Raw genomic sequence first — 57,671 nt, 5'->3', positions numbered from 1 at the left:
GGCTGTCCAGCTCATGGTGTAGTGGTCTTTGAAGTTGAGGGTTTCGGCGGACGTCCATACGGTTTTGTCGGCATTGTATTCACCGTTAACGGATTCTCCGTCCTCATTTTTGAGGGTGACGTTGCTGAGTGTTCCGCCGGTGACGGTGAGCGTCACAGGGTGAGTGGGGTTATATTCGGTGGTTTTTTTGGCAGGAACAGCTTCGACAGTTCCTGTAAATTTTTTGGGGCTGGGGCTCGCACTTGGTGTTAGGGTTGCTGAGCTATTTGCATGTGGTGTCGTGTTTTTAGTTGCTCCACAAGCGCTCAATGTAGTGAGCCCTAACAATGCCGCCGATGCGCTGAGGAAGGGGCGTCGTGCGAAGGTACGAGAGGAGTTTGGTCGTGTTTGACTCACGAAGTTTATCCACCTTAGTTACTGTGTTGTGATTACTGAAGAACATACGACGGGGAGGGACTTACCGAGTGTGGTGCGCGTGAATATCCGCCATTTTTAGTGTGGCGGTATCAGTGGCACTGGGGATTGAGGTGAGTCTGTGTGTGTTGTGATGGTGCAAGTTAAACTTGCACTCGAAGTTATCAGTTTACTGATAAGTAGTTTGATATGTAAAGTTCTAAACTGAGAAAAACAGCAGATTAGTCTTGTACGCTACGCAGTGTCGGGTACTCGCGCTCGCTGGAGGGGGATTCCTGTGTGTCAGGTTGCGACTCGTCCAAACGCATCACATCCCACCCTTGAGGTGCAGTAAGTCTCTCTGCGTGAAATGCGCAGAGGTCGTAGGCGTGTGGTTCACGGTGTGCCGAGAGCGGACCGATAACTGCCGTTGATTGACTGTATGCATAAGTCAGAGTGAAGATAGCTTCACGTTGGCAGGTTTGTCGTGAGCAAAGGCGAACTTGTGCCATCACAGCGTTTCTCTTTTCTGCTAAATAGTCTGTTTGCGCAGACGACGACGTTCGCGCTCGGATAGTCCACCCCAGATGCCAAAGCGTTCGTCATTATCCATTGCATATTCTAAACATGCTTCACGTACGGGGCATTCATTGCACACACGCTTTGCGTCGCGTGTTGAGCCACCTTTTTCAGGGAAGAATGCTTCTGGGTCTGTTTGTGCACAGAGAGCATCTGCTTGCCAAGCAAGTTCTCCGTCGTCGCCTTCGGTGCTATATAAGCCGGCAGCAGCTTCCCAGAGGGAAAGCGCTTCTGCAGAGAACGGGTCAAGGTTCTTCTTTTGTTGTGGAGGCTGTTTTGCTTTTTCTTTAGCGTCGGCGGCAGCTAGTAAAGCGTTTGCTCGTTCTTCAAGGTATTGAGCGGATTGCATAGTATAACGTTGGGTCTGTGTTCCGCTATATCGCGATTCGCTCCCGTAGTTGCGGTGAGCATACACACCCATTTTCGTCCCTTCCGTGTCCCTATATCGTGGAGGTTTTCTATTGACCAATCTGCTGATTCTTGATTGGCGTGGTTTATTGGCACTCATACACTGTATAGCTCGCAACGATGCTGAAGCAAAATCAAAAGTGCAATAAACCTTGAACCTAATTACACGCGTGTAATACCGGTTTAGTCAAGCTGAGAGCAAAAACTTTTATATTTTATTCACTGAAACAGCGTCTTTTATACCCTCGATGTGGTATCTACCCTACTGTGTTATGCGATGTTTTTCCATATCGGCCAAAAAGTATGGCTCTTATCTCAAAAGTTAAGTGATATACATTATGTTTCGAGGAGTTTTTCGCTAAAGTTATGTGCATGCTCACCCAAAAACCCTCCCAAAACTATTCTTTTGAAAAATTTTTTACCACGCTTAAAACACGTCAAAGCCCAGCTCTTATCTGGTACAGCACCCATTCAGAACGTATTGAACTCTCTGGTCGAGTCCTCGAAAATTGGGTAAGCAAAACAGCAAACCTTCTCAGTGAAGAATGTGAGCTTGATAGTTCAGAACCAATACATTTAAACACCAGCACGCATTGGCGCTCTATCATCATTGCATTAGCTGCCCTCCGCATCGGAGCGCAACTACAGTTCACATCAGCAGAAGAAGAATGTGCCGATATATTTTGTACCGATAACACTGATAATCTTCACAAAAACTCTGCCGAATATCAGCTCATGATTGAAAAAAGCCCTCTCGCACCACGCTTTATGGGTGTTCTACCCGATGACACCATGGATTATTGCGCTCTTGTTCGTTCCTATGGCGATGTCTACCATGGGTTATCAACACCATCTCTCATGGATACCGCCTGGGAAGACACCAGCTATCAGCAACTTCTCAACAATATGGCGCTAACAGTCCAAGAGACATCACCGGAACAGTCCTACGATATGAGCGCTCCTACCATGCTCAACGCTAAGTATCTTCAACAGGTCCTACATTATCTTTCTCAAGGAAAAGCTATTATTCTACGAGATCCGAATGTCCTCTGGAGTGCCGAAGAAATCGATCGTATTCTCCGTGAAGAAAAAGCGGTATGCGCACCAAACCTCTAAGCACCTTTATCGATATTTCATGAAAAGACATTTTTCCCTTCCAACCAGAAAAGAAGGTAGCCTTATGGTTGTGAACTCTCCCATCATTGGCATTGTTGGTGGCGGTCAGTTAGCACGTATGATGGCAGCTCCCGCCCATGAATTAGGTCTTCATCTGAAAGTCATGGCTGAAGACAAAAACTCTTGTGCGCGTCAAACCATTCCTGAGGCACCTGTCGGCGATTACACCGACTACACACAACTTCACGATTTTGCTCAGAACGTTGATGTATTGACCTTTGATCATGAGCACGTCCCCACCGATTTCTTAGAACGGCTCATCAGCGAAGGTATTAACGTTCAGCCACGCCCTCAAGCTCTCATATATGCTCAAGATAAATTACAGATGCGTCAGGCAGTTCACCGCCTAGGATTAGCTAACCCACCGTGGGCTGAGGTACGTACTCGTGAAGAACTTTTTAGCTTTGGTGAAAAATATGGTTGGGATATTGTTCTCAAAACTCCACGTGGAGGGTATGACGGCAAAGGTGTCATGGTTATCAGCTCTCCAGAGCAAGCACACGGCAAAGACGTCGCACGATGGTTCGCTCAGCTTGAACATAACACGGCGTTTTCCTCACTTTTAGTTGAAGAGAAAGTCCCTTTCACGAGAGAGTTATCGGCACTTGTTGCACGCAATGACAACGGAGAGATTCGTCTTTGGGATATTAGTGAATCACGGCAAGTTAATTCTGTCTGCGATGAGGTTATTGCCCCAGCTCCAGCATTATCCGAGCATTTAGCGCAAAAGATACGCGATACTGCACAGACCCTTGCCCGTGAACTTAACGTAACAGGAGTTATGGCAGTTGAGTTATTTGAAGTGCCAGACTCGCCAGAGGGCTTCTACATCAATGAATTAGCAATGCGCCCACACAATACTGGGCATTGGACTCAAAACGGGTCAAAGACCAGTCAATTCGAACAGCATTTACGAGCAGTACTTAATCTTCCTCTAGGAGACACTCAGCTCACAGAGCCTAGTGCACTCATGAAAAATATTCTCGGTGGAACTCATGAAAATATTTGGGAACTTTACCCGCAAGCATTAGCGTTTGAACCTCAAGCCAAAATACATCTTTACGGTAAAGATGTCCGCCCCGGACGAAAAATTGGGCACATTAACATCACAGGTTCTGAACAATCATTACCCCAGCGGCAACTAGCCGCTGAAACATTATCCCGTCTCTTCAGCACTGGCGCAGAGACACTCACCTCTTCAAAGGAGTAACATGATGCTCTCATCGTACGAGAACACCCAGCCCATAGTCGGTATCGTCATGGGTTCTGATTCTGATTGGCCAGTTATGGAAGAAGCTGCTGCCGTTCTTGAGGAATTTGGTATCGCATACGAAGCTGATGTAGTTTCAGCTCACCGTATGCCTGAAGAAATGATTGAGTATGGGCTCCGTGCGCATGAGCGAGGTATTCGTGTCATTATTGCCGGAGCTGGTGGTGCTGCACATCTTCCAGGGATGTTAGCTTCTGTGACGCCGCTGCCAGTTATCGGTGTGCCAGTGCGTTTAAAAAATCTTGAGGGAATGGACTCTTTGTTATCTATTGTTCAGATGCCAGCCGGTGTTCCGGTAGCAACAGTGTCTATCAATGGTGCACGTAATGCGGGTCTTCTTGCTTTACGTATCTTAGGTGCTGGTGTTGATGACCAAGCTCAGCAGATTCAAGCTGATATCAAACAGTTTGCGCAGAATCTCAAACGTTCTGCTCAGGATAAGGGTGCAGTTCTCCGTGCTAAAGTTTCATCACGCACCCAACAGCAAGAAGATGATTCTACAAACCTGCCGACAGTAGAAGATGTACCGTCTGATAAACCTTATGCACCCTAATCATTAGCCCAAAGATGTTCGAGCAGTGGAACTTTTTCTTTTCTCTGATTCTTCATTAAATGTGGGATAACTCAGCTGTTATAGAGTGAGCAAAGAGGCTCAGTGTTCGGTATGCTGAAAACCATGAGTAATATCCTGCAATCAGATATTTGGGCAAAGTTCCAAACAGCAAATGGTCACCAGGTGTTCCGTGGTAGCGGAGATGGGTGGAGCTATCTTGCAACGTTAGAAGGCGGTAAAACCGGACGATACCTCTACTCCCCCTATGGCCCTGTTGCCGATAGTTCGGAGGCTTTTGATGAGGCTATCGCAGAGATGAGGAAGGTTGCTGCCGAGAATAAATGCTGGTTTATTCGTATTGAACCTACGCAAGAAGCTATTTGGGGTTCTCGTTCGGCAGATACATTCTTATCTGCACGAGGTTTTAAACTATCTCCACGGCAGATTCAGCCCGGACACACTCAGATTATCGATTTGGAATTATCTGAGGATGAACTCTTACAGCAGATGCAATCCACCAACCGTAACTTGCACCGTAATATTCATAAGAAGGGTATTACCTTTGAGGTCTCACATAATCCTGAGGATATTGAGATTCTTACCAAATATCTAGAGCAGACAGCGCAACGTAATCAGTTTAAGCGTCAGCAAGATGATTACCTTAAGCGTGTTGCTCAAACTCTTATGCCTGAAGATGCTGCTCGTCTTATTATTGTTCGAACTGCTGAGGGTGAAGCTATTGGGGCGACGTTCGTCTATGACTCTGACGACACACGCACCTATGCCCACACGGGGACGTCTTGGGAACACCGTAAGCTACGCATCAACAAACCTCTCGTGTCGTGGATGATTATGGATGCGAAAGAAAAAGGTCTCAAATACGTTGACTTGTTCGGAATTGCTCCTAATGATGATCCGAATCATGAGTGGGCAGGTTTCACCGAATTTAAGAAGTCTTTTGGTGGACGTTCAGTCGCTTACCCTGGAACATGGGATTTGCCCGTCTCTGCGGTCGGTTACCGTGCCTACGAAGGTATCCGCGCTGCTCGTGAGGGCCTTCAACAGCTTAAGGCTAAGGTTGCTGAGGTTCGTTCAGCTCGTCAAGAATCTTAAGTTTTTGTTCTGAGCATTCTGCTCAAAGTGTCTTAACAGACTGCGGGTGGGGTGAAAAAACATACTGTTTTTCACCCCACCCGCAGTTTTTGTTGGTAAAGCCTTCTACGTATGGTTATCGGCGTACACTTGCTTTACGCTGAAGAATACGTTCCCAGCGTTCTAGGTTATGTTCTGCGTCGATAATGCGCACTGTTCCTGATTTACTACGCATGACCAATGACTGAGTGGTAACGGTGTTTCCGTTGTATCTCAAACCACGTAGGAGTTTACCGTCGGTAATTCCTGTTGCCGCGAAGAAACAATTGTCGCTGGTGACGAGGTCATCAGTGGTGAGGACACGGTCAAGGTCATGTCCGGCTTCAATAGCTTTTTCACGTTCGGCATCATCGACAGGTGCGAGTCGACCTTGAATGATTCCACCAGTAGATTTGATAGCGCAAGCAGCAACAATTCCTTCTGGTGTTCCGCCGGTTCCCATCATGAGGTCTACACCTGTTCCCTCACGGCACGCTGCGATAGCTCCGGCAACGTCGCCATCAAGAATAATGCGAGTACGAGCACCAGCGTCACGAATTTCTTGAATCAGTTTTTCGTGACGAGGGCGGTCAAGCACACAAACGGTAAGTTGGCTCACGGGTTTGCCTAGCGCTTTTGCGGTCAGGTGAAGGTTTTGTTTAACAGGTAGTCGTAAGTCTACGAGCTCGGCTGCTTCTGGTCCAGCAACAAGTTTTTCCATGTAGAACACGGCAGATGGGTCAAACATGGAGCCAGCTTCTGCAACGGCAATAACCGATAGTGCGTTATCCATTCCCAGAGCGGTTAGCCGTGTACCGTCGATAGGGTCTACGGCAATATCGAAGGAGGCACCTATGCCTTCTCCTACTTTTTCTCCGTTAAAAAGCATGGGCGCTTGGTCTTTTTCACCTTCTCCGATAACGACTGTACCGCTAAAGTTGACGGTGGAGAGTCGGTATCGCATAGCGTCAACGGCTGCGCCGTCAGCGAGGTTTTTGTCGCCTGCCCCTACCCAGGGTCCGCTTGCTATTGCAGCAGCTTCAGTTGCGCGCACGAGTTCTAGTGCGAGGTTTCGATCGGTGTGGTAAGTATCGTTCTGCGCCAGATTTTCTGACATGTTCCCTGACCTTCGAAGTGGATGATATGTACTTAAGATGTGGTCATAGGTCAGTCATTACGTCGTCGTTATGACTGGTTCCCTTTTTCCGTCATCATTCTATAAGCTTAGTTCCATATATTGATTGTTGTGATTCAAATTGCTAAATTTTTCTCTCTATTACCTGAGTTTTTCTGAGCTCTTTAGGACGTCTTAAGGTTTTTTATGAGAAAGATAGGGGAAAATAGTTAGGTGAGCACAGAACAACATCCTTCATCTCAAGACACCATTTCTACCGATGATTCTTCTGAACCGGTAGTTCCCCTGATTACGCAAAAACAGGCACAGCGTATTCATGCTCCGGCTCGAAATATGATTATTTCGATGGCGGTGATGATTCTTATTCTGATCCCTATTCTCTGGTTAACCCCTGCTTTGACGTCCAATAAGAATCATTACAATCCACAAGTTGATTTAGATTCTATTGCGTACCTGTCTTCTCAAGAGGCTGGTTATCCTGTAGCAGCGCCAGAGATAGACGGCTGGCGTTATAACTTTGCTCGATGGAAGAGTCGTCAAGCAGATGGTATTAACTTCTGGAACACTGGTCAGCTCACTGCTCAAGCAGGATATATTGAGCTGGTTCAAGCCCAAAACACTAACCCTACGTGGATTGCTCAGCGAGTCAATAATGCTCCTGTTCAAAGAACACAGGAGGTTGCTGGAGTACTCTGGGATGTGCGTATATATACCCCTAAAGATGGTGAACCAACCATTTCGTATGTGGGTACTGTTTCAGGAACAACGGTCATTCTCAATGGGCAAAGTTCCGAGGACGAAATTATTCAGTTAGCTCACGCTGTGATTGCATACGAGAAGAACCCCACAAAAACTGTTGAACCGACACCGTCTTCGGGTATTCAGTAGATAAAAACTCTGTGGGCCTTGAGAAAAGAAAAAGAATGAATACTAGCGAGCGAGTTTTTACTCCACAACAGGCTCTTGAACGGTTGATTGAAGGAAATTGGCGTTTTGTACACGGGCAGGTGGAGCATCCGAATCAAGATGCAGAACGTCGCAATGATTTAGTCAGTGGACAATTCCCTTATGCAACGTTGTTTGGTTGCGCCGATTCTCGTATTGCTGCTGAAGTGATTTTTGATCAGGGTCTAGGCGATATGTTCGTGGTACGAACGGCGGGGCATGTGATGGAGAGTGCGATTACCGGTTCTTTAGAGTATGCGATTGCACATTTACATACCCCACTGATTGTTGTTCTTGGACATGATTCGTGTGGAGCTGTTTCGGTCACTCAAAAAGCGTTGAAGACGGGTGTTTTTCCTGGAGGCTTTATTCGTTATTTGGTGGAGAGAATTATTCCTTCAGCAATCTCTGCCCATTTGTCGTCTACTCCGAGTATCAATGAAGTGGTTCGGGAGCATACTGTTCAGGTGTCGGAACGTATTTTGGAGCAGTCACGTCTTATTGCGAAGGCAGTGGATGAGGGACGTACAGCTGTTGTGGGGATGTTTTATCACCTTGCAGATGGAAAAGTTGAGTTGGTGTATTGTTCACAGAATATCGATAAGAATGCTGCGATGAGGTTTTTAGCTTAAGGGTTTGTGTGGTTCTTAATTTTTGGTTTTTTCTTGTCAAAAACCCGCAAAGTGAGCTGTAAGTCACTTTATGGAAGCTAAGCTGGTAGTCATGGCTGAACATATTGAATACCGTATTGAACATGACACTATGGGTGAAGTGCGCGTCCCAGCACAGGCGCTGTACCGTGCACAAACCCAACGAGCAGTAGAAAACTTTCCTATCTCAGGGCAACGTTTAGAATCTGCACATATTCGCGCTTTAGCGCTCATTAAAAAGGCTGCTGCTACCGCGAATGAAGAACTAGGTGTTCTTGATTCCCAGCGTGCTCAAGCTATCCGTGAAGCCGCCGATGACGTCGCAACCGGAGCATACGATGAGCACTTCCCTATTGATATTTTTCAAACCGGTTCGGGAACCTCCTCTAATATGAACACCAATGAGGTTCTAGCAACTCTTGCAACACGTCGTCTCAAGGAGCAAGGTCTTGAGGTTCACCCCAATGACCATGTCAATGCTTCACAATCTTCTAACGATGTTTTCCCTACATCGGTTCATGTGGCAGCTACTTCTGCTCTGATTAACAATCTCATTCCAGCTTTGGATACGTTGGCTTCATCTTTAGAGCAAAAGTCTGAGCAGTTCAAAGATGTTGTGAAATCTGGCCGTACGCATCTTATGGATGCAACCCCCGTAACGCTCGGACAAGAGTTCTCTGGTTATGCCGCACAAGTACGGTATGGCATTGAGCGTGTCGAAAGTTCTTTGGCGCGTGTTGCAGAAGTTCCTTTAGGCGGAACTGCTGTTGGTACGGGTATTAACACTCCAGAAGGTTTTTCTGCGCGAGTCATTGAGCTACTTGCGCAGGAGACTTCTTTACCGATTACTGAAGCTCGTAACCATTTTGAGGCGCAAGCAAACCGTGATGCTCTAATTGAAGCCTCGGGGCATTTGCGCACTATTGCGTATTCGTTGATGAAAATTTGCAATGATATTCGTTGGATGGGTTCTGGCCCTAATACGGGTCTAGGAGAATTACAGATTCCAGATTTGCAACCGGGCTCTTCTATTATGCCCGGAAAGGTGAACCCTGTTATTTGTGAGGCAGTGATTCAGGTAGCCGCTCAGGTTGTTGGTAATGATACGACGATTGCGCTTTCTTCTACCAACGGCGCATTTGAGCTTAACGTTGGTATTCCCGTCATGGCTGCTAACCTTCTACAGTCAATTCGCTTACTCGCTAATGCTTCAACAGTGATGGCGTCCAAGATGATTGATGGTTTAGAAGCTCATGTTCAGCGGTCTCGTTTCTTAGCGGAGGCTTCTCCTTCTACCGTAACTCCGCTCAATAAATATATCGGTTATGAAGCTTCTGCGAAGATTGCCAAATATGCGGTAGCGCATCAGAGCACTATTCGTGAAGCGGTATTAGCTCTTGGGTACCTTGAGCGTGGAGAGATTACGGAAGAACAGTTGGATCAGGCGTTAGATGTGATGAGCATGATTGGTTCTTATCGTTAGTCTCTTAAGTCCGGTCAAGACACTGAGCATAATATGCCGTTGGTGCAGATACACAAGGTATCTGCACCAACGGAATATTGTTTTTTCTCTAAACGTTGAGGGTCTTTTTTATTCTGAGATTTTCAGTTCTTGACTCTAGATGTTCTTAGGAAACGGGTCTATCGTTAACCGTAAGAATACTGATAACGATTGAGGGGTTTTCTATGAAGTTAGCAGAACAGATTGTCCAGCAACTCATCGAAGCTGGGGTTAAAAGAATTTATGGTGTAGTAGGAGATTCTCTAAACCCGATTGTTGATGCAGTACGAGCATCCGGCGGTTCAGACAATGGAGGAATCGACTGGATACACGTCCGGCATGAAGAAGTTGCAGCTTTCGCCGCTGGAGCTGAAGCACAACTCACCGGCAAACTAGCGGTCTGTGCAGGTTCCTGCGGACCGGGAAATACTCACCTCATCAACGGGTTATACGACGCGCATCGTTCTCAAGCTCCAGTTCTTGCTATTGCCTCGCATATTCCTTCGGGACAAATCGGCACCGGTTATTTTCAAGAGACCCATCCCGAAAGAATCTTTGAAGAGTGCTCTGTTTATAACGAGATGGCTGTCTCCCCCGAACAAACATTGCGCATTGTCAATTCAGCAATGCGTCACGCAATTGCTCGGAACGGTGTTGCCGTCGTCTCTATCCCCGGCGATATTGCTTCAGAAGATGCCGTCGAAGCAGTTCCCGAATGGGGTACTTTGTGTCGAGCGGCCTTAACCCCAACCTCTGAGACGCTTAAAGAAATTGCAGAACGCATCAATAAAGCACAAAAAGTCGCTATTTTTGCCGGTGCTGGGGTAGCTCAAGCACGCGAGCGCGTTATTGAACTTGCCGAAAAAATCGGTGCTCCTATCGGACATACGATGAGGGGTAAAGAGTTCATTCAATACGATAACCCGTACGATGTGGGAATGACTGGGCTGTTAGGTTATGGTGAGGCAGCTGAGGGTCTTAAGGAAGCTGACCTGATGTTGCTTTTGGGCACGGATTTTCCTTATGACCAGTTCTTGCCTGATACTGAGACGATTCAGATTGATCGTCGTGCTGAGGTGATGGGCCGACGTACTAATGTGGGGTTGCTTGTTGAAGGCGATATTGAGACAACTCTCAACGGTGTTCTTCCGTTGGTTTCGAGAAAAGAAGACCGTAGTTTTCTTGAGACTCTTGTGAAAAAGAATCAGAAGATTATGGAGAAAGTTGTCAATGCTTACGCAAAGGATCCTAATACTTCTGCGCTCATTCACCCCGAATATGCTGCTACAGTACTGGATGAAGTTGCTGCTGAGGACGCTATTTTTACGGCTGATACGGGAATGTGTAATGTGTGGACGGCTCGTTATATTACGCCAGGTCCAAAGCGTCGTCTTTTAGGTTCGTTTTTACATGGGTCGATGGCTAATGCGATGCCGATGGCATTAGGTGCCCAGATTTCTCATCCTGAACGTCAGGTAATTTCTGTCTCGGGTGATGGTGGTTTGTCGATGCTTCTTGGAGACTTGCTCACAGCCAAGATGTATAACCTGCCGATGACCGTGGTGGTGTTTAACAATTCGACGTTGGGGATGGTCAAGCTTGAACAGTTGGTTCAAGGTTTTGAGGATTATGGTGTAGACGTTCCTGAGGTTAATTATGCGGATATTGCTCAGGCGATGGGTTTTCAGGCTCAACGTGTGACAAATCCAGAAGATCTTGAGGATGCTTACCGTCAGGCGTTGGAGCACCGTGGTCCGTCGTTGGTGGATGTTGTGACAGATCCTAATGCTCTTTCGATGCCTCCAGAAGTTGAGGCAAAACAAATTATTGGTTTTGCCTCCTCGCTATCGAAGATTGCTCTTAATCGTGGTGCTGGTGAGGCTGTTGCTATGGCTCGTTCGAATCTGCGTAATATGAGTGCTTGGAGGCAGATTCTTTAGGTTTGTGAACGGTCTTTAGTGTTTTAGGCTTGTTCGTAGCCGAATCGGACGCCGTCTTGCCAGTGCAAGGCGGCGTCTATTCTGTCAAGCATCCTTGGGGAGCAGAGTTCTTGGGCTTCTTCAAGGCTTACCCAACGAACTTGTGTGCTTTCTTCGTCGTTGACGCGTTCTTTTCCACTGATGTAGTGGCAGTAGAAGGTGTGGTCAAGGAATTGGCATTGGTCACCGTTGTTGAAGGTGTGTGGAGGGTCTGCTTTGAGCTGTGCTAAGGCGATAACTTCGATGCTGACGTTCGCTTCTTCTTGAGCTTCTCGGCGGATGGTTAGGGCTGGGTTTTCTCCGGGGTCGACGATTCCTGTGATGGGTGTCCATGCTCCGGAGTCACTTCGTTGAACCAGCAGGATCTTTTGGTCGCTTTGTCGTTGGATGACGGCTGTTGCGCCGGAGAGCCAGAGCATGTCGTTGCCAATTTTTTCACGTAATTTGGTGATAAATGATGGTGTTGGCATAGTGTTTTAGAGTTCCTTTGGGTTTTAGAAAAGGGTGTTTGATGGTGGGAAAAGTATTGCAAGGGTGGTGCCAATGAGCATAAACGGGCCAAAGGCGATGTGTTGTTGTGGTGTTTTGGTGCGTTGTATGAGGATGATAAGACTATATATGCCACCTAAGGTGAAGGTGAGCAAGGTTGCCCAGCATAGAGTCATAGGTGATATGAAACCGGTGAGCGCTCCAAGGATTCCGGAGAGTTTGACGTCTCCTAGGCCCAGTCCACCGCGGGAGAATACTCGTAGTACGTAGTAGAAAAGTGTTAAGAACACGGCTGAGTAGAGGGTATTTTTAATGCCGATGATGTTGTGTTCAAGGAGGTATACCGCTATGAGCGGTAGCATAATCGTCAGGTATAGCGGAAGAACGATACGGTTAGGTAGTCGGTGTTCTCGTATGTCGATGATGCTCAGTTCGATGGCTCGATAGATGAAGTATATGAGGGTTAGGCTTAGTATGGTTCCTTGCGTGTTACTGAGCAGTGTTCCACGGTGAAAGTATTCAACGATGATATTCAGCATGGTAGTTCTTCTATGGTTTTTAGGAGCCGAAACGTCGTTGTCTGAGGGCGTAGTCGGCTAGGGCGTGAACGAAGTCTGTTCGGGTAAAGTCTGGCCAGAGCGCTTCACAGAAGTAGAACTCTGAGTAGGCAGATTGCCATGTGAGAAATCCTGAGATGCGTTGTTCTCCAGAGGTTCTAATTAAAAGATCGGGGTCGGGTAGTCCACGGGTGTAGAGGTGTTCGCTGATATCTGAAGTTTCTAGTTGTTGTACTAGTTCTTCGAGAGAGGTTCCTCTCTGCTGTGCTTGTTGTAGAAGTTCTTTGACGGCATCGACGATTTCTTGTCTTCCACCGTATCCAACGGCAATGTTGACTTGTAGTGTGTTGATGTCTTGAGTTGCTTCTGTTGCTTTGTTGATGCTCTGTGTCAGAGTTTTTGGTAAGGCGTGGAGCCTTCCTACCGCATGTATTTTTGCAAGACGTTTATCTGTGAGTTCTTTAAGAAGACTTTCAATGACGTCGAGGAGGTCTTGTAATTCTTCGGGGTCTCGTTTGAGGTTTTCAGTGGAGAGCATGTAGAGGGTGACCATGGGGACGTTGAGTTCTTGGCACCATTGGAGGAAGTCGATAATGCGTTGGGCTCCACGTTGATGCCCGTATTTGGTGTTTTTGCCTTGTTGTGCTGCCCATCTTCTGTTGCCGTCGACAAGGACACCCACGTGTTGTGGAAGTTTCTGGGGCGGAATGTTCTGAAACATCTGAAGCTGTTCAAGGCTTTGAGTTGATGAGGAATCTTCCACCTATAGCTCCTTATGTCATATTTTCTTCTGGTTTGAGTAAACAACGTCTTCTTTCATCGTACCGTGCTGAAGTCGTTCCACAATGTTTATTGCCTCTTGTCCTTAATGAGTATCGCAGAGATAATGGAGGAAACCACATTTTTAGGATTGGCGTTCACCAGTGACACACCGTTCATCTTCTTCAACTTCTTTATCGTCAGATACTTCTCATCGTCCTTTTGAGAAGAAACCTCTTCTGCGTGGCTGGATACATGCTGGTTTTTCTCCCATTGTTTTTATTGCGGGGATTGTTCTTGTGGTGCTCTCTGGCGGTGGTGTTTTAGCAGTTGCGTGCGCTATTTTCTCGTTGACCGGTGTCATACTTTTTGGTGTTTCTGGAATGTACCACCGAGGGTATTGGGAAGATCGGGTGCGTCTTCTTCTCAAACGTCTTGACCACGCTAACATTGCGCTGGTTATTGCCGGAACATATACCCCGTTTGCGTTTACGCTCCTTAACGGCCCAAAGCGTCAGATTCTTTTATGGAGTATTTGGGGCTGTGCCTTAGGCGTGGTTCTTTTTAGGGTGTTATGGACGTACGCTCCACGCTGGCTTTATACCCCTATTTATGTGGTGATGGGTCTTATGGCGGTGTTTTACCTTCAAGATTTTTGGAAGGTTTCTGTCATCGCAACGATTCTTATTGCAGCTGGTGGCGCTTTCTATATTCTTGGCGCTGTTTTTTATGGGACGAAAAGACCTCATCTTGCTCCCCATATTTTTGGGTTTCATGAGTTATTCCATGTGTGCACGGTTATCGGTTTTATTCTGCACTATATCGCAGTGGTGTTCTCCCTCTACGCATAAGAATATTCTGGCGAAGACAGCGCGCACTTTATTTATTTTTCTGTTGGTGAGGGCTTAGATGAAGTATCGTTATCGCCCGTCTGGGGTTGCTGACGTTGTTGTGATTCTTGTTCCATAGCGTATTGGTTACGGTACCTCATACGACGTACACGGCGCGTAAAATCCAACATCAACAAGATGATGAAGACACCTACGGTAAAAGTTGCGACAAATCCAAGGAACCCTGGAGAACCCGTTGGTGAGCCGTCCTGATTATATTGTGTGGTTGAGTTTGCCAGAAGTTGGGCTGTCTCCACAACAGCAAAAAGATACGTCATGCGTTACACCAGATTTTCTTGGTCGTTGTTGTTCTAAGGATAGTCTTGTCACGAGAAGAGCTGTCTCTTATTCTACGCGTTAGGTTCGGAACTCTTATAGTCGATTCCTTCTGCAAAGCACCATTCTGGTAGTTCTGAGTGGACTCTACTTTTTGCTAATACGTATTCTTCCCAAGGCCAGATTTCTTTTTGCTGTTCAGGTGTGAGCGCGAAGAATGCATCGGTTGGGCGAACCTGTGAGCGGTGCGCAAGAAGTGCACGGTCGTGGGTTTCAAAAAACTCCCAACACGAGATACGTGTCGTTGTCTGGTGGGAGGGGTACGGCGAAGGATGACGTTTTTCGTCTTCTTCTCTCTCATCAAGACGAGCCACCCACTGGGTGAAAGGACTTTCACCTTTGGTGCTCGTGAGGTATCGGTGGAAGGTTCTAATACGTTCTGGGTTGAAAGCACGGTCATAGTATATTTTTTGAACTTCCCATGGTTTCCCTAATTGTGGGTATGCTTTTTCGTCACCGGATTTTTCGTAAGCTTCCATTGCGACTCGGTGGGTCATAATGTGGTCGGGGTGAGGGTATCCGCCTCGTTCATCGTAGCTCAGAATAATGTGTGGACGGTATTCTCTCACGAGTTGGATTAACGGTGCAGCTGCTTGTTCTAGAGGCAGTGTTGCAAAAGAGCCCCAAGGAAGTTCTGGTAGCGGGTCACCTTCAGGTAGTCCAGAATCCACAAACCCTATCCAACGATGCTCAATACCAATAATATTGGCAGCTTCTGCCATTTCTTCACGTCGGACACCGGGGAGGTCTCGGTGGGCTTTAGGGTTTTCATTCACCTGTTCGTTGAGAATATCGCCGCGTTCTCCGCCAGTCATCGTTGCTACCATAACTCGTGCCCCACGATGTATATATGCTGCCATTGTTGCAGAGCCTTTAGAAGACTCGTCATCGGGGTGTGCGTGTACCGCTAAAATACGTAGTCCTGCATAGTCCTCTGCTAAGGGTGAAGGCACCATATCTTTGAGGATACTGTTAGGGTGTTTTGAGTCGGTCACGAAGAACTCCAATATTTTTTCGTTAGAGTAGCTAAAATAGTACATCTAGAACGTCAGCAGATGATGCGAGAGCAAGAGGACACTCTATTCTAGCGAATATCTGATGGTGATAACCCAATCTAGGTTAACGAATATGAACGAAGGATGTCGTGACAACTAGCTTAGATTCACGCTATGGCAGGAAGCCTGCTCAAAGGAACATACCGACGTGGGTATGGGTTCTTTTAGCTGGTTGCGCTACCATCATCTCGATGCTTTTCGCTTGGTGGGTGCAAAGTGACTCTTCAGCAACATCTCCTCAAGCGCGTGATCTTTCACATCAGCTCACCAGTTCCGATGAAGTATCACTGACTTTTGAAGTGCTCAAGGACCCTCAGGTGAAAGCCGTCTGCGCGGTTAAAGCGTTGAACTCTTCACGTGCACCAGTTGGTTGGAAAGAAGTCACCATTCCTGCCGATACCGCTGGTGAGAGCTCGTCTCGAGTGCATGTTCAAACTGTTAACATACGGGTTCTCTCCCCCGCTGTCACCGCGACCGTTGATACCTGTTGGAGTATGCGAACCTCGTCATAAGGTTTAGAATTCACACCACAAACTAGCACTTGCATGTTAGAACGGGTAAAGTTCGCTACAACTACTCTAATTTTGAGGTTGAGGATAGCCGACAGATAGCTCCTTAGGCTCAAGATTTTATGAAAGGAAGATATATGAGCGCTCATGAAGGTGCTTGGCTCACCCAAGAGGCATACGACCGCCTCAAAAAAGAACTAGAACATATCTCTGGCCCTTACCGTCAAGAAATTATTGATCGTATTTCGGCTGCTCGTGATGAGGGTGACCTCAAAGAAAACGGTGGCTACCATGCTGCCCGTGAAGAGCAAGGCAAAAACGAAGCACGTATCGCTCAGCTAACTCAGTTGCTCGAGAACGCTCAAATTGGCGAAGCACCACATAATGACGGAGTTGTCGACTCTGGAATGGTGGTAGAAGCCGAACTTGCTGGTAGACCTTTTAAATTCCTGCTCGGTTCACGTGAGGTTGCAGATTCTTTGGTCGGTGATTCTGGTCTTCAGGTCTTTTCTGAAAATTCACCGATGGGCTCTGCTATTTTGGGTTGCCGTGCTGGTGACGAAACCTCATATGTTGCGCCCACCGGTAAGACAATTGATGTGAAGATTATTTCTGTCGTTCCTTTTGAAGGCTAAGAAACTCCACTGACGCCGTTACTCAGCTCAAAACAGTGATGCCACCGCATACCCTGACAATGGGTCAAATGCGGTGGCATCATGCATATTACAACACGTTTAATCAATGTTTTAGTATACAACGATTGGCTTATAGCCAGCACTTGTAAGACCATCAAGCACCTGCTGGATGTGCTCATTTCCTTTCGTTTCCATATCAATGGTGATAGAAACATCTCCCATAGAAAGGGCACCGCCGACACGTGTGTGGTCTACTCCGGTCACATTCGCATCTAAAGAAGAAATAATGGATGAGATAGTTGTTAGCTCGCCAGGGCGGTCATTTAACATCATCTTGATAGTTAAGTACCGTCCAGCAGCTGAAAGTCCTCGTTGAATTACTTTGAGCATCAGCATTGGGTCAATATTTCCGCCAGAGAGCAAACATACTGTTGTCCCAAGGTTCCCGTATTGTTGGAGGAGTTTTCCATCCATCAAAGCAGCAACAGGAACAGACCCTGCCGGCTCTACGACGAGCTTATTACGTTCCATCAAAAAGATGAGTGCCCGAGCAATATCATCTTCAGAGACGGTATGCACGTCATCAACAAGTTCTTTAATGATGGAGAAAGGCATCTGCCCAGGTCGCCCGACAGCAATACCGTCAGCGATGGTAGATACTTTTTTCAGGGGCACTAAAGCGTCAGCAGCTAAAGAGAGTGGGTATGCTGCAGCATGTTCTGCTTGAACACCAATAATACGAATCTTCCGACCAGTTTTTTGTTCAAGTTCTCGAACAGCAACAGATAGACCAGCAAGTAGCCCTCCCCCGCCAACACCGACGATGATAGTTTCAACATCAGGTACTTGTTCTAGGATTTCAATACCGATAGTTCCTTGACCTGCGATAATATCAGGGTTATCGAAGGGGTGAACAAAAACGGCGCCAGTTTCTTCGGCATAACGTTTTGCTTCTGCTAGGGCGTCGTCAACGGTTGCGCCGTGCAAGATAACCTGTGCCCCACGACTTTTAGTTGCAGCAACTTTCGGAAGAGCTGCACCTAAAGGCATATAGATGCGCGCTTTAATGCCTAGTTGTTGGGCGGCTAAAGCGACGCCTTGTGCGTGATTACCTGCTGAGGCGGCAACTACTCCACGTGATTTTTCGTCTTCAGTAAGTTTTGCCATACGGACGTATGCTCCGCGTACTTTAAAAGATCCAGAACGTTGTAGGTTCTCACATTTAAAGTAAACTTCTGAGCCAATCATTTCTGATAGTGCTAAGGAGTGGTCCACCGGTGTGCGTTCAATGACCGGCTTGAGAAGATGAGCGGCTTGTTCGATATCTGCATATTGAACAGGTAATTGTGTTGAAACAGTGGACACAGGTGTTTCCTTTATGCGTTAGAGAATATCCGAAGAATAGTTGTAAGAAACAAAAACTATCTCAAGAGTAGTGCAGTTATAGTGTTGATTCTTCTTGTTCGTGTTCTTTAAGTCGTTCAAGACGTTCTTTGACTTTATCAGCCACAGCTTTACGTTTTTTACGAGCAATTTCATGGTCGTAGAGAAACTCTTTAGTACGAATTTCTGGGTCTTTTTCCCACTCGCGTCGGGCCAGATAACGCACGATGGTATTCATCACGGCAAGAACAGGCACAGAGAACAACGCACCAAGTGGACCATAAAGGATAGTTCCGCTAGCTACCGCAAAAATGACGGCGAGAGGATGTAAGGAAACGGCTTTGCCCATTACTAGGGGTTGAAGGATATGTGATTCAATCTGTTGTACGAGCAGAACCATTAGCAACATAATCAGAGCGTTAAACCATCCATTAGCAACAAGCGCTAGAAGCACTGCAATTGCGCCGGTTACGAGAGCACCCACAATAGGGATAAAAGAGCCAAGGAATACGAGTACGCCCAGTGGAATAGCTAGCGGGACTCCGAGGAAGAACGCTGCTAAACCGATACCAAGAGCGTCCACGAAGGCAACAAAGACTTGGACGTGGACGTAGCTTACGAGAGAACGCCAGCCACGACGTCCGGCGCCGTTTACTGCTTCACGTGCGGTTACAGGGAAAAGCCCTACCAAGAAAATCCAGATTCTTTCACCTTCAAGAAGGAAGAAAATCAGGGTGAAAAGGACAAGGGCTGTGCCAGTTCCGATATCGGCAGCGGTAGAACCGAGTGAGGCAACTCCCGAGAGGATGGAGTCAGAGTTATTTTTGACGAATTGTGTAAACTCCGAAAAGTGTGAGTCTATTTCTTTCAGGTCTAGGGTAAGAGGAGATTGATCAATCATCCCGAGAACAGTGTGGTATCCCTGCACAATCTCATCTGATAGTGAAGAGAATCCAGAGGTAATTTGTTGTCCGACAAGGGTGAGTAGTCCAACAACAAGCGCGATGAATCCTAACTCGACGATAGCTGTTGCGTATCCTCGTCTAAGACCGTATTTGCGCAGGAAAAATACCGCTGGTGATATGAGCGCAGCGAGCAGTACTGCCACGGCGATAGAAATAATAATGATACTAATTTTTGCGGCAACCCAATGGAGGCAAGCTAATGCGAAGAGGACGATGATGAGTCTCCACGACCAAGCGGCAGCAGTGCGTAGGGCAAATGGAATGTATCGTTCGTCGCCGTGGTACCAAGAACTTTGTTCAACATGGTTTTTCGGTACTGGTGAGGGGGTAGTTTCGCTCATGCATACTATTCTTTCACATCTTTAGACAAGTCGTTATTTTCGGGGCGAAACAAACGTAAGAAAAGGTTGTATATAAACGTCAGGGCACACGATAGGTATCGTGTGCCCTGACGTTTAATGCTTTATTGGCGTTTAGCGTTCCATCATTTCACGAACGTACATGAGGATACGAAGAATCTCGATGTAGAGCCATACCAGAGATGAGGTCAGGGCGAATGCCATGCGCCATGATTCACGTTCTGGTGCACCGTATCGCACAGCTTCGCTGACGTGGGTGAAGTCAAGAATGAGGGAGTATACGCACAGAGCAACAGCAAAGAGCCCAATAATGAGACCGAGAGGAATGCCCATGACTTCGATGCTGCGAACGTTTGTTCCGCCGAAGAGGGTCATGCCAAGGTTGACGAGACAGAAAATTGCGTATGAGATAGCTGCGATGGTGAAGAATTTCGTCATCTTAGGTGATTCACGCAATTTACCGTTGCGGAAGAGAACCAGAACCGTACCAAAGACGATGAAGGTTGCTAGAACAGCCTGCCCAACGATACCGGGGTAGCGTGTTTCTGCCATGGCGGAGAAACCGCCAAGGAGCATACCCTGTGCTAGGGCGTATGCCATCACAAGTACGGGAGAAACTTCTTTTTTGAAACCGTTAACAAGTCCTAGAACAATGGAACCGACTAAACCGGCTACAACGAGTATGGGGAACATCACCGATGCGGCTGCGCCAACCAGTAGGATAACAAAGTTGATAGCAACTTTGACGATGACGTCGTTCATGGTCATCTGCCCCGTTTGAGCGCTTGTTGCACTGGGGGACTGGTACATTGCGTTTAGGTCAGCGGCGGTAGGAGTCTCCTCACGAGGTGAGGTAGGTGTATATCCGTACGGTGCGGAAGAGCTCTGACCGTTGGAGTATGCGCCACCAGCGCCGAATTGTCCAAAGCGAGAATCCTTCTTTTGAGAATCTAGCATGGAATTGATGAGGGGGTTGCCTGCCACGAGAACAATCTCCTTTAGTTTTATCAGTATGTCTCTACCAGACTATCGGAGAACCGTGATATTCGTGGGGACTTTTGGTGAAAAGCACAGTATTTCCTAGGGTTCTAACAGTTTTTAGAGAGGCTGAGTATCGTGGCATAGGAGCTCAGAATTCTTTATCGTGTATAAAAAAGTGACCCCATCAGTATGTACTGATGGGGTCACCTTTTGTCTGTGCTCCTACTGGGACTCGAACCCAGAACACAAGGATTTTAAGTCCTCTGCCTCTGCCAATTGGGCTATAGGAGCAATATCGGCAGCTAGATTTTAGAAAACAACTACCTTACCACTATACCGTATAGAACGAATAGTGTTGTCCTGCACCTAGATAACTCTAGGCACAGGACATTATTATAGCCATAAAATTGCGTTGAACGCACTTTTTATTACAGGCGTGCCTTGCTCTTTTCAGGAGCAGTTCCGGTTGCGCTTTGGAATGCGCGACGTGGAGAACGCTGATGGCGGATAGAAGAAGTGTCACGACCGAAGATTTGGTTCAACGCCCAAATGCTCATAACACGTACAGTACGCTCAGCGGTAGGAATCGCCATACCGTGGTATCCACGGTGCATCAACCATGCAAGAGGTCCACCAATGGTCTTACCCTTGAAGTTCGCAACACCCTTCCACAAGCCGAGTCCAGCAACAACGCCGATGGTCTCATGGTAGTAGTCGGTGAGTGCTTCACCTCGACGAGAAGCCAATAGGTTCTGTGCAAGCTTAACAGCCTGACGGGAAGCGTGCTGTGCGTTAGGAACGCAGAAACCGCCGACTCCGCCACCAGAAAGGTCAGGAACAGCAGCGTTATCGCCAGCTGCCCATGCACCTTCAATCACACCATCGTCGCCGGTAACACGTAGGTCTGCGCCGACACGTACACGACCGCGCTCATCCAAAGGAAGGTCAGTGTTCTTAAGCATTGGGGATGCTGCAACACCAGCAGTCCAAATGAGGGTGTCGGTATCAAGTTCACCGGCAGGAGACTTATCTCCCATGTTAATCAACGCGAGGTGACCGTCAGTAGCGTCTGCCAAGGAGGTGTTGAGAAGAACCTCAATACCGCGTCCACGGAGTTCTTCAACAACCTTCTCCGCACGGTCTGCAGGAACCTCAGGCATGATACGAGGTGCAGCTTCAACGAGAACGAAGCGAAGGTCAGATACGCGAAGACGACCATTACGTTCTACCGCTACACGAGCCATATCTTCAAGTTCGGAGATGGTCTCGACACCAGCGAAACCGCCACCAACAATGACGAAGGTGAGGGCGCGACGGCGTTCATCTGCATCATCAAGCATGGAAGCAACTTCGATACGCTCAAGAACCCAGTTACGGACAGAAACTGCTTCTTCTACGGTCTTCATACCGATAGCAATTTCTGCAAGACCAGGAATGGGGAATGCACGAGTAACAGCACCTGCGCCGATGACGATTTCGTCGTACGTTACCTCGAAAGATTCTCCAACGTCGATGGGTTCGATTGTTGCGGTGCGAGTTGCATGGTTAATTGCGGTGACTCGGCCACCAACAACTTCGCAGTTCTTGAGGTGCTGGCGTAGAGGAACGGTAGCGTTGCGACCTTCCATAGAACCTGCAGCAACTTCTGGCAAGAAGGGCTGGTAAGTCATATAAGGGTTAGGGTCTACAACGGTAACGATACCGCCAGTTTCTTTAATGGTCTTCTGAATTTTTTTGGCGACGGTGAATCCTACGTAGCCACCACCGACGATGAGAACTCGAGGACGATCCTGAGCTAGTTTGGTGAATGCCATATTTATTTTGCTACTTCCTTAGGTTGAGATACGGGAGCTGTCTATGCACTCGTATCTGTGTCTGCACCGCATGTTTAACTATTAAAAGTACAACATCCTTTAGAGCGCAAAACAGCGCGGTGAGAGGACAATTGCTCAATATGCTATCTTGCCACTTAAGCCGAAGTTTTCCTACTCTACAGGGCATTTTTTTCTTCAAGGATTTAGCTTTTCTTGATTCTTGATTTTATCGACCTTGTGGTCTACGCCTCTTCTGATGGGTTCTGACTAGCTGACTTAGCGAACGAATAGAAAATCTCGTAATAATAAATGCCCAGAGAAAAAATCCGCCCAACACAATAAATGGCAGAATCCCAGAATCTTCAACTGGACGACGAGGTTTCGGTGCCGATGCCACTGGAATATTCTCATCAGCATGGTGTATCGGAACACTCGCGCTAGGAGCAGGCTGGCTCTGGCTTTTACGATGGACCTGTATCCATTGGCTCATAGACCCTAAAGGGTTCTCTTGAACGTCATCAGAGGTTTTAGAGCTCAGAGCTTTTGCTGGATTAATAATGCCATACCCGTACAAGGCATCTCGCCCCGTTTCTCCAGCATCATCAGCTGAAGAAATAATACGCTGGATAATCTGTGAAGCAGTAAGGTTTGGGTATTTTTCTTTAATGAGAGCTGCCAAACCCGAGACAATAGGTGCTGCCCCAGAAGTGCCTGACCACACCGCATATTTGTTATCGGGAGTAGCTCCCATAAGGTTTTCGCTGGGGGCGACAACAGCAATCGAAATGCCCTGAGAAGATGAAGACCAAGAATCTTGTTTATTTTGGTTCACTCCCCCAACGGTCAGCACCCCCGGCATCGTTGCAGGAGCGCCTACCTGCGTAATACCAGAACCACGGTTACCGGCAGAGGCTACGATGATGACGCCTTTTTCCTCGGCATAGGCGAAGGCTCTATCCCATTGTTCTGGCCAGTTTGTGCTATCTGAGCCGACAGAAAGATTAATAATATCGGCGCCGTGATCTACCGCGTATCGTACGGCTTCAGGAAGTTGTTCATCAATACTTTTAGCGCCTTCAGAGACAGTACCAATTTCTAAAGATATTGGAAGAATTTTAGCTTCTGGCGCCACTCCAATCATGCCAGCTGGACGCTTACCGCCGGCCCCTGAGAAGGACGGTGTTTGGGGGTCGCGGTGCCCATGCCCCGCAATTAATGAGGCCACCATTGTTCCGTGTTCAGGCTCAACTCCAAGACCTTTCCACCCTCGAGCAGAACCAACACCGGAAACGTCTGTACCGGGTAAAACGTTGTCTCTAAGGTCTTGGTGGCTTTGGTCTACGCCAGTATCAATCACCGCAACGGTGATACCGCGTCCGGTAGCTTCTTTCCAGACGGAACTAAAACCATAATCTTTAAGCCAGTATTCTCGTGCGCGAACAGCATCACCTTCAGGTACCTCAATAGTCGGTATCGAGGGAAGCACCCTTGGAGGTTCTGACGGTACGCTTGGTACTTGAGGGGCGCTCGGTGGTTGCGGTGCAGGTGAAGCTGATGACTTTGGTGTAGGAGTCGGTGCAGCCACAGGTTGCGCCACCGATGCCGAAGAGAGCGCAAAAATACTCAGTAATAGTGTTGCCGTGAAACAGGCATATTTTCTCATTCGGTGCGAGGATGAAGGCATCGAAGAACAAGAATCAGGCGTTATGTGGTTAGGCATAGGCTCTCCCCAAAGAATGTTATCTCAAGAAAAACAACAAACATCACGATCAAACGGTGTTGAATACCTGAACGTGTTATCGCTGCGAGAGTACCAACCCATCAAGAATATCGTGTTCACTAGCAGTAGCGCTATAGACGGCCCCACCTGTGAGCTGTTCTAAACGTCGAATAATATGCGCCCAAATCACAGCTCCAGTGCCAATCACATCGACACGACCGGGGTGCATAAACCCACGTCCGGCACGTTCTTCAGCGGTCATTTGAGCGAGAGAATGGCATGCCTGCTCAATATCTTGGATGCTAAGTTCTGCACCGTTGATTCTTCGAGGATCGTAGCTTTCAAGACCGTAATGTTCTGCAACAATGGTGGTAACGGTACCAGCCACACCAACTACTCGTTGTGCTTGTGACAGTTGAACATGTGCAAGAGCTTCCTCAAGAGCTTCCTCAACATCAGCAATAATGCGTTGTTTCTGTTCCTCAGTCATAGGGGCACTGACCTGATGACGCTCGGTAAGACGTACACAACCAATGTTGACAGAACGAGCAGCAAACAGTGACTGATTATCGCCTAGAACAAATTCTGTTGAGCCTCCACCCAAGTCAATTACAAGGGTTTTCCCCTCATAGGGGTCAAGAGAGGAAAGCGCACCGTAGAAAGAAAGTTTGGCTTCTTCATCACCAGTAATAACTTCTGGGCTCACACCTAAAATATCTTGTATTCCCTGAATAAAAATATCTTTATTGGTGGCGTCTCTCGTTGCACTTGTTGCGCCAAAGCGAAGAGACTGAACACCGTGCTCAGCAATAATTTGTGCATATTCGCGGGCAACGTTAAAGGTTCTTTCAAGGGCTTCTTCTGAGAACTTGCCCGTAGCGTCAACGCCTTCTCCGAGGCGTACAATTCGCATAAGACGTACGATATCGTGAAGGGTGCTCACACCGTTCTGCGTCTCAACATCTGCAATGAGTAGTCGTAGGGAGTTTGTTCCGCAATCAATAGCACCAATACGCACGGTAGGGTCTTCTTTCTCCTATTGAGTGGTTTCTTCGTTGGTTGCCACAAAGCTATGGCGCCATTGTGGGTCACACGCGCATTGTTCAGGAGTCCACCATGGTGCAATCAGATCAAGTGTTTCATCGCCCATAGGGTTGATTCCACGACCGACAGAGAGGGTGTGCCCAAGTACCGCGTGGAGGCATTTTACGCGTACGGGCATACCACCAGCAGAAATACCGTCAATTTCAGGGACCTCTTCGGTGTGAGTTTTGAGGCGGATACGTTCACGTTCACTGAGATAGTTTTCGTGGGCTTGCTGATATTGCTGAGCCAAGTCAGTATCCTCAGCAAGACGATCAGTCATCTCGTACATTTTTCCTTCAGCTTCTAAACGGCTGGCAGCTGCAGTAATAGCAGGATGGGCTAGGTAGAAGACGGTTGGGAAAGGTGAACCGTTCGATAGTCGCGGTGCGGTCGCAGCGACGAGAGGGTTGCCACAACGGCAGCGGGCGGGAATCTCTGCGACATCACGTACTTTTCGTCCCAGTTGTTCAGATAACACGTGGATATCTAGTTCGGTGGGTTCTAGGGTTTCTGCGCTCACGCCGAAACCTTGTGGGTTGGTAGTGTTCGTCATCATGAAGTTCCTCGTGATATTGGTTTTAGTTAGTGAATAAAGTCTATTTTTAGGGTGCTGGAGTAGAGCTAGCTGGCGGGGTGGTTGGGGCGCTCGGATCAACTACGGGACGAGAAGTATCAGCAGGGGCTATCTCATCGGTAGGTGTTGTATTTGCCGGTTCCGAGGTGTTATCGGATGGTTTTTGGTGGGTTGCATCGTGTGCAAAAGCTGATTGTTCGAAAGAACTCCATAACCCTTTTGTCCAAGATTCTTTAGGGGCACTTTGTGCTGCTGCTGATGTATCGTCTGCACGATGCGCTGCTGGGTCTACTCCCACCACAAGATAGGGTGTTTCGCCTTCAGACATGTAGTATAGACGGCTCTTTGCTTGCTGTTTGACGTAGTTTTCATCTTGCCACCAGCTCAGCTGAGTTTGTAAACTATCGTGATTTTGTTGCAAGGCATCAATGTGCGATTCAACTTGGTGTATTTCTGCCTGTTGGCGGATATATGTTGAAACCGGCGCATAAGAAGAGATGAGAATAACAGCAAAAATGACCAGAGGTGCGACCATTCTGCCCGAAAAGGCATGTGCAGCAACAGGAGCATCAGAATCTTCTTTAGCGTTAGCGTCCTGAGAGCTTTGATATTTTTCTGTTCCAAAAAAGTTTGCCCATGAGCGACGACGTTGCTTATTATCTCGTGACATTTTACCCCTGACTACGTTTTTCACTCGCTCGATAGCTTTTTGTATATCTTCTAGCACAGAGAAAGAAGATACTGCGCATTAGCTATTCTACCCACCCAAAAAGTAAATCACTTCTAGGTTTTTGAAACGTACCCGTTAGATTCTAATTTTCGTGGTGTCTTCTCAGCTGTTTTAAAGTTTGTCTCTTACACGGACACTCTTTAAAACGACGTATCTCCACCAAGAAAGCTCCATATCAGAGACTCTCTTGGCGGAGATACTATCTATGAGTTTTTAGCTCCCTCGCGGAAACAGAAAACTCTATGCTTTGAAACGGGGGAATGAAGATGCCCCAGCGTAAACAGCTGCGTCGCCCAGTTCTTCTTCAATGCGTAGAAGCTGGTTGTATTTTGCAACGCGCTCAGAACGTGCAGGCGCACCGGTCTTAATCTGGCCCGCGTTGGTTGCAACAGCGAGGTCTGCGATGGTGACGTCTTCGGTCTCACCGGAGCGGTGGGAAACCATGCAACGGTATTCGTGACGCTGTGCCATTTCCATAGCGTCAAGAGTTTCAGTCAAAGAACCAATCTGGTTGACTTTCACCAACAGCGCATTTGCAGCACCAGATTCGATACCCTGAGCTAGGCGCTCTGGGTTGGTGACGAAGAGGTCGTCGCCCACAATCTGTACTTTGTCGCCGATTTCTTGGGTGAGGTTCTTGTAGCCTTCCCAGTCGTTTTCATCGAGAGGATCCTCAATGGAGACGAGTGGGTATTTAGCGACGAGATCTGCATAGTATGCGGACATTTCTGCAGCGGTCTTCTTCTGACCTTCAAACTCGTATGCGCCGTCGTTGTAGAACTCAGAGGAGGCAACGTCTAGTGCCAAAGCAATTTCTTCGCCGGGCTTGTAGCCAGCTTTTTCGATTGCTTCGATGATGAGGTCAAGAGCAGCAGCGTTTGACTCTAGGTTAGGAGCGAATCCGCCTTCGTCACCCAAACCGGTTGCAAGACCGCGGTCTTTGAGAACAGACTTGAGTGCATGGTATACCTCAACACCTGCCTGCAATGCTGCAGAGTAGGTATCGAAACCGATAGGAGCAATCATGAACTCCTGAATATCAACGTTGGAATCTGCGTGAGAACCACCGTTAAGGATGTTCATCATAGGAACAGGAAGAACGTGTGCGTTAGGTCCGCCTAGGTACTTGAACAGCGGAAGGTCTGCAGATTCTGCAGCAGCCTTTGCAGCGGCCAAAGATACGCCAAGAATAGCGTTTGCGCCGAGCTTACCTTTGTTCTTTGTGCCGTCAAGCTTAATCATTGCAGCGTCAAGTGCACGCTGGTCAGTTGCATCGATGCCGATGATTTCTTCAGCGATTTCGTCGATGACTGCACCGACAGCACCCAGAACAGACTTGCCAAGGTAGACGGATTTGTCGTCGTCACGACGTTCTACTGCTTCCCATTCACCGGTAGATGCACCGGAGGGAACTGCTGCGCGACCGAATGCGCCGTCTTCGAGAAGAACCTCTACCTCAACGGTAGGGTTGCCACGAGAATCGAGAATCTGACGTGCGTGAACTGCTGTAATTAAAGCCATGAATATGCTCCTTGAAGCTTAGATTGGTTGGCTATGAGTAAGCTCAGGCAAGTTTCACTAGTGCGCACTTACGTGAGCGTACGTTCAGCTACGATTTTACCAAAGAAACCCACATAAGCACACAGGGATTCAATAATTCCCACCAATATCTTTGAGATATTTTCCTACGCTACTCCCCTATCCGCCCAAAGATATTCCCACGAATAACAACATCAGCGGTAGATAACACCGCACAGCACGTTACTTCTCAGACGCCTGAATCAGCGCATACATTAAACGACGTAACGCACCTTCAGCATCAATCCCTTGAGCACGAGCACGCTGAACCATCTCAAACAACTCCACAGCACAAGCCGATTCTTCACCTCCATCAGCGGTAACACCAGCGACATCAAGCGACACCTGTCCCTTATCAGCCTTAGAAATCACCTTATCTGTTAAAGCTAACGCCGGAAGATGAGGAGGAATACCATCAAAAACAGATAAACGTTCCGGTTTCTCCTGCTTCTTCAGCTCATCCCACTGAGCAGTTACCTCTTGATCACTCAGCGAGTGAGCAGAAGAATCACCAAAAACGTGAGGATGCCGACGCTCAAGTTTCTGGTTCAAGCCCTCAACAACATCGGCGATACTAAAACCGCCCTCTTCTACGCTACGCTCACCAGCAATACGAGCATGAAAAAGAACCTGCAAAAGCACATCGCCCAGCTCTTCTTTCAAAAGCTCATAGTTCACTTGCTCTTGAGACTCAATAGCCTCAATTACCTCATATGATTCTTCAATCAAATACCGAACCAACGAGTGATGTGTCTGCTTCCCATCCCAAGGGCAGCCACCCTCAGAACGCAAAGTATCCATCAACTCAATCAAACGCTCAAACGCTTCCGGCGCACCCTGCGGAATAATACGTTGCTCTGCCATGACTACTCCTGCTCCTGAGCGACACGATTCTGCTCTTCAAAAACACTCATATATGCACCCTGAACAGCACGCATTAGATGCTGTTTCTCCTCCATCGAAATAAAAGCACCTTCGATAGCATTAGTTGTTAGTTCAAAGAAATCTTGCACCTGATACCCAAAAATATTCGCCAAATGCACAAATTCAGCAGTAACACTACTACCGCTCATCAAACGATTATCGGGGCTAATGGTCACAGCAAAACCAGCCTCACGCAAAGCATTGACGGGGTGTTCCGAAAGATTCTCAGCGATACGAGCAGAATCAACCACACCATGTTCAACAGCATAAGCGGCACGCGTTTGAATATTAGAACAAGGACACACTTCCAACGTGATACGACGATCTTTAACCCAGCTAGCGAGCGCACCAAGCTGAAGAATTTTCTGATCTTTGGGTGATTGGGGCATCATTTTCCCCTCGGGGTCAATCTCCCCGACCGTTGTATACGAAAAGTCTTCGGTAATACGTACGCCATGGCCGATACGTAGGGCACGTCCCACCAATAATGCAGAGCGAATCGAGCGTAGCCCCTCAGCTTCACCGGCATGAATCGTGACCGGCATAAAATTCTCTGCAAGATAATCTAGAGCTTCACGGTGTTGTTCTACAGGGTGGTTTTCTTCTGCACCGGCAAGGTCAAAACCTACCACACCTAAGGTGCGATATTTAACAGCAAGTTCTGCTATCTGCCGTGAATTATTGCGGTCTCTCATGGCGCAAAGTATCTGGTTAACAAGAACTCTTCCGCCTGCTTGAGCTACCATTTCCATACCGTCGTTGAGTCCTGTAGCAACAGCACGGACTGCTTCGTCAAGGCTAAGACCTGCACGCTGGTGCTGTTCTGGTGCCCATCGGACCTCTGCATAAATCACACCGTCTGCCGCGCACGCAAGAACATGTTCTTGAGCAATACGTTGCAAATCTTCTGCTCGTTGCATGAGAGCTAAAGTGTGGGTAAAGGTTTCAAGGTAGCGGTCAAGAGAGCCAGAATTTGCGGCGTCAAAGAACCATTGTTGGAGAGTTTCACGTTCTGTGCTGGGTAGTTCATACCCAATGTCTTGTGCAATATCAATCATTGTTTGTGGTTGCAAACCACCATCGAGATGATCGTGTAGACATACTTTTGGTAGTTTTTGAATCCATTGCTCATCGTGCTGTGTCATAGGTGATGTTCTTTCCTGATACGAGTATTTACGTCGATACGAAAACGCTGCCGAGTAGCCCCACTAGTGGAGTTTCTCGACAGCGTTCTATGCTCTCAAGGTTTAGAGAGTCCATGAAGCAAGCGCCCGATTCATATGTTCAGGAATGTTTGCTCCCGTACGGGGGAAGAGTCTGAGCTCTTCAACATATTGCTGTGCAGGTAGAGTGTCCTGGTATTTAGCGAAGGCGCCTTCATCGTTGTAGCTAAAGGACGCTACCGGCGGGATTCCAGGGGTGAAACGTAGGCTCATCGCTAGTGGGGAGCCCGCGCCTTCTTTATAGGAATCTGCTTTGAGTTGCAAAATAGCAAGAACATCTTCAGGGATGAGGTCGAAGGTTCGTTGTTGATCCCAGAAGCCGTTACGTCGTACGTGTGTTAGTGCGTCGTAGTAGGAGCCGAGGGCTCGCACACGAATGAGTACGGTGGAGACGTCCCGTGCTGTCCCGTTTTCTCCGAAGAGTTGTTCTTGTGCTTTAAGTAGTCGAGCAACAACCTGCGCTTCGGTGAGGACGAGGTTTCCTTCTGCTAGTTCGGTGGTAGAAGGCGGTTGCACCTCTTCTGTGGGGTTGTTGTAGGAGGGTGCTACGTCTACGCCTTGAGCGGCCTCAGGGAGGTCTGTTCCACGGGATTTGGTAGCTGAGGAACCAATAAGAGTATCTGGTTCTTCTTCCCACTCGTCATCGACGTGTTCTGGCAGTGACGCGCTGACCAGCGAAATATCATGTGCGGAAGTGAAGGTCTCTGCATCTGAGTGATGGGTTGCTGATTCTGCGTCTTCAGATGGGACAGGAGGAGTATTCTCGCTGGCTTCGGTATTTGTGGTTGGAGTTTTAGCGTCCCCTGCAGAATTTTCAGTAGCTTCTGTGGTGGTATCAGCTGCTGTTTCTACACTCGCAGTATTTGATGGGCGGGCAACAGCCAAACGCGCATGAGGTTCAACCCGTTCAGCCGCTGGAGCTGTTTGTTCAGTGCTTTGAGCCTGCGGAGCAACCACTGATGCAGTATTTTCTTCAACGCCCTGAGGGACATCTTCACCAGTTTCTGCACCAGTTTCAGCTGTAGCTGTCTCTGAGGTTTCTTCAGATTCTTCTACAACATCACGAGCAGGGTTGTGAGTGGCATCGTCTGCTGGCTCAGCCACGGTACCCGCTGCGGTGTTTTCCTCAGCTGGTGAAGTTTCAGTCTCGATATTTTTAGCAACAGATGATGTTTCTTCGACAGAGTCGTGAGCATCGGTTACTGATGTTGCAGAACTATTCTCTTGTGTAGCTTCTTCTGCGTTGACGTTATGCGCGACAGCAGTTTTTTCTGTTGACTGTGCTGCTTCAAAACGTTCTGAAACGCGTGCAAGAGGAGAGTCATCGGCAATGCCGTTCTGCTGATTTTCAGATGATACGTCTGCTCCAGCTACTTCTGTAGCTTCTGTAGCAGGCGTTTTCTCTGCTGGCTCGTTCGCCTTTTCCTCCACTTGATAATGCAGGTTGCAAGAGGTCTCATTCTTTGAGTTGAGGTAAGAGACCTGAGCATTAGTCCCTAAGAGAATGATGAGTGCACGAGTCCATGCACCGCGCGGGCTTTTTTCTTCTTCGGTGTAGAGTGCCGCAACATTTTCGAACCAAGGGTTTCCAGGAACAACAATGGTTTCTTCTACTTTTTTACCGTTCTCTTCAAAGCTCAACAACATGTCGTTGCCTGCTTGCTTCAGGTCAAGGGTCAGCTGACCATCACCTTTAGATTGCATCATACAAATCAGCGAGTGAAGAGCACTCTGTTCATTGAGCTCTTCAGAAGTTATAAGAGTAGAGGTGCTTTCTTCTACGGGAGGGGTTGGTACCTGTTCCTGCACCGGCGTTGCTGGTTCTGCAGGTTGCGCAACAGGTTGTGCTTCCGGTGTTGTTGTCGCTGCCGGTTCAGCAGCTTTCTTGTCTTTGCGACGGCTAAAAAGTCCCATGATGTTCTCTTTCTTCGGTGCGAACTATGAGTGTTCTTACGGGTAGTTTACTGCTGTTCAGTACTCACTTTATCTAGAATCAGCGGTTGAGGCTCATATTCTTTGCCGATAGTATAAGCATCTTCTAAGGATTCTAGCGCTCGTTCAAAGCGTTCGGGAGTGTCGGTCATCAATGTCATGAGGGGTTCGCCAGCACGCACAGTGTCTCCTGGTTTAGCGTGGAGACGGATTCCAGCGCCGGCTTGTACTTGGTCCTCTTTACGAGCTCGTCCAGCGCCCAAACGCCAAGAAGCAACACCCACGCTCAACGCATCGAGACGAGTTAGCACACCGCTGTCTGTTGCATAAACAGTGTGAGTTTCGCGAGCTTGAGGTAATGCAGCATCGGGGTCGCCACCTTGTGCACTGATCATGGTGCGCCATTTATCCATAGCTCGGCCATCGGCAAGAGCTTCAGCAGGATCTTCATCGATACCGCATGAAAGGAGCATTTCACGGGCAAGCGCCACCGTTAGTTCAACGACATCGGACGGTCCCCCACCGGCAAGTACTTCTACAGATTCTTCCACTTCACATGCGTTGCCAACGGTCAGCCCCAAGGGCGTGTCCATGTTGGTGAGCAAGGCTGTTGTTTTGACTCCGGCGTCTGTTCCTAAACGCACCATAGTACGTGCTAGTTCTTGTGCGTAGTCGAGGTCTTTCATAAAAGCACCGGAGCCAACTTTAACGTCAAGTACCAGAGAATCTGTTCCTTCAGCAATTTTTTTAGACATGATAGAACTTGCGATCAGCGGTATTGCCTCTACCGTGGAGGTGACATCACGTAGCGCATAAAGTTTTTTATCTGCTGGGGCTAGTCCACTTCCGGCAGCACAAATAACAGCGCCTTCGTCCGAGAGTATTTCGAGAGTTCGTTCGTTGCTCAAATATGCTTGCCAACCGGGGATGGACTCTAATTTATCGAGTGTTCCACCGGTATGCCCTAGTCCTCGACCAGATAGCTGCGGAACAGCAACGTTGTATACTGCTACCAATGGTGCTAGTGGCAGCGTGATTTTATCTCCTACACCACCGGTAGAATGTTTGTCGCTGGTTGCAATTTTCTTACCGGCACCAACAATAGAGGAGAAATCGAGTCGTTCACCCGAGTTAATCATGGCTTGGGTCCACTGTTGAATTTCAGTAGCGCTCATTCCGTTCAAGAAAATCGCCATAGCAAGTGCACTCATTTGTTCGTCAGCGACGACTCCACGCGTATATGCATCAATAACCCAGTCGATTTGTTCTTTCGTGAGTTCTTCGCGATCTCGTTTAGTGCGGATGACGTCTACAGCGTCGAATGGTTCGTAGGACATGTGTTTTCCTCCATCAAAGGTGTTAGGTGAGGTCAAGTGTGAATATTTTTAGAGCCGTTCAGGACCAAAAGCGTCGGGAAGCATCTGTTCGATAGAAAGTATTCCACTCACTGTTTTGATGAGCATATCTTTAGTGCTGTGTTCGTAGAGTAGTTGTCTGCACCGTCCACAAGGCATGAGTGCTTCACCATTTTTATCCACACACGTAAAGGCAAGGATTTTCCCTCCACCTGTTCTAAAAAGCTCTGAGATGAGGGAACATTCAGCACATAAGGTAAGCCCAAAGGACGCATTTTCGACGTTGCAACCGGTGATGATTCTGCCGTCGTCGGTGAGAGCAGCTGCTCCTACTGCGTAGTGTGAGTACGGTGAGTAGGATTTTTTCATCGCGCAGGTGGCATGCTCTGTGAGTTCTTCCCAGTTGATGGGGTGTTCTAGGGTTTCACGTTGGCTCATGCTTGGGGTCCTTGCAGGGGTGAAGATGTGCATATGGTGCCAGAGGGCACGATGAGGTTCCGACAGTGTGCACTATCGAAACCTCATCATTAGTATTTTCTCATAAGACCGAGGGCGGTTATCCCTTGGTGTACGCTTTACCGGCTGCTGCAGGTCCACGCGAACGACCGACCAGACCAGCCACTGCAAGAATCGTTACGACGTAAGGGAGCATAGCCAATAGTTCAGTAGGGATATCCGTTCCGAGTCCAGAAAGGATGAACTGCATCTGTAGGGAGAAACCGAAAAGGAGTGATGCGCTGAGTGCACCAAGTGGTTTCCACCGTCCAAAGATGAGAGCAGCCAACGCAATGTAGCCTTGTCCTGCTGTCATATCTGCGTTGAAGGAGCTGACGGCAACAAGGGTGAAGAATGCTCCACCCATACCAGCAACAGCGCCAGCAATCATAACGTTGCTAAAGCGTAGACGGTTCACGTTGACGCCAAGGGTATCTGCAGCTTGGGGATGTTCGCCAACCGCGCGGGTACGAAGCCCCCAACGTGTTTTGTTCAGAGAGAACCAAATCGTACCAACCACAATGTACATCAAGTACACGATAACGGACTGGTTGAATAATACTGGACCAATCACAGGGATTTGTGAAAGAACCGGAATTTCAAAGCTAGGTAGACGAGGAGCCGAGTTGAGGTGTGCTGCGTCTTGTTGGAGTACACGGGAGTATAAGAATCCGGTAAGTCCGGAGACGAGGACGTTCACCACAACACCAACGATGGTCTGATCAACAAGATATTTAATGGAGAAAGTTGCTAGTAGGAAGGATACGAGCATACCGCCGACCATCGCTGCGACAAGACCAATCCACGGGTTTCCTGTCATAGAACCAACAAGTACGGCAGAGAATGCACCAAAAAGAAGTTGACCTTCAATCGCAATGTTGATAATTCCAGAGCGTTCGCAAAGGAGTCCTCCCATCGAACCAAAAATCATGGGGACTGAGAGTGCAACAGCACCGGTAAGGATGGTAATCAACGATATTTCGGTCATACGTGCAGAGCCAATAGCCCAGATGAGTACACCAAAGATAAAAGAGAACCAAAAAATAGCTGAGAGATATAGCGGTGTTTTCTTACCGGAGAACGTGAGCTTAGCACACCATAAGGTGACGGCAATGAGGACGGCGGTAACAACCCAACCCGTTGTTGGCGTTGATAGGTTCAGCGCCGGAAGTTGAATGACGTCATTTTTGGTGGACAGACCAAGTACCACGTGTGAGGCAGGAGCGTTCAAGGCAAGAACTAGTAGCGATATGACGCTTAGCGTGCCGAAAATCCACGTGTTTTTCCAGTGACGTACGAGCACGGTATCTTGTGGTGTTGCGGTGTCGATAACAGCTGTCGTGCTCATTATTTTGCCTCCGCGGACTGAGTAGTTTTTTTCTTCTTTTTGGGCTTGTCGGGGTCTGGAAGCCTAAAGATGGCTCGTACCAGTGGTGGTGCAGCAATGAAGAGCACAATCAGTGCCTGAACCACGTCGACAAGGTCTACAGACGTTCCGGTACTGACTTGCATGGTCACACCACCTGCTCGAAGTGCCCCATAGAGAAGAGCTGCCAGAAGGGTTCCAACGGGTGTTGCTCGTCCAAGAAGTGCCACAGTAATAGCGTCAAAACCATAGGAGGAAGCGATACCGGTGCTCAAGACTTTTTCGGTTCCAGAGACTTGGGCGACACCGGCAAGACCTGCTAGCGCACCAGCAATAGCCATCACAATAATGTATCCATTAGCAACAGATACGCCCGCAGTTTTTGCAGCATGAGGGTTTGCCCCTACCGCACGGAGTTTGAATCCGATAGTTGAGCGGTTAATCAGCCACGAGACAAAGAGGACAGCCAGTAACGCGAGGATAAATCCGGCGTGAAGACGGAAGCTTTGTCCAAAGATTCTGGGGAAGATTGCTTCATCTGCTAATACAGGTGAAATGGGGTTTGAGCTTCCTTCGCGTTGCCATAGTGGTGTTTTGAGGAGGAAGAGAAGTAGGTTCGCAGCAATGTAGTTGAGCATGATGGATAGGATGACTTCATGCGCACCAGTTTTTGCTTTGAGCAATCCGACGAGACCACCCCACAGGCTACCACCAAGGATACCGCCAAGAACGATAAAAGGTAGTAGTAAGTAGCTGGGTAGGTGCCAGTTGATAGCAACGTAGCTGGCAACAATTGCGCCAAGGATAATTTGTCCTTGTGCACCGATGTTAAAGAGTCCGGTACGGAATGCGATTGCTACGGCAAGACCAGCAAAAATAAGTGGTGTTGCTACCGTGAGTGTTTCGGTCAGCGGGTAAATCGCTTTTGTGAAGGTGCTCGCTTCATAGTTGAAAATAGCGCCTCTAAATAATGCGAGGTATGCGTTGGTTGCTGCTTCCCAGCCGGCGCTGAGTGTGTCTAGGGGGCGGGCGAAGAAGTAGCGTGAGGCTTTTTGTGTTGCGGGGTCAGTGACCGCGATAAGAATACCACCGACGATGAGTGCAGCAAGTAGTGCGAAAAAGGACAAGCTGACGGAGCCGGATAGTATACGAGTCAGTACAGGAAGTTTTTCTTTTTCGGAAGGTTGTGTGTGTGCCGGTGGTACTGTTTCGGAGGCGGTGAGCACTGTATCGGTGGCTTCTGCGACGGTGGATTTACCTTCGGCGCTCATGCTTGGTCTCCTTCTGCCCAGGGGATATTTTCGGTTTCGGGGGTTTGTGTTTGGGGAGTGTTCTTATCTGTAGTAGAAACTTCCCCTGCCGCTTTGAGAGCTTCTTCATAGGGTGTTCCAGCCATCATCATACCCAAGACGTTACGTGGCGTTTCCGGTGGTGCAATGCCCATAAGTTCACCGTGGAAGAAGACGGCAATACGGTCTGCTAAGGCGTGTACTTCGTCCAATTCTGTAGAGATAATGATGACGGGTACGCCTTTGTCTCGTTCTTCAACGATTCTTTGGTGGATAAATTCGATAGATCCGACATCTACACCGCGAGTTGGCTGTGATGCGACAAAGAGTTTGAGGTCTCGGGTGAGTTCTCGTGCAACCACAATTTTTTGTTGGTTACCGCCAGATAACGTTGAGGCTGCATCGTGTTGTGATCCAACACGAATATCAAATTCTTTGATGGCTCTTTCTGCGTTCTGAGCGATTTCACTGTTGCGCAGTGTGCCGTATTGGGAGAATTCTTTGCGATTGTAGAGGTCGAGAATGAGGTTTTCTGCGATGGAGAAGGAACCTACTAGACCGTCGACATTTCGGTCTTCTGGGACAAAGCCAACGCCTGCGTCAAGTACTTGTCGAGTATTTTTGCCGAGGAGTTCGGTCTCCCCCAGCTTCATCGAACCGTGCGCTTTAGGGTGTAGCCCGATGATAGTTTCAGCGAGTTCAGTCTGCCCGTTTCCTTGTACACCGGCGATGGCGAGGATTTCGCCTCCGCGAACGTTGAAACTGACGTTTTTGAGAAGTGGTACGCCTTGGTCAGAGATGAGGTTGAGGTTTTCAACAGTGAAGTTTGCGTCAGTTAGTTGTGGGGTGTCTTTGTCGACGACGAGTTTGACGGCTTTTCCGACCATGAGGGAGGCGAGTTCGTCGGTGGTGGCGCTGGGGTCAGCGGTGCCGACGACTTTTCCTCGTCGGATGACGGTGATGTGGTCTGATACTTCGCGTACTTCTCGTAGTTTGTGAGAGATGAATAAGAGTGATTTACCGTCTTTGCGTAGCTGATCCATGATGCCGAGCAGCTGGTCAGTTTCTGCGGGGGTGAGCACGGCGGTGGGTTCGTCAAGGATGAGAATTTCGGCGTCTCGCACGAGAGCTTTAATGATTTCTACGCGCTGTTGTACACCTACGGGGAGGTCTTCAACGATGGCGTCTGGGTCGACGTCGAACCCGTAGCGTTGGGAAATTTCACGGATTTTGGTGCGGGTTGCTTCGAGGTTGAGAACGGTTCCGCGCGTTTCTTCTGAGCCGAGGGCAATATTTTCTGCGACGGTGAAGACGGGTACAAGCATGAAGTGCTGGTGTACCATGCCGATGCCGGCCGCCATGGCGTCTGAGGGGCCGGAGAATTCAACGGGTTTGTCGTCGATGAGGATTTGCCCGTCGGTGGGTTCGTAGAGTCCGTAGATGACGTTCATGAGTGTCGATTTTCCGGCACCGTTTTCGCCGAGTAGGCAATGGACAGTACCTGGTTCTACGACTAAATCAATGCTGTCATTTGCGGTAAAATCACCAAATTTTTTTGTGACTTTTCGCAGTTCGAGTTTCATCGATGTGCTTTCTTGTCATTGCTCAGACTCTGCTGGTGAGGGTTGGGGTTGGTTCTCTCAGCGTTTGAGCGGGGTTATCCGTGTGAATATGTGGTGGAGTTTTAAGCGCTGAGCGGCTGGCACGAAGAGGTGTCCCTCTGAGTGCCAGCCACTGAGCCCTATAAGGTTTTATTTCTGTGGTTTTCCGTCGGTGTTAACGGTAATTTCGCCAGAAATGATTTTGTCTTTGATGGTGCCAAGTTCAGTCTTGGTTTCGTCAGAGACTTTGGATTCGAAGTTGTGGAATGGAGCGAGTCCAACACCGTCATTTTCGAGGGTTCCAACGTATTTCTCGGAGGTGAACTTGCCTTCGAGGCTGTCGTGGATGGTGGATTCTACAGCTTCTTTCATCTTCTTCTGGATAGAGGTGAGGATGATGTCTTGGTAGTTCGGGTTGGTTTCGTAGCCGTCGGAGTCTACCCAGATAACAGATGCGGGTGCGTCTTGGTGGCTTGAGTTGTATTCGGTCACGGCGTCAAGGGTACCTGCACCAACTGGTCCTGCTACGGGCAGGATGATGTCTGCCCCTTGGTCAAGGAAGTTTTGGGTGTTGGTCTTGCCCTTGGTCTGGTCGGAGAAGTCGCCGGTGAAGGTTCCGCTCTTGGAGTCGTGATCCCAGCCGAGCACCTGAACGTTAGCGTTCTTTTGTTCGTTGTAGTATTTAACGCCTTGTGCGAAGCCGTCCATGAAGGTGGTAACGGTGGGGATTTCTAGACCACCGTAGGTTGCGACTTTACCGCTCTTGCTCTGTGCTGCAGCAAGGTAGCCGGCTTGGAAAGCTGCTTGTGCTGTGTCGTAGACGATGGGTCGGACGTTTTTAACGTCGATGTCGCCGTAGTCAACGATGGTGAAGTTAATGTCGGGGTTCTGCTCTGCGTATTCTTTAGTTGCGTCTGCTAGTGAGAATCCAACGGTGACGATGATGTTGCAGCCTGCTTGGACCATGTTGGTGAGGTTAGGGCCAAATTCAGACTCGGAGTTTGATTCTGCTTGTGCAGTTTGAATGCCGTAATCTTTTTCTGCTGCTTTGAGTCCAGCGTAGGAGTTTTCGTTGAAGGATTTGTCTTCGAAACCGCCGGAGTCGGAGACAATGCAGCCTTTGAAGTTGGAGTCTTTAGCTTGTGCATCGCCGGAGGATGCTTCGGGTGCTGCACCACAGCTTGCAAGGAGCATAGCTGAGATACCCAGGACTGAACCTGTTGCTGCAAAACGTTTACGATTGGTCATCGTCGTCCCTTCATGATGTGTTGAGTGGGGGTGCACTCATGGTGTGCCAGAAAGGTTCTGCCGTCCTAGCTCTGTTGAGGATGAGAGTGCGGTATATACGTTATATAGTAATGGGTCACACGTGGTTATGTCGTATCACACTCCGTGGGGCGGGGTACTGTTATCTGTCCGCGTTGGTGAGTGTTCAGGGTTTAGCCTAGCCACTATCTCTTTTCTGGTTCAATTTTTTCTTCCTGTAACACTTATTTTCTGTGGTTATTTAGTAGGTGTTGCTTGTTCGGAATTGTTCGGCAGAACGTTTTGCGATTTCCCAGCGTACGGCTCGTAGTGCCGTGGAGGCCATGACTTGTACCCCGTACCCGATAGCTCTTTCGTCGGGATTGTAGTCTCCTCGATGCAGGTCGTAGGTGACTCCTCCGGGGGTTCTTGTTCCTAGTCGTATCATGGTTCCGGGAACTTTTTGAAGCATCCATGCGAAGTCTTCTCCGCCCATAGATTGTTCGACGAGAACAACGGAGTCTTCGCCAAGTTCTGCTCGTGCCGCGTTTTCGACCATGGTTGTTTCGTCTTCGGTGTTTACAACTGGTGGTACTCCCTTGATATGTTCTAGCTCAACGGTGACCCCATAAGGTGCTGCAACTTGTTCGACCACTTCGTCGAGGATTTCTCCGGCTTGGTACCAGGCTTGGGCGTCGAGGCAACGCATCGTTCCGGCAAGGTAGCCTTCGGAGGGGATTGCGTTGGGTGCAACACCTGCTTGAATTTGCCCCCATGCGAGGAGTACACCTGAGCGCACGTCGATTCGTCGCGAGAGAACTGCGGGGACGTTGATAGCGATTTGGTTCATCGCATAGATGAGGTCTTCTGTGAGGTGTGGACGCGATGTGTGCCCGCCTCGTCCCGTGAGTCGTATTTTGATGGTATCTGAGGCTGAGGTGATGGGACCGATGCGGGTTCCAATTTTTCCGACATCCACTTTTGGTTCGCAGTGTAAAGCGAAGGCGCGTGGGACTCCTTCTAACGCATTTTGAGCGATAACTTCTACGGCTCCACCGGGGAGTTGTTCTTCAGCCGGTTGGAAGATGATGCGAATAGTGCGGGCGAGCGGGCTTTGTTGATGTATTTCCCAGAGTGTTAGCGCGACTCCGAGCATGACGGTTTGGTGAATATCGTGACCGCAGGCGTGCATAATGCCGGGGCGAGTGGAGCTGTAGTCTAAGCCGGTGTATTCGTTGATAGGTAACGCATCAATATCTGCCCGTAGTGCGGCAGCGATGGCGCCTTCTCCAATGTCTACGTAGCATCCGGTGTTTTTGTAACGCTGGGGACTCATACCGGCGACTTGTAGTCGGGCAACGATTCGCTCTGTGGTGTGGTGTTCTTTGAACGAGAGTTCTGGGTTTTGGTGAACGATTCTGCGGAATTGGCGCAGTTCTTCGGTGAGGTGTTTAATGCGTGTTCCGATGACGGGGCCAGATTCGTCGAGAAGTGCTAGTGCGGGTTTTTCTGCCATTTTTCTAATGTAGCGCGCTTTGGTGTTGTGGTGGGAGTTTTGTGAGGCTTCCCTTTGTTATCGCTACAGGATTCGTCAGTTAACGGTATCAACGTCAAAAATCAATATATACGCATGTAATTAAAGATACATTTTTAGTCTATTTTTTATATTTATTTTCGTAAAAATGGATATTTTTTACACGTGTTACACATTCATTAAATGCTTTTTCACTACTCGCACCGAGGATTCTCACAGAAACTTAATATTAATTTTCAATCACTATTTTCTATATTGAAAGTTTGTCCCCTAAAAAGAGACTGCTTTTTATTAAAAAATCCCTTAAGTCTTGCGTAATAAGCACGAAACAGGCTGAATATTCGGAAGGGATTCATTAGCGTTGAGGGTGTTATCGTTGTCCACCAAATAGGGTACTCATATTTAAGGGACAGTATATGAACCACTCAACAAAGCGTGGTGACAATAGATAACACGGCACCATAACTTCATATTTATTTCAATATATTATTGATTATTTTATATTTCCGCACCGCTAATGAGAGCATTCTAAGGAATACACCATGACTCAACACATTTCGCGACGAACCCTCGCAAAAGGTGCAGCGATTGCTGCACCCCTTGCCGTCGCCACCACTCCCGCTTGGGCAGCGCCTACCGTGCGTAGCTCAACCGGAGTGCCACAATACGCAGCAAGTTCAAATATTCTTGCAACATGCCAATTAGACGGCTCATGCGGGCCTTTCTATATTGACCAGAGAGATGCAGGCTCACATTCATCCATTAGAGAAGGAAACTTCCATTTCCTCATCCCCGTAGGGTCAACAATTCCACCCATGCGTTGGGAAGTTACTATCGTTCCAGTGCCGAACGATGACGATAAGACCATCACCAAAAAGCGTGATTTTAAGATTGAAGACCTTGCCGGAGACGGTGGAGGATCAGCAATTCCTACTGAATTTCCACGTACCAATGTCTCACCAGTTCAATACGATTCAAAGACTGGCGTAGAAACCATTACGTTTGATACTCCTGAGTTTGTTGATAAGCGTGGCGCAAAGCGCGGAACACTGAGCGTAGGTTTCAAAATTTTCACAGGCCTTACAGGACTCTTCCCTGGAAACAGACGCGCCGACAAGGTCATTGTTCGCGGATATCAAGGAGACACCTTAGTTGTAGACTACGACTCTATCGACCGTGCTTCTCCCGACAAGCGTCGCGGTGCTTCAAAATGGGATCCAAATCAGGACGGTCGAGTCTAAAACTTCTTCGATAATAGAACTTAATAACAGGTTATTGAAAGCAGACAACGAGAGGATACTAGGCCTCTCAACCCACCCCTGCCCAAAATGATATTAAAATCACAAAGCCACTCATAGTACGTTGCAAGACGCAGTGCCATGGGTGGCTTTTGTGCTTGAACCCAAATTTCCTTCAGTGTTAAACATCAGATTTTCTATCGCTTGACGTGCTCATACTTAACACAAAATCAGAACTTTCTACAAAAACCCACTTTCCAACGCTCTAGGCTGTGGGTTTTTAGGGGGCAGTATTCTTCTTAAAAGTTATATTTTTATCGGCCATTCGGGGGATATTTCCAGAATGAACCTCTTTATTTCTGAGGATTCGCTGATATTATTAGTCGGAAACCAGTTCTGTCCCCTAAATAGCTGAGTGCCCTGCTCATGCAGGTCTCAAAGAGTATGCACCCTAGTGCACATTCGTATTCTCTAGGTTAGAGGGCGTAACTGGTGACGTATCCCGATTATCCTCACTTAGCATCTTTTTGAGAAGGAAATATACTTATGACTCAAATTTCACGCCGTACCCTGGCTAAGGGTGCAGCATGGGCAGCTCCTGTTGTAGCTGCTTCTGCTGTTGTTCCCGCATACGCGTCTTCTACAGATAAACCTTATGGTGCTATCTGCGACCTTTTCTTTGGCACCGGTAACGTTAACGCGCAGCGAACCACTATTGGCCTCTCTGTCATCACACCAAACGGCATGATGAAAAAAGGCGATACTGTTAGCTGGGTATTCGACGCTACAAGCGCTCGTGTTCCTGGTCTTAATTACTCACAGAATGGTCGTTGGTCTCTCTCAGTAACTCCTCCAGAGCGTTCACGCACTACTGATGGTAAGTTCACTGTTACTCTTACTGCGAATACCGATATCTCCACTAGCGAAGTTAACTGTGTCGCAAAACTCCTTTGGGACAATGGTTCTTCCTCAAACTCATCTAACATTGACCCAGGTAGCCACATTAGCGTTGTTTCCTCCAACGGAACTGAAACCTACAACGTCGGCGTCACCATTCCTCTCCGTGATGGAAAAGTTAACAACAGCAAGTACAAGCCCGTTATTATCGACGGACCTTGCTACCCCACCGTTAAGTTCTCCTACACTGGTAACGCTACCCGTCTGGATCGCGACACCAAGGTTATCTTCAACGGTAAGGAATACCTACCTAACAGCAATGACGGTAACAACCAGCCAGTTCTTCGCGGTACTTGCGAAGGTTCTGAAGGTGTTGCAGGAACTCCCCGCTCCGCTGGTGACATCTCTACCGGTGGCTAAAACCTCCTAAAGGTTCTCTTCAAATAGAAGAACAACCATAAAGCAAAGCCCCTTTGACCTATCGGTGATAGGTCAAAGGGGCTTTGTGCTATCCACTCACACAACACCAACGCACATTTTCTGTATCACGACATAAAAATGTGGTGTCAGCTTCTACAGAAGCTAACACCACATCATCAAGAAAAGGGCACTTTTCTACAAGCTCTATACGAAAAAACAGAGCCGCCATTGTCTTAAAGAGAACGAGCTAGAATAGCCTGCTTCACCTCAGCAATAGCCTTCGTAATCTGAATACCGCGAGGACACGCATCAGTACAGTTAAACGTCGTACGACAACGCCACACGCCCTCTTTATCGTTGAGAATCTCAAGACGCATATCACCAGCATCATCACGAGAATCAAAAATAAAACGGTGAGCATTCACAATAGCTGACGGACCAAAATACTGGCCATCCGTCCAGAACACAGGGCAGGACGTCGTACACGCTGCACACAAGATGCACTTTGTTGTGTCGTCAAAACGTTCACGATCTTCAACAGACTGATAGCGTTCACGCTCTGGCTCATGCCCCTCATTCATCAAGAACGGCATAATCTCACGATACGACTGGAAGAACGGTTCCATGTCCACGATAAGGTCTTTTTCGCAAGGCAAACCTTTAATAGCCTCAATCGTAATCGGCTGAGAAATATCTAAATCCTTTAGCAAGGTTTTACACGCCAAACGATTTCTACCATTAATACGCATAGCATCAGAACCACAAATACCGTGAGCACATGAACGGCGGAACGATAACGAACCATCAATCTCCCACTTAATCTTGTGCAAGATATCAAGCACCCTATCGGTACCATACATTGTCACCTTGAATTCGTCCCAATGCGCTTGATCCGAAACTTCAGGATTATAACGACGAATTCTAACCGTCACATCATAGGTTTTAATACCTTGGGAGCCACCTTGCTCCGAGGCGATAGCAACCTTAGATTCTGGTTCGCGTGCTTCAAAATCAGACATTTTAGTACTTACGTTCCTTCGGCTCATAACGGGTAAAGACAACAGGCTTCGTACCAAAACGAAGACCGCGAATACCCTCAAACTCTGAGTTTTCGTCTCGATATACCATCGAATGTTTCATAAAGTTCACGTCATCACGATCCGGATAATCTTCACGGAAGTGACCGCCACGAGACTCCTGACGATGGAAAGCAGCAACAGACATCACCTTAGCGAGCTCAAGTAAGAATCCCAGTTCGACGGCCTCCAACAAATCAAGGTTGAAGCGCTTACCTTTGTCTTGAATAGAAATACGCTGATAACGTTCTTCTAATTCTGCAATCTTTGAAAGAGCGTTACGAATCGTATCGGCCGTGCGGAACACCTGCATATCGGCGTCCATCACATCTTGTAGTTCTTTACGGATGACACCAACTTTTTCGGTTCCCTCACCATCACGTAGAGACGTCAAAAGCTCTAAAGTGCGGTTTGCGGCATCCTCAGGGATAGGTAAGAACTCTGCAGAAGCAGCGTACTCTGCCGCTTTAATGCCGGCACGTTTACCAAAAACGTTAATATCAAGCAGAGAGTTCGTGCCCAAACGGTTAGAACCGTGCACAGATACGCACGCAACCTCGCCAGCGGCGTAAAGACCGGGGATAGTGTTCTCCGAATCTGCAAACACTTCTGTTTCGATGTTGGTGGGAATACCGCCCATTGCATAGTGTGCAGTGGGGAACACCGGAACAGGTTCGGTGTACGGTTCAACGCCTAGATAGGTGCGAGCGAACTCCGTGATGTCGGGAAGTTTCGCATCAATGTGGGCTGGTTCGAGGTGGGTCAAGTCTAGAAGAACATAATCCTTGTTCGGTCCACAACCGCGACCTTCACGCACCTCGTTTGCCATAGAACGCGCCACAATATCACGTGGGGCAAGGTCTTTGATGGTCGGGGCGTAGCGCTCCATGAAACGCTCACCGTCAGAGTTACGAAGAATACCGCCCTCACCTCGAGCAGCTTCCGATACGAGAATGCCTAGTCCGGCAAGACCCGTTGGGTGGAATTGCACAAACTCCATGTCTTCTAGCGGAATACCGTTACGTAGAGCAATCGCCATGCCGTCACCGGTGAGAGTATGCGCATTCGATGTCGTTTTAAAGATTTTTCCACAACCACCCGAAGCAAAAATAATGGATTTTGCTTGGAATACGTGCACATCGCCAGAAGCAAGGTCGTAACTAACCACGCCGGCGGGGCGACGCTGCCCGTTCTCGTCTTCAACCATGATGAGGTCAAGGACGTAGTATTCGTTATAGAACTCCACATTATGTTTTACGCAGTTCTGGTAGAGCGTCTGAAGAATCATGTGTCCGGTACGGTCTGCAGCGTAGCATGCTCGACGCACCGGTGCTTTACCGTGGTCGCGAGTGTGTCCGCCGAAACGACGTTGGTCAATACGTCCAGCGGGGGTACGGTTGAAGGGCAAACCCATTTTCTCTAGATCAAGAACAGCGTCAATTGCTTCTTTAGCCATGACTTCGGCGGCGTCTTGATCGACGAGGTAGTCGCCACCTTTGATGGTGTCAAAGGTGTGCCATTCCCAGTTGTCTTCTTCGACGTTGGCGAGGGCCGCGCACATGCCACCTTGAGCGGCTCCTGTATGGGAACGGGTTGGGTACAATTTGGTCAAAACGGCGGTTCGAGCGCGAGTGCCGGCTTCAATGGCGGCACGCATGCCAGCTCCACCAGCACCGATAATAACGACATCGTACTTATGTACCTGCATGTGAAAATGCTCTTTTCTAAAATCTAGTAGTAGGTTCAGCTATTTATGGGGCGGTACAGAAAGAAGGTAATAGTTCTGGTGCCGCACCAGTTGGGCATGGGTCAAACGTGAAGATTACGAGAGTTCCAATCAGAAGAACAAAAGCACCAGAACAGAACAACGCTAGTTTTAGGGTCAGGCGGGTGCTGTCTTTTTCTGCATAGTCCATGATGATGGTTCTAATACCGTTCATGCCGTGCAACATTGCAAGCCATAACAGGAGTAGATCCCATACTTGCCAGAAAGGTTGAGCTAATTTGCCACCAACGAAACCAAAGTCAATACGGTGAACGCCTTCACCCATCATGAGGTTGACGAAGAGGTGTCCAAAGATAAGGACAACGAGAATAACACCTGAGATGCGCATGAAAAGCCATGCGAACATTTCAAAGTTATTGCGTTTTGAGCTAGAGCGGTTGTATTTGACTCCGTTAACGGTGTTGTCTTTGCTTCTCGGAGCAGAAATTTTGATTTTCTGTGGTGAAACAGCCATGATGCGTTAGCCTCCGAAAGTGTTAATCATGTGGCGGATGAGGAAAGGAACCATAACAACGCCCCAGAGAAGGAGGACTCCCCAAAGCATTGTTTTATGGTTTTTTGCGCCATCTTTCCAAAAGTCAATCAGGATAATGCGAATACCGTTAAAGGCGTGGTAGACGATAGCTCCCACAAGTCCTGCTTCGCTTAGCCCCATGATGGGATTTTTATAAAGCTCCATCACGGAGTTATAGGATTCGGGGGAAACTCGAATAAGAGCGGTATCTAAGACGTGGATAAGAAGAAAAAAGAAAATAGCGATACCGGTGATGCGGTGAGCTACCCAAGACCACATGCCTTCACGGCCGCGGTACAAGGTTCCTCGTGAATTATTCGGCACTGAATAACCTCCTGCAAGCTGTTCGTGGCTGACCTTGTTTTGGCTCATCAAACAAGCGATGTCTACCATCGAATAGCTAATTAATGTGTGTTCATCTAGTCACACACAGTACCAGTTCACTTACGGTTTTATTGACAGTTAGTTGATAAAAAACCGGCTTATTTTAGCGTAATTAGCACAAATTTTTATGTCGATATTCAACTTTTCCGCGAGAACAAGGGAAATCCTCATCACATTGGGCTTAAAAAGTGACCAGCAATAGTTAGACATCTCAAAAAATTTTCAGAATTATGACGTAAAAATTCGCTATTCTTAGAGGTGATGAGAACACCACTAGATAAGTTTTACCCGCTCATTCCGGCCGGTGGGGTAGGGTCCCGCCTATGGCCATTATCGCGGGCACACGCACCTAAGTTTTTACTAGACCTTACCGGTAACGGATCTTCACTGCTACGCCAAACCTACGACAGGCTCAGCGGACTCACCCAAAGCTCAGTGATGATTGTGACCGGAGAATCGCACGCTCAAGCAGTACGCGAACAAGTTCGTGAACTCAACGACACCGACTTCGTCCTTGAACCCTCCCCCAAAGACTCGGCAGCAGCTATCGGATTAGCTTGCGCTATCCTCTACAAAAGAGATCGAGAAGCTATTGTTGGCTCTTTCGCTGCTGACCACGTCATCACACCGGTTGAGGAATTCCAAAAAGTGGTCAAAGAAGCGGTAGAAACTGCAGCTACCGGAAAAATCGTGACCATTGGTATCACCCCTACCGAACCATCCACAGCTTTTGGATATATCAAAGCAAAGTCTTCGCTCGGTATCGATAATGCCCCCTCAGCTCTAGCCGTAGAGTCGTTTGTCGAAAAACCTGACGCAGCAACAGCAGCAGACTATGTGAACTCCGGAGAATACACCTGGAATGCAGGAATGTTTGTCGCACCAGCAGAACTGATGCTCAAACACCTCAAAGAAAACGAACCAGAACTCTACGCCGGAATTAACGCTATCGCAGAAGATTGGGACACCCCACAACAGCACCAAACTCTTCAAAAACTATGGGATACTCTCCCCAAAACGGCCATCGACTACGCTGTTGCAGAACCAGCAGCAGCCGCAGGAGATGTCGCCATGGTGCCAGGCTCCTTTATGTGGGACGACGTGGGAGACTTCGACGCAGTCACCCGCCTGAACCAAGAGAAAACAGGTGAAAAGCTCACCGTATTAGGCGAAAAGAGCAATGTTCTCAACCAAGATTCCTCGGGGCTTATTGTCACCCATGCGGAACGCAAAATTGCTGTTATCGGTATTGAAAACCTCGTCGTGGTTGACACTCCCGATGCCTTACTCATTACGACACGAGATAAAGCTCAAGCAGTGAAAAACACTGTTGCAGATATTAAGGAGCTCAACCTCAACGAGCTGCTCTAAAAAAGAAACTCAACAGAGTAAAGCCTGTCTTATCGCAACAACGATAAGACAGGCTTTACTGTATCCGCCAGACCTACCAGCTAGAACCTAATCATGACTCGTATCTAGCGGAACCGTCCTAAGACAACGCCAAGTCCCTTGAACATGCTCACAGATTTGAAGATGATCTACGACAAAACGTTCAGCGGTAGAAGGTAATGACGCAAAATATTGCAAAGAATCCGTTAGCGCTCTCTGCCCCAAACGATTCGATACGCTCAGATGCGGAACATACGTAAAAGGAGAGCTAGACTCCCCTACCGCATCAATACACCGCTGACGTAAAGCCATCAAGTCTGTCGCGCCCTCTAGAACGGGCAGATAACTCACCTCAGATAACGGCATGAAGCTCTCAATAGACCCCATAGACACGCTAAAAGAGTATTGCCCATATAAGGCCTTCACCAAGGATGAGAGCACCATATCTTTCGTCGAAGGAGTAGGCTCATATAAAAAAATTGTTAGATGACTCGTCTGCACAGATTCAGCCACACCATGAGCACCCTGCCAGCACCGGACAAGACGAGATAACTCGCCTTGTACCGGCGCAATAACGCTCAAATGCCGGTCAAGCTCTAAAGCTCGCACAGCAGAAGACGATAAAGACATCAAAGGGCTCTTCAGCTAAAGCGTCGTCGCACCCATGAAGCCCACACGCTCGTAGACATTCTGCAACGTCACAGACGCAATTTCGCGAGCGCGTTGCGCACCGACAGCCAAGAGTTTATCGAGTTCGGCTGGGTCGTCGAGCAGTTCCAGAGAACGTTCACGAATGGGCGCTAGGGTTTGTACGAGAATTTCAGCGAGGTCGACTTTGAGGTGCCCGTACATTTTGCCGTCGTATTCTTCGACGATGTTTTCGATAGGGCGTCCGGTGATTGCTGAATAGATGGCAAGGAGGTTTGATACGCCCGGTTTGTCGGCTCGGTCGAAGGCGATGGTTGATCCGTCGTCAGTTACCGCAGACTTAATTTTTTTGGCGGTTTTCTTCGGGTCGTCGAGCAACCAGATAATGCCTTTATCGTTTTGGGCAGATTTGCTCATCTTGGAGATGGGGTCTTGCAGGTCATAGATTTTTGCGCTTTCGCGGAACTCTAATGGTTCTGGCAGGAGAAAGGTGGTGCCAAAGCGAGAGTTAAAGCGTTGTGCGATAGTGCGCGTAAGTTCTAGGTGCTGACGTTGGTCTTCGCCTACTGGGACACGGTCTGCTTGGTAAAGCAGGATGTCTGCTGCCATGAGCATGGGGTAGGTGAAGAGTCCGACGGTGGTGTTCTCGGAGCCTTGTTTGCTGGATTTGTCTTTGAATTGGGTCATGCGGGCGGCTTCACCGTAGCCGGTAATACAGTTGAGTACCCATGCGAGTTGTGCATGTTCAGGTACGTGAGATTGCACGAAAAGAGGTGTTTTTTGTGGGTCAATTCCGGCAGCAATATATTGTGCGGCAATGGTTCGGGTACGTTCACGAAGAACGTTTGGGTCTTGGCGTACGGTGATGGCGTGCATGTCGGGGATGAAGAAGAGACATTCGTTGTCTTCTTGCATTTGCACCCAGTTTTCTACTGCGCCGAGGTAGTTTCCTAGGTGTAAAGAGTCGGATGATGGTTGGGCGCCGGAGAAAGCGCGTGGTTTTCCTTTGGACGCGTTGGGGATGAGTGCGCGGTCTATGGTGTTGGTGGTTTCTTCTGCCACGGTGTGTCCTTCAATGGGTTGGCGTGTTGTGACGGGGTCTTGACCATGAGGGTATCAAAGTCCTCGAAGGTGTTAAGATTTTTGACTCGTGTGCTACGCGAATTGGTAGTCGACGACTAGAGGTGCGTGGTCGCTAAAACGCTGGTCGTAGGATGCGGCACGGTCAACAACTGAGCTGATGGCGCGTTGTGCCATGGCGGGTGTTGCCATCTGGTAGTCGATACGCCATCCTGCGTTGTTGTCGAAGGCTTGTCCACGGTAGGACCACCAGGTGTATGGGCCGTCGACGTCTCCAGCAAGCGAACGTGCAACGTCGACGTATCCGCTTTGTCCAAAGAATTTGTCGAAGTAGGCGCGTTCTTCGGGGAGGAATCCTGCTCGTTTTTGGTTTGCTTTCCAGTTTTTGAGGTCTCGTTCTGTGTGGCAGACGTTGAGGTCTCCCACAACGACAACGTTTTCGCTGTGTTGAGCGAGTTCGGGAAGACGCACAAGCATACGTTCGAGGAAACGGTATTTGTCGTCTTGTTTGGGGGTGTCTACTTCTCCGGAGTGTACGTAGGCGGAGACAACGGTAAGTTGTTCTCCGTTGGGAAGAGTGTAGTCTGCTTCGACCCAGCGTCCGGAGTGTTCAAAGTATTCTTCGCCGATGTGTGATCGGGTATTGATTGGTTCTGCGGCGGGAAGGATGGAGTTCTTGTGTGGGGTGCGTGCTGTGGCGATGAGGACTCCGGCGCGTCCTTTGTCGGCAGCTTCTGAGTGGAGGATATGCCAGTTTTCTTCGTTAAGTAGTTCTCGTACGATTTTGTCGGGGGCACGTACTTCTTGTAGGCAGAGGATGTCGACGTCACGTTCGTTGAGCCAGCTTTCCATGTCTTTACGGTATGCGGCGCGGATGCCGTTCACATTGACGCTGGCAATACGTAGGGTTTTAGGTGTTCTTGTCATGGGGTGATTAGTCTCTTTCTGCGTTGTTCTGCCCTTGGGCTTCTTTAATCATGCTCATGCCGTTAGAAGCTGTGGTGTTGATGGTGTCTAGTGCTCGTTCAATCATGGCAGGTGCATCTTGATTATCTGAGTGGAGGTGTTCTGCAATGACTTTTGATTGTACGAGAACGATTTGGAAGCTGTGAGATAGTTTGTCGTCGAGCATGGCGTCTTCTTCTGCTCGACGTGCTTGGAGGAAGAGTTCTTGATTTTTTTGGGTGGTGCGGGCTTGTTGTGTCACGATGATGGCGAGGTATCCGGCAACCCCTAGCCATGCCAGCAGAATACCTGCGACAATCCATCCGAGCACAGATTCTTCGTGCGAGGCTTGGTAGATGGCGAGAATACAGAGGACGAGGAGGATACCTCCCCCAATACTTGCCCCGATGAGAGCTTTTGAAAGTGTTTGGGTACGTGTTGTTGTGTCTGAACCGGAAGATTGCATACTTATCATTATGCCAGTGTGATAACCTCCAAGCACGATAGTGGGGAGCTTGGCTTTCCTCATAGTTTTTATGGTGGTTAAAACGGTTGAGGAGTGTATGCCGTTTATTGTGTGCGGTTATTGCCTGATACGTTATTGTCTGGTTGAGGAAGAAAAAACTCAAGAATTGTACTTTAACCAGATAGTATGAAGCTATGACTAGCGAAGACTCAATGACGATGGCCGCGACAGCACAGACTTCTGCATCTTTCGAGTTGCCCCCAAATAATCCACCAAAATATCTTCGTTTAGCGCATTATTTGTGTACAACATATATTGATCAGGGCACGCCCCATACTCTTTTGCCGACAGAAAGAGAGCTTCAGGAGCGTTTTAGTATTAGTCGAGATACGGTTCGGCGTGCTATTGCGACGTTGCAACGTCGAGGGTTGGTGTATAACATTCAGGGGTCTGGCACATATGTTGCAGACCGCTATTTACATGCGAAGGAACCGCGCCTGATTTCGTACACCGAAGATATGGATATTCGTGGGCAGAAGCCTGATACCTCGACGTTGAGATGTCACCCGATGGGTGCAGACGCTCAGACAGCAAAGAATCTTGAGATTCCAATAGGAACAACGGTGATTGAGATTGTAAAGATTCGTCGGGCTGATACTGAACCGATGTGCTATGAAAAAGCTCATTTTCTTCAGGAAGTTTTCACTCATATGGAGCCTGAAACACATGGTTCTTTGGACGAACAACTCTCGCGTAGTGGTTATCGTATTGAAAAGGCCACGCATCGTGTCAGTGCCACACTTGTGGCAGGAGAAGAAGCTCAAGCCCTTGACATCCCTTCTGGTTCTGCGGCGTTGAGGGTGGAGAAGATTGGTTATACCGATCGCGGTATTGCGGTAGAGAGCACGGTGTGTTTGTACCGTGCTGATAGGTATGACTATGAGTTTAGGCTTTCACGTTCTGGTAGATAGGTACGACCTTTGAGGGTGTTGTGACCTTGGGCTAGTTTAACGTTGATGGCGGTTGCCTCATCTATTAAGTATCCAGATGAGGCAACCGCCATCTTTTTCTTGTATGAGCTCGTTATAGAGATGGTGAGGGGCTAGGACACCGTTCTTTCTGCGGTATCGACAACGTTCACGAGGAGCATGGCGCGGGTCATGGGACCAACACCGCCGGGGTTTGGGGAGACCCAGCTAGCTTTAGCTCCAGCTTCTGGGCTGATATCTCCGCTAAGACGGTATTTTTCGGTGTCTTCGTCGAAGATGCGAGAGACTCCTACGTCAAAGACTACGGCGCCAGGGCGCACTTGATGTTCTTTGATGATGTGGGAGACTCCAACCGCGGCGATAATAATATCTGCGCTATGGAGAATTTCGTCAAGGTTTTGTGTTCCGGTATGAACGAGAGTTACCGTGGCGTTGATTTCACGGCGAGTGAGTAAGAGTCCAAGCGGACGCCCCACAGTAATTCCTCTACCGAGTACGACGACGTGTTTACCTGCCCATTCGATGCCGTGACGGCGACCTAACTCAACAATGCCGTGTGGGGTGCATGGTAGTGGGGAGTTAAGGGGCTCGTTGACGTTGAGGACGAGCTTGCCAAGGTTTGTGGGGTGCAAGCCATCGGCGTCTTTTTCGGGAGCAATTTTTTCAAGGATACGGTTGGTATCTAGGTGCTCAGGCAGAGGTAGTTGAACAATGTATCCAGTACATTCTGGGTTGTTGTTGAGTTCGTCTAGAACTGCTTCTAGCTCTTCTTGAGTGGTTTCAGCGGGGAGGTCACGTCGTATGGAAGCGATACCAACTTCTTGGCAGTCTTTGTGCTTACCTCCAACATAGGAGCGAGATGCGGGGTCGTCTCCAACCAGCACTGTTCCTAAACCGGGGGTGATGCCTTGTTTTTTGAGGGCCTCTACTCGCTGTGCTAGTTCTTTTTTGATGGCTTGTGCGGTTGCTTTTCCGTCAAGTATTTGTGTCATTACCACTCCTGAATACCGCCGTAGAGGGGGAATTTTTCACACAGTGCGGTGACTCTCTGTTGCAGGGCTTTAACGTCTGCACCAGGTTTGAGGGTTTCAGCGATGATGTCAGCAACTTCAGCAAAGGCGTTTTCGTCGAAGCCTCGGGTTGCGAGGGCTGGGGTGCCGATACGTAGCCCAGAGGTAACCATGGGTGGGCGAGGATCGTTGGGCACGGCGTTACGGTTGACGGTGATTCCGACTTCATGGAGGAGGTCTTCTGCTTCTTTGCCGTTGAGTGCTGAGTTGACGAGGCTGACGAGCACAAGGTGAACGTCTGTTCCTCCAGAGATGAGGCAGACTCCAGCTTCTGCAACGTCGGGTTGGCTCAAGCGTTCAGCAAGGATTTTGGCTCCTGCGAGAGTGCGTTTTTGACGGTCTTTGAATTCTTCACTTGCAGCAATTTTGAAGGCTGTTGCTTTGGCAGCGATGACATGCATGAGAGGGCCGCCTTGTTGCCCGGGGAATACGGCGGAATCAATTTTTTTCTTGAGTTCTTCCGTGCAGAGGATAAATCCGGAGCGGGGTCCGCCAATGGTTTTGTGAACGGTCGACGATACCACGTGTGCGTAGGGTACGGGATTGGGGTGAACTCCTGCAGCGACGAGACCAGCAAAGTGTGCCATGTCGACCCAGAGGTATGCTCCTACTTCATCCGCAATTTCTCGGAAGGTGGCAAAGTCCAGGTGACGGGTGTATGCGGACCATCCAGCAATAATGACTTGTGGTTTTTCGGTGTGTGCTAGTTCGCGTACTTGGCCCATGTCGACGCGTCCGGTTTCTTCGTCAACACCGTAGGCGACGACGTCGTAGAGTTTTCCGGAGACGTTGAGTTTCATTCCGTGGGTGAGGTGTCCTCCGTGTGCGAGGGAAAGACCCATAATTTTGTCGCCAGGGTTGAGTAGTGCGTGCATGACGGCGTTGTTTGCTTGGGCGCCAGCATGTGGTTGGACGTTAGCGTGTTCTGCTCCGAAGAGTTTTTTAGCTCGTTCGATGGCAAGGGTTTCGACGATGTCAACGTATTCACAACCGCCGTAGTATCGACGGGATGGGTATCCTTCAGCGTATTTATTGGTTAGTACGGAACCTTGAGCTTCGAGAACTGCACGTGGCGCAAAGTTCTCTGAGGCAATCATTTCGAGGGTATTTTGTTGGCGTTGCTGTTCTTGGGCGATAGCTTCAGCAACTTCTGGGTCTACTTGGGATAGTGGGAGGTTAGTAACCTGTTCGGTTTGGGACATGAGGTATTCCTTCCAAGAGGGAAGCTCGGTACAGGGCGTAAGTAGTTTTGTTCGTAGGTAGTTTCCCTGTTCGAATATTGACTACTCATCTAGTGTATTAGTGTTACCCACGCTACGTACATGTGTTACTTCAGCTAAGTTGTTGTTCATCGTAATATTTTTGATATTTCTATCACAACACTTCATGGTGCTACATGACTCTTGACCTAGCTCAATAGTAGACAGCGCGTATATTTTTCGACAGTTTCTACAGTTTTACTAACTTTATTTTAATAATCACTCAAGTTTTGAGTTTTTCGTTTTTAACTCACAAGAAGGATTTATCCACATTATAAGAAGGTGTCTCATGTAGGTCTGAGAATTTCGAGAACCTTAATTTTTAACAGCTCACTTATAATTTTATTGTTTCATCTAGTCAGGGCAATGTGGTCAGTTTCAGTAAAAACTTTTATTGATAAAAATATGTTTAAACAAGAAATAATCATCTCAAAAATTGCACTAATTATATCCATTTTTAAACAACTTCGTGGTATAAAAATTAACCGTACTTTATATGCTAAAGTATTAGGCTTGTAAGGATACATACTTTATTTATGCGCTCACGCATCTTCATACCAGTAAACAAACTCACCTACGGAGACAGAGCGGAAGGGTACAAATGGGGAACGCTCAATCTCGACGCGAAGCACGAGAAGCACAACGCAGAAAAAACATGCGCAAATGGACCGCAGTCGGAGGCGCAACAGCCATCCTACTAAGCGGCGGAATGCTCGCATATTACCTCAAAGGTAACAACACAGAAGACAAGGTAGTTAACGCACAATCCGTACCTACCTCCTGCGCAACTACTCAACGCGTCACCATTGAAACCACACCCATTATGGCGCAGGTCCTCCACAAAATCCCCGTCAATCCAGAAGACTGCATCGTCTTATCTGTTAGCCACGACACTTCCGTCGCTGACGTTGCAAGTCAAATTATTGCAGGAAAATCTGCACCAAACCTCTGGTTACCTGCATCATCGACACAAGCACAACTTGCCCTCGCAGGAAAAAGCGAGCTAGTGACTAAAGCCGAATCCCTCGCAAAAACCCCTAGCGTCATTGTCACCAAATCTTCAGATAAATACCCATCGTGGAACGAAGCGCTCAGCGATGTAACCGCCGTACACGTAGGCGATCCCAGCGTAGAACCTAGCTCGTTTATGGCCATCATCAACGCTACAGAAGAAAGCGCTAACGGTAAAACAAGCAAACAGTCATTGGCAAGCAACCTCGGCTCACGCGCACAAACTATCGGAGTTGAAGCAGCAGCAGAAAACGCTCAAGAACTCCTCTCAGGTGTAGAACATGACACCTACCGTTCAGCTATCGTCGGAGAAAATGACTACGTCTCGTACCTTAAAGAACACTCTGATTCCAAGCTCACCGCGTATGTTCCAGCAACTGGCAGTGGCGAATTAGACTATCCGCTCTATCAGCCAGCGTCTAGCGGTACAGAAGCCAATAAAACCATCGCACAAGCAGCCGATAAAATCACCAACTTCATCTCCTCTGAAGACGGCAAAAAGGCTCTCGCCGAAACAGGTCTACGCAATGCACAAGGCGAACCACTCGAAAAAGATTCCATCGGAAAGTTCACCAACCTGACCGGAGCAAAACCAGAAGTTCTCGCAGAAGCCTGGTCTACATACTCCCTTCAAGCAGCACCGTTGAACGCTCTCGTTGCGGTTGACGTCTCTGGCTCCATGGGATACAAAATTGAAGGCACCGACCAAACCCGTATGGACATTGCCGTCAACTCCATCCTTGCCGGATACAAACTCTTCCCCGCACGAGATTCCATGGGATTGTGGAGTTTCTCTAGCAACATGAGCCAAGACGCCCAAGGAAATACCGTCGATTACAAGAGCCTTGCTCCTATCCGCCACATGAGTGACGAAACCGACGGCCGTTCACAACGCAACCTTCTCCTTGAAGCAGGTTCTTCTCTCAAGCCTATCCCAGATAACTACACTGGACTCAACGACACCATTCTTGCGGCATTCCAGAATGTTAAAAAGGAATATAAAGTCGGCGCAGCAAACACCGTCATCATCATGACCGACGGTGAAAACCACGATGATAATTCCATCAGCACCGAAGACCTTATTAAGACCATCCAGTCTCAACAAGATCCAGAAGCTCCGATTTATATCATCCTTATCGGCATTTCAGCTGATGCAGATATGCAAGCGCTCCAAGAAATTGCGTCCCAAACCGGTGGACAGGCATTCCCCGCAAACTCTGCAGAAGATATCCAACTTATCTTCGCAGAAGCGTTCTCCTTCTCTAGCCAAGAGAAACAGGCACTAGCACATGCTGGAGCCGAAGAAGCGCAAGCACACCACCAAGAGACAGCAACCGAAAACCAATAAATACTAGGTTTTCCAAACTCAACTAAGAGGGGTGTGGGTCTGAAAAT

Annotated in this window: 54 protein-coding genes and 1 tRNA gene (1 of these 55 running past the window's edge); 16 read left to right on the top strand and 39 right to left on the bottom strand. The window is 48.3% G+C overall.

Features of this window, described 5'->3' with window-relative positions; all coding sequences use genetic code 11:
- From ACN08W_RS06905 to ACN08W_RS06895, 3 genes are all read right to left on the bottom strand, one after another.
- Positions 1-396: the beginning of an Ig-like domain-containing protein gene (locus ACN08W_RS06905; RefSeq protein ID WP_419103356.1), read on the bottom strand. The gene continues 852 nt to the left of window position 1, outside the view; 396 of the gene's 1,248 nt are visible here — the first part of the coding sequence; it begins with the start codon at positions 394-396; its stop codon lies beyond the left edge, outside the window.
- A gap of 239 nt (positions 397-635) precedes the next feature.
- Entirely contained in the window at positions 636-905 is a 270-nt protein-coding gene (locus ACN08W_RS06900) for a DUF3499 family protein (RefSeq protein ID WP_419109105.1), read from the bottom strand.
- A 20-nt stretch (positions 906-925) separates the two neighbouring features.
- On the bottom strand, positions 926-1,480 hold the full coding sequence (locus ACN08W_RS06895; RefSeq protein WP_419103357.1) for a WhiB family transcriptional regulator: 555 nt from the start codon (positions 1,478-1,480) through the stop codon (positions 926-928).
- A 272-nt stretch (positions 1,481-1,752) separates the two neighbouring features.
- On the opposite strand from ACN08W_RS06895, the gene ACN08W_RS06890 reads away from it, so the two are divergent.
- The 4 genes from ACN08W_RS06890 to ACN08W_RS06875 all read left to right on the top strand — a co-directional run bounded on the left by ACN08W_RS06890 (position 1,753) and on the right by ACN08W_RS06875 (position 5,492).
- A complete protein-coding gene (locus ACN08W_RS06890; protein ID WP_419103358.1) occupies positions 1,753-2,496 on the top strand; it encodes a TIGR03089 family protein in 744 nt (247 codons plus the stop codon).
- Between the two features lie 64 nt (positions 2,497-2,560).
- Entirely contained in the window at positions 2,561-3,766 is a 1,206-nt protein-coding gene (locus tag ACN08W_RS06885) for a 5-(carboxyamino)imidazole ribonucleotide synthase (RefSeq protein WP_419103359.1), read from the top strand.
- Position 3,767: 1 nt separating this feature from the next.
- The gene (gene purE / locus ACN08W_RS06880; protein WP_419103360.1) at positions 3,768-4,379 is read left to right on the top strand and encodes a 5-(carboxyamino)imidazole ribonucleotide mutase; all 612 of its coding nucleotides are present in this window, start codon (positions 3,768-3,770) and stop codon (positions 4,377-4,379) included.
- Positions 4,380-4,502: 123 nt separating this feature from the next.
- Entirely contained in the window at positions 4,503-5,492 is a 990-nt protein-coding gene (locus ACN08W_RS06875; RefSeq protein ID WP_419109104.1) for a lipid II:glycine glycyltransferase FemX, read from the top strand.
- 115 nt (positions 5,493-5,607) lie between these two features.
- Here the strand turns inward: ACN08W_RS06875 and glpX are convergent, their stop codons facing one another.
- Positions 5,608-6,627, bottom strand: a complete 1,020-nt coding sequence (gene glpX / locus ACN08W_RS06870; RefSeq protein WP_419103362.1) for a class II fructose-bisphosphatase — start codon at positions 6,625-6,627, stop codon at positions 5,608-5,610.
- 231 nt (positions 6,628-6,858) lie between these two features.
- Between glpX and ACN08W_RS06865 the strand changes: the two genes are divergently transcribed.
- From ACN08W_RS06865 to ACN08W_RS06850, 4 genes are all read left to right on the top strand, one after another.
- Positions 6,859-7,533: a DUF4245 domain-containing protein gene (locus tag ACN08W_RS06865; protein ID WP_419109103.1), complete on the top strand. Its 675-nt coding sequence runs from the start codon at positions 6,859-6,861 to the stop codon at positions 7,531-7,533.
- 35 nt (positions 7,534-7,568) lie between these two features.
- Positions 7,569-8,222, top strand: coding sequence for a carbonic anhydrase (locus tag ACN08W_RS06860; protein WP_419103364.1), 654 nt, complete (start codon positions 7,569-7,571; stop codon positions 8,220-8,222).
- 91 nt (positions 8,223-8,313) lie between these two features.
- Positions 8,314-9,723, top strand: coding sequence for a class II fumarate hydratase (locus ACN08W_RS06855; RefSeq protein WP_419103365.1), 1,410 nt, complete (start codon positions 8,314-8,316; stop codon positions 9,721-9,723).
- Positions 9,724-9,926: 203 nt separating this feature from the next.
- Entirely contained in the window at positions 9,927-11,681 is a 1,755-nt protein-coding gene (locus tag ACN08W_RS06850; protein WP_419103366.1) for a pyruvate dehydrogenase, read from the top strand.
- 23 nt (positions 11,682-11,704) lie between these two features.
- Here the strand turns inward: ACN08W_RS06850 and ACN08W_RS06845 are convergent, their stop codons facing one another.
- Genes ACN08W_RS06845 through uppS form a run of 3 tightly spaced genes read right to left on the bottom strand, consistent with a single transcriptional unit; the run spans position 11,705 to position 13,529 of the window.
- Positions 11,705-12,190 carry an NUDIX hydrolase gene (locus ACN08W_RS06845; protein WP_419103367.1) on the bottom strand — a complete coding sequence of 162 codons (486 nt, stop codon included), beginning with the start codon at positions 12,188-12,190 and terminating at the stop codon, positions 11,705-11,707.
- A gap of 24 nt (positions 12,191-12,214) precedes the next feature.
- Entirely contained in the window at positions 12,215-12,748 is a 534-nt protein-coding gene (locus tag ACN08W_RS06840; protein WP_419109102.1) for a prepilin peptidase, read from the bottom strand.
- 19 nt (positions 12,749-12,767) lie between these two features.
- Entirely contained in the window at positions 12,768-13,529 is a 762-nt protein-coding gene (uppS, locus tag ACN08W_RS06835; RefSeq protein WP_419103369.1) for a polyprenyl diphosphate synthase, read from the bottom strand.
- A 160-nt stretch (positions 13,530-13,689) separates the two neighbouring features.
- Between uppS and trhA the strand changes: the two genes are divergently transcribed.
- Complete coding sequence (gene trhA, locus ACN08W_RS06830; RefSeq protein WP_419103370.1) at positions 13,690-14,376, top strand: PAQR family membrane homeostasis protein TrhA; 687 nt, start codon at positions 13,690-13,692, stop codon at positions 14,374-14,376.
- A gap of 32 nt (positions 14,377-14,408) precedes the next feature.
- Here the strand turns inward: trhA and ACN08W_RS06825 are convergent, their stop codons facing one another.
- Together ACN08W_RS06825 and mca are read right to left on the bottom strand one after the other, a co-directional pair.
- The gene (locus ACN08W_RS06825; RefSeq protein WP_419103371.1) at positions 14,409-14,693 is read right to left on the bottom strand and encodes a hypothetical protein; all 285 of its coding nucleotides are present in this window, start codon (positions 14,691-14,693) and stop codon (positions 14,409-14,411) included.
- Positions 14,694-14,765: 72 nt separating this feature from the next.
- Positions 14,766-15,707, bottom strand: a complete 942-nt coding sequence (mca, locus tag ACN08W_RS06820; RefSeq protein ID WP_419109137.1) for a mycothiol conjugate amidase Mca — start codon at positions 15,705-15,707, stop codon at positions 14,766-14,768.
- A 188-nt stretch (positions 15,708-15,895) separates the two neighbouring features.
- On the opposite strand from mca, the gene ACN08W_RS06815 reads away from it, so the two are divergent.
- Both ACN08W_RS06815 and greA read left to right on the top strand, forming a co-directional pair.
- Positions 15,896-16,318, top strand: coding sequence for a DUF4307 domain-containing protein (locus tag ACN08W_RS06815; RefSeq protein WP_419103372.1), 423 nt, complete (start codon positions 15,896-15,898; stop codon positions 16,316-16,318).
- 134 nt (positions 16,319-16,452) lie between these two features.
- Positions 16,453-16,950, top strand: a complete 498-nt coding sequence (gene greA, locus ACN08W_RS06810) for a transcription elongation factor GreA (protein ID WP_419103373.1) — start codon at positions 16,453-16,455, stop codon at positions 16,948-16,950.
- A gap of 111 nt (positions 16,951-17,061) precedes the next feature.
- Here the strand turns inward: greA and ilvA are convergent, their stop codons facing one another.
- The 20 genes from ilvA to ACN08W_RS06710 form a co-directional block, all read right to left on the bottom strand.
- On the bottom strand, positions 17,062-18,315 hold the full coding sequence (ilvA, locus tag ACN08W_RS06805; RefSeq protein WP_419103374.1) for a threonine ammonia-lyase: 1,254 nt from the start codon (positions 18,313-18,315) through the stop codon (positions 17,062-17,064).
- A 76-nt stretch (positions 18,316-18,391) separates the two neighbouring features.
- Positions 18,392-19,639 (bottom strand): AI-2E family transporter, encoded by a 1,248-nt coding sequence (locus ACN08W_RS06800; protein ID WP_419103375.1) that lies wholly within the window; start codon positions 19,637-19,639, stop codon positions 18,392-18,394.
- A 132-nt stretch (positions 19,640-19,771) separates the two neighbouring features.
- On the bottom strand, positions 19,772-20,641 hold the full coding sequence (locus ACN08W_RS06795; RefSeq protein WP_419103376.1) for a Bax inhibitor-1/YccA family membrane protein: 870 nt from the start codon (positions 20,639-20,641) through the stop codon (positions 19,772-19,774).
- Between the two features lie 214 nt (positions 20,642-20,855).
- Positions 20,856-20,929, bottom strand: a tRNA-Leu gene (locus ACN08W_RS06790).
- A 137-nt stretch (positions 20,930-21,066) separates the two neighbouring features.
- A complete protein-coding gene (locus ACN08W_RS06785) occupies positions 21,067-22,452 on the bottom strand; it encodes an NAD(P)/FAD-dependent oxidoreductase (RefSeq protein WP_419103377.1) in 1,386 nt (461 codons plus the stop codon).
- A 226-nt stretch (positions 22,453-22,678) separates the two neighbouring features.
- The gene (locus tag ACN08W_RS06780) at positions 22,679-24,172 is read right to left on the bottom strand and encodes a S8 family peptidase (RefSeq protein WP_419109101.1); all 1,494 of its coding nucleotides are present in this window, start codon (positions 24,170-24,172) and stop codon (positions 22,679-22,681) included.
- 76 nt (positions 24,173-24,248) lie between these two features.
- Complete coding sequence (locus ACN08W_RS06775) at positions 24,249-25,190, bottom strand: exopolyphosphatase (protein ID WP_419109100.1); 942 nt, start codon at positions 25,188-25,190, stop codon at positions 24,249-24,251.
- Positions 25,191-25,208: 18 nt separating this feature from the next.
- Positions 25,209-25,814, bottom strand: a complete 606-nt coding sequence (locus tag ACN08W_RS06770) for a DUF501 domain-containing protein (protein ID WP_419107209.1) — start codon at positions 25,812-25,814, stop codon at positions 25,209-25,211.
- 46 nt (positions 25,815-25,860) lie between these two features.
- Positions 25,861-26,502, bottom strand: a complete 642-nt coding sequence (locus tag ACN08W_RS06765; protein WP_419107210.1) for an FtsB family cell division protein — start codon at positions 26,500-26,502, stop codon at positions 25,861-25,863.
- Positions 26,503-26,802: 300 nt separating this feature from the next.
- Positions 26,803-28,083, bottom strand: a complete 1,281-nt coding sequence (gene eno, locus ACN08W_RS06760; RefSeq protein ID WP_419103382.1) for a phosphopyruvate hydratase — start codon at positions 28,081-28,083, stop codon at positions 26,803-26,805.
- 240 nt (positions 28,084-28,323) lie between these two features.
- The gene (locus tag ACN08W_RS06755; RefSeq protein WP_419109099.1) at positions 28,324-29,004 is read right to left on the bottom strand and encodes a MazG family protein; all 681 of its coding nucleotides are present in this window, start codon (positions 29,002-29,004) and stop codon (positions 28,324-28,326) included.
- 2 nt (positions 29,005-29,006) lie between these two features.
- A complete protein-coding gene (locus ACN08W_RS06750; RefSeq protein ID WP_419107212.1) occupies positions 29,007-30,209 on the bottom strand; it encodes an adenosine deaminase in 1,203 nt (400 codons plus the stop codon).
- 102 nt (positions 30,210-30,311) lie between these two features.
- Positions 30,312-32,201 (bottom strand): hypothetical protein, encoded by a 1,890-nt coding sequence (locus ACN08W_RS06745; protein WP_419109098.1) that lies wholly within the window; start codon positions 32,199-32,201, stop codon positions 30,312-30,314.
- A 47-nt stretch (positions 32,202-32,248) separates the two neighbouring features.
- Complete coding sequence (locus ACN08W_RS06740; RefSeq protein ID WP_419109097.1) at positions 32,249-33,556, bottom strand: thymidine phosphorylase; 1,308 nt, start codon at positions 33,554-33,556, stop codon at positions 32,249-32,251.
- 48 nt (positions 33,557-33,604) lie between these two features.
- Positions 33,605-34,012 carry a cytidine deaminase gene (locus tag ACN08W_RS06735; protein ID WP_419103387.1) on the bottom strand — a complete coding sequence of 136 codons (408 nt, stop codon included), beginning with the start codon at positions 34,010-34,012 and terminating at the stop codon, positions 33,605-33,607.
- Between the two features lie 118 nt (positions 34,013-34,130).
- Positions 34,131-35,417: an ABC transporter permease gene (locus ACN08W_RS06730; RefSeq protein WP_419109096.1), complete on the bottom strand. Its 1,287-nt coding sequence runs from the start codon at positions 35,415-35,417 to the stop codon at positions 34,131-34,133.
- Positions 35,417-36,706 carry an ABC transporter permease gene (locus ACN08W_RS06725; protein ID WP_419103389.1) on the bottom strand — a complete coding sequence of 430 codons (1,290 nt, stop codon included), beginning with the start codon at positions 36,704-36,706 and terminating at the stop codon, positions 35,417-35,419. Before ACN08W_RS06725 ends, ACN08W_RS06730 begins: the two co-directional genes overlap by 1 nt.
- Entirely contained in the window at positions 36,703-38,307 is a 1,605-nt protein-coding gene (locus ACN08W_RS06720) for an ABC transporter ATP-binding protein (RefSeq protein ID WP_419103390.1), read from the bottom strand. Before ACN08W_RS06720 ends, ACN08W_RS06725 begins: the two co-directional genes overlap by 4 nt.
- Before the next feature lie 168 nt (positions 38,308-38,475).
- Positions 38,476-39,573 carry a BMP family lipoprotein gene (locus ACN08W_RS06715; RefSeq protein WP_419103391.1) on the bottom strand — a complete coding sequence of 366 codons (1,098 nt, stop codon included), beginning with the start codon at positions 39,571-39,573 and terminating at the stop codon, positions 38,476-38,478.
- A gap of 259 nt (positions 39,574-39,832) precedes the next feature.
- Positions 39,833-41,086: an amidohydrolase gene (locus ACN08W_RS06710; RefSeq protein ID WP_419109095.1), complete on the bottom strand. Its 1,254-nt coding sequence runs from the start codon at positions 41,084-41,086 to the stop codon at positions 39,833-39,835.
- 560 nt (positions 41,087-41,646) lie between these two features.
- On the opposite strand from ACN08W_RS06710, the gene ACN08W_RS06705 reads away from it, so the two are divergent.
- Entirely contained in the window at positions 41,647-42,345 is a 699-nt protein-coding gene (locus ACN08W_RS06705; RefSeq protein ID WP_419107217.1) for a hypothetical protein, read from the top strand.
- Positions 42,346-42,888: 543 nt separating this feature from the next.
- Positions 42,889-43,659, top strand: coding sequence for a hypothetical protein (locus tag ACN08W_RS06700; RefSeq protein ID WP_419109094.1), 771 nt, complete (start codon positions 42,889-42,891; stop codon positions 43,657-43,659).
- A 233-nt stretch (positions 43,660-43,892) separates the two neighbouring features.
- Here the strand turns inward: ACN08W_RS06700 and ACN08W_RS06695 are convergent, their stop codons facing one another.
- The 4 genes from ACN08W_RS06695 to sdhC are packed head-to-tail and all read right to left on the bottom strand — an operon-like array spanning position 43,893 to position 47,407.
- Entirely contained in the window at positions 43,893-44,678 is a 786-nt protein-coding gene (locus ACN08W_RS06695; RefSeq protein WP_419102013.1) for a succinate dehydrogenase iron-sulfur subunit, read from the bottom strand.
- Position 44,679: 1 nt separating this feature from the next.
- Positions 44,680-46,443 carry a succinate dehydrogenase flavoprotein subunit gene (sdhA, locus tag ACN08W_RS06690; RefSeq protein WP_419109093.1) on the bottom strand — a complete coding sequence of 588 codons (1,764 nt, stop codon included), beginning with the start codon at positions 46,441-46,443 and terminating at the stop codon, positions 44,680-44,682.
- 43 nt (positions 46,444-46,486) lie between these two features.
- Positions 46,487-46,975, bottom strand: a complete 489-nt coding sequence (locus tag ACN08W_RS06685; protein WP_419102011.1) for a succinate dehydrogenase hydrophobic membrane anchor subunit — start codon at positions 46,973-46,975, stop codon at positions 46,487-46,489.
- A gap of 6 nt (positions 46,976-46,981) precedes the next feature.
- Positions 46,982-47,407 carry a succinate dehydrogenase, cytochrome b556 subunit gene (gene sdhC, locus ACN08W_RS06680; RefSeq protein ID WP_419109092.1) on the bottom strand — a complete coding sequence of 142 codons (426 nt, stop codon included), beginning with the start codon at positions 47,405-47,407 and terminating at the stop codon, positions 46,982-46,984.
- A gap of 273 nt (positions 47,408-47,680) precedes the next feature.
- Here sdhC and ACN08W_RS06675 point away from each other — a divergent pair, with 273 nt between their 5' ends.
- Positions 47,681-48,790: a mannose-1-phosphate guanylyltransferase gene (locus ACN08W_RS06675; protein ID WP_419109091.1), complete on the top strand. Its 1,110-nt coding sequence runs from the start codon at positions 47,681-47,683 to the stop codon at positions 48,788-48,790.
- A gap of 87 nt (positions 48,791-48,877) precedes the next feature.
- On the opposite strand, the gene ACN08W_RS06670 is transcribed toward ACN08W_RS06675, so the two are convergent.
- The 4 genes from ACN08W_RS06670 to ACN08W_RS06655 form a co-directional block, all read right to left on the bottom strand.
- Entirely contained in the window at positions 48,878-49,438 is a 561-nt protein-coding gene (locus ACN08W_RS06670; protein WP_419109090.1) for a 2'-5' RNA ligase family protein, read from the bottom strand.
- Positions 49,439-49,453: 15 nt separating this feature from the next.
- The gene (gene trpS / locus ACN08W_RS06665) at positions 49,454-50,518 is read right to left on the bottom strand and encodes a tryptophan--tRNA ligase (RefSeq protein WP_419109089.1); all 1,065 of its coding nucleotides are present in this window, start codon (positions 50,516-50,518) and stop codon (positions 49,454-49,456) included.
- 93 nt (positions 50,519-50,611) lie between these two features.
- Positions 50,612-51,463 (bottom strand): exodeoxyribonuclease III, encoded by an 852-nt coding sequence (locus ACN08W_RS06660; RefSeq protein ID WP_419107222.1) that lies wholly within the window; start codon positions 51,461-51,463, stop codon positions 50,612-50,614.
- 7 nt (positions 51,464-51,470) lie between these two features.
- Entirely contained in the window at positions 51,471-51,947 is a 477-nt protein-coding gene (locus ACN08W_RS06655; protein ID WP_419103401.1) for a hypothetical protein, read from the bottom strand.
- Positions 51,948-52,141: 194 nt separating this feature from the next.
- Here ACN08W_RS06655 and ACN08W_RS06650 point away from each other — a divergent pair, with 194 nt between their 5' ends.
- Positions 52,142-52,918, top strand: a complete 777-nt coding sequence (locus ACN08W_RS06650) for a GntR family transcriptional regulator (protein ID WP_419103402.1) — start codon at positions 52,142-52,144, stop codon at positions 52,916-52,918.
- Between the two features lie 131 nt (positions 52,919-53,049).
- On the opposite strand, the gene ACN08W_RS06645 is transcribed toward ACN08W_RS06650, so the two are convergent.
- Together ACN08W_RS06645 and glyA are read right to left on the bottom strand one after the other, a co-directional pair.
- Positions 53,050-53,928, bottom strand: coding sequence for a bifunctional methylenetetrahydrofolate dehydrogenase/methenyltetrahydrofolate cyclohydrolase (locus tag ACN08W_RS06645; protein ID WP_419103403.1), 879 nt, complete (start codon positions 53,926-53,928; stop codon positions 53,050-53,052).
- The gene (glyA, locus tag ACN08W_RS06640; protein WP_419109088.1) at positions 53,928-55,208 is read right to left on the bottom strand and encodes a serine hydroxymethyltransferase; all 1,281 of its coding nucleotides are present in this window, start codon (positions 55,206-55,208) and stop codon (positions 53,928-53,930) included. Before glyA ends, ACN08W_RS06645 begins: the two co-directional genes overlap by 1 nt.
- 658 nt (positions 55,209-55,866) lie before the next feature.
- On the opposite strand from glyA, the gene ACN08W_RS06635 reads away from it, so the two are divergent.
- Positions 55,867-57,624 carry a VWA domain-containing protein gene (locus ACN08W_RS06635; protein WP_419103405.1) on the top strand — a complete coding sequence of 586 codons (1,758 nt, stop codon included), beginning with the start codon at positions 55,867-55,869 and terminating at the stop codon, positions 57,622-57,624.
- Positions 57,625-57,671 lie beyond the last annotated feature (47 nt).

Origin of the sequence: Rothia sp. CCM 9419 (assembly GCF_048512815.1) — a bacterium.
Lineage (GTDB): Bacteria > Actinomycetota > Actinomycetes > Actinomycetales > Micrococcaceae > Rothia.
Note: the sequence above shows the minus strand (reverse complement) of the source record. Positions and strands in the feature narration are given on the sequence as shown.

Excerpts from the sequence above, each read along its gene's own strand:
- ACN08W_RS06800 (WP_419103375.1), bottom strand. The coding sequence starts at position 19,639 with ATGAGCGAAACTACCCCCTCACCAGTACCGAAAAACCATGTTGAACAA.
- ACN08W_RS06685 (WP_419102011.1), bottom strand. The coding sequence starts at position 46,975 with ATGGCTGTTTCACCACAGAAAATCAAAATTTCTGCTCCGAGAAGCAAA.
- ACN08W_RS06780 (WP_419109101.1), bottom strand. The coding sequence starts at position 24,172 with ATGCCTAACCACATAACGCCTGATTCTTGTTCTTCGATGCCTTCATCC.
- ACN08W_RS06845 (WP_419103367.1), bottom strand. The coding sequence starts at position 12,190 with ATGCCAACACCATCATTTATCACCAAATTACGTGAAAAAATTGGCAAC.
- ACN08W_RS06735 (WP_419103387.1), bottom strand. The coding sequence starts at position 34,012 with ATGAGCCAACGTGAAACCCTAGAACACCCCATCAACTGGGAAGAACTC.
- ACN08W_RS06770 (WP_419107209.1), bottom strand. The coding sequence starts at position 25,814 with ATGATGACGAACACTACCAACCCACAAGGTTTCGGCGTGAGCGCAGAA.
- ACN08W_RS06750 (WP_419107212.1), bottom strand. The coding sequence starts at position 30,209 with ATGACACAGCACGATGAGCAATGGATTCAAAAACTACCAAAAGTATGT.
- ACN08W_RS06740 (WP_419109097.1), bottom strand. The coding sequence starts at position 33,556 with ATGTCCTACGAACCATTCGACGCTGTAGACGTCATCCGCACTAAACGA.
- ACN08W_RS06890 (WP_419103358.1), top strand. The coding sequence starts at position 1,753 with ATGCTCACCCAAAAACCCTCCCAAAACTATTCTTTTGAAAAATTTTTT.
- ACN08W_RS06725 (WP_419103389.1), bottom strand. The coding sequence starts at position 36,706 with ATGAGCGCCGAAGGTAAATCCACCGTCGCAGAAGCCACCGATACAGTG.
- ACN08W_RS06670 (WP_419109090.1), bottom strand. The coding sequence starts at position 49,438 with ATGTCTTTATCGTCTTCTGCTGTGCGAGCTTTAGAGCTTGACCGGCAT.
- purE (WP_419103360.1), top strand. The coding sequence starts at position 3,768 with ATGATGCTCTCATCGTACGAGAACACCCAGCCCATAGTCGGTATCGTC.
- ACN08W_RS06785 (WP_419103377.1), bottom strand. The coding sequence starts at position 22,452 with ATGGCATTCACCAAACTAGCTCAGGATCGTCCTCGAGTTCTCATCGTC.
- ACN08W_RS06825 (WP_419103371.1), bottom strand. The coding sequence starts at position 14,693 with ATGACGTATCTTTTTGCTGTTGTGGAGACAGCCCAACTTCTGGCAAAC.
- ACN08W_RS06850 (WP_419103366.1), top strand. The coding sequence starts at position 9,927 with ATGAAGTTAGCAGAACAGATTGTCCAGCAACTCATCGAAGCTGGGGTT.
- ACN08W_RS06645 (WP_419103403.1), bottom strand. The coding sequence starts at position 53,928 with ATGACACAAATACTTGACGGAAAAGCAACCGCACAAGCCATCAAAAAA.
- ACN08W_RS06720 (WP_419103390.1), bottom strand. The coding sequence starts at position 38,307 with ATGAAACTCGAACTGCGAAAAGTCACAAAAAAATTTGGTGATTTTACC.
- glpX (WP_419103362.1), bottom strand. The coding sequence starts at position 6,627 with ATGTCAGAAAATCTGGCGCAGAACGATACTTACCACACCGATCGAAAC.
- ACN08W_RS06900 (WP_419109105.1), bottom strand. The coding sequence starts at position 905 with ATGGCACAAGTTCGCCTTTGCTCACGACAAACCTGCCAACGTGAAGCT.
- ACN08W_RS06745 (WP_419109098.1), bottom strand. The coding sequence starts at position 32,201 with ATGGGACTTTTTAGCCGTCGCAAAGACAAGAAAGCTGCTGAACCGGCA.
- ACN08W_RS06855 (WP_419103365.1), top strand. The coding sequence starts at position 8,314 with ATGGCTGAACATATTGAATACCGTATTGAACATGACACTATGGGTGAA.
- ACN08W_RS06710 (WP_419109095.1), bottom strand. The coding sequence starts at position 41,086 with ATGGCAGAAAAACCCGCACTAGCACTTCTCGACGAATCTGGCCCCGTC.
- eno (WP_419103382.1), bottom strand. The coding sequence starts at position 28,083 with ATGGCTTTAATTACAGCAGTTCACGCACGTCAGATTCTCGATTCTCGT.
- mca (WP_419109137.1), bottom strand. The coding sequence starts at position 15,707 with ATGGTGCCTTCACCCTTAGCAGAGGACTATGCAGGACTACGTATTTTA.
- ACN08W_RS06635 (WP_419103405.1), top strand. The coding sequence starts at position 55,867 with ATGGGGAACGCTCAATCTCGACGCGAAGCACGAGAAGCACAACGCAGA.
- glyA (WP_419109088.1), bottom strand. The coding sequence starts at position 55,208 with ATGTCCCAAACCGAACAGGTTACTAACCTCCCACTATCCCAAGTAGAC.
- sdhC (WP_419109092.1), bottom strand. The coding sequence starts at position 47,407 with ATGAGCCAAAACAAGGTCAGCCACGAACAGCTTGCAGGAGGTTATTCA.
- ACN08W_RS06840 (WP_419109102.1), bottom strand. The coding sequence starts at position 12,748 with ATGCTGAATATCATCGTTGAATACTTTCACCGTGGAACACTGCTCAGT.
- ACN08W_RS06755 (WP_419109099.1), bottom strand. The coding sequence starts at position 29,004 with ATGGCAGAGCAACGTATTATTCCGCAGGGTGCGCCGGAAGCGTTTGAG.
- ACN08W_RS06765 (WP_419107210.1), bottom strand. The coding sequence starts at position 26,502 with ATGTCACGAGATAATAAGCAACGTCGTCGCTCATGGGCAAACTTTTTT.
- greA (WP_419103373.1), top strand. The coding sequence starts at position 16,453 with ATGAGCGCTCATGAAGGTGCTTGGCTCACCCAAGAGGCATACGACCGC.
- ACN08W_RS06705 (WP_419107217.1), top strand. The coding sequence starts at position 41,647 with ATGACTCAACACATTTCGCGACGAACCCTCGCAAAAGGTGCAGCGATT.
- sdhA (WP_419109093.1), bottom strand. The coding sequence starts at position 46,443 with ATGCAGGTACATAAGTACGATGTCGTTATTATCGGTGCTGGTGGAGCT.
- ACN08W_RS06655 (WP_419103401.1), bottom strand. The coding sequence starts at position 51,947 with ATGCAATCTTCCGGTTCAGACACAACAACACGTACCCAAACACTTTCA.
- ACN08W_RS06730 (WP_419109096.1), bottom strand. The coding sequence starts at position 35,417 with ATGAGCACGACAGCTGTTATCGACACCGCAACACCACAAGATACCGTG.
- ACN08W_RS06650 (WP_419103402.1), top strand. The coding sequence starts at position 52,142 with ATGACTAGCGAAGACTCAATGACGATGGCCGCGACAGCACAGACTTCT.
- ACN08W_RS06715 (WP_419103391.1), bottom strand. The coding sequence starts at position 39,573 with ATGACCAATCGTAAACGTTTTGCAGCAACAGGTTCAGTCCTGGGTATC.
- ACN08W_RS06700 (WP_419109094.1), top strand. The coding sequence starts at position 42,889 with ATGACTCAAATTTCACGCCGTACCCTGGCTAAGGGTGCAGCATGGGCA.
- ACN08W_RS06675 (WP_419109091.1), top strand. The coding sequence starts at position 47,681 with ATGAGAACACCACTAGATAAGTTTTACCCGCTCATTCCGGCCGGTGGG.
- ACN08W_RS06875 (WP_419109104.1), top strand. The coding sequence starts at position 4,503 with ATGAGTAATATCCTGCAATCAGATATTTGGGCAAAGTTCCAAACAGCA.
- ACN08W_RS06860 (WP_419103364.1), top strand. The coding sequence starts at position 7,569 with ATGAATACTAGCGAGCGAGTTTTTACTCCACAACAGGCTCTTGAACGG.
- ACN08W_RS06695 (WP_419102013.1), bottom strand. The coding sequence starts at position 44,678 with ATGTCTGATTTTGAAGCACGCGAACCAGAATCTAAGGTTGCTATCGCC.
- ACN08W_RS06895 (WP_419103357.1), bottom strand. The coding sequence starts at position 1,480 with ATGAGTGCCAATAAACCACGCCAATCAAGAATCAGCAGATTGGTCAAT.
- ACN08W_RS06660 (WP_419107222.1), bottom strand. The coding sequence starts at position 51,463 with ATGACAAGAACACCTAAAACCCTACGTATTGCCAGCGTCAATGTGAAC.
- ACN08W_RS06885 (WP_419103359.1), top strand. The coding sequence starts at position 2,561 with ATGGTTGTGAACTCTCCCATCATTGGCATTGTTGGTGGCGGTCAGTTA.